This window comes from Shewanella sp. MMG014, assembly GCF_018100775.1.
In the GTDB taxonomy this organism is placed as follows: domain Bacteria; phylum Pseudomonadota; class Gammaproteobacteria; order Enterobacterales; family Shewanellaceae; genus Shewanella; species Shewanella japonica.
This window is the reverse complement of sequence record NZ_JAGJDZ010000011.1, coordinates 115,343-173,013: the sequence shown is the minus strand read 5'-3', so window position 1 is coordinate 173,013 and position 57,671 is coordinate 115,343. Positions and strand designations below refer to the sequence as shown.

Genomic DNA, 57,671 nt, shown 5'->3' with positions numbered 1-57,671 from the left:
AGCCTGTGCTTGGTAATTACGTTTAACAAAGTGAGCTTCAAAATCTTCAGGTACGCTAGGGTTTGGGGTTGCGCAACCCGTTATGAGCAGTACGCAACACGCTAATGACCAAAGTGTGAATGCTTTATAAAACGGGGAGAAAAACATAAGATATCCGTTACAGTTAACTATTAAAGTCGTAAAAAAGGCCAGCGAACTGGCCTAATAAGAATCTTGCTTACCTGCGGTGATAAAGGGATATTTACAGATAACCTAGAATGAGATCTAAATCTTCAAGCCCTTGAAGGCGACCTTGTCTTAATTCAGGATCTTGACCTGGTTGCTGGCTATCCCAGTCTGATTTGAAAGTATCGATACCATCTTCATCAATGATCAAGACGCTATCATTGTTGTATTGGTAATTTTCGAATAGTGCGTCGCTAAACCAAAGACGAGACATTTTATCCATTAACGCTTGGTCTTTACTGCTAACTGATGCCGCAGAACCATCGAGTTTTAGTGGTTTGTTAAATACAAATGGCAGTTCTGAACCATTACATGCACCACTGATACAGCTGATAGTTTTAATCACATCACCAATGTCGACAGTGCCATCTTCACCTTCAGTGTTATAAGTCCATACGTTGAAACTTGCATGGTAACCAAACTGGTAAAAAGTGGCGTCTACGTTATTTTCTTGAGTCTCACGTGCTTGTTTACGTGAAGGGCCTGCAAACAGCATGTCATTTAACATCATTCTAAATTGCGTCATGTTAGCTATTGCGCCCGATAACTCACCTTCATTGTTTGGATAAAAGTCGGTTAAATCGAGTAACGCATTGGTGGTATCACCGTTGCCAAGGCCAAAGTAAAATTTAACAATGGCTTCGTAAGCTGTGCTCGGTAAAATATCACCTAACTCCACTTGCGCTTTAATGTCATCAGCGGTTAATTGGGCAATCTCTTGCTCAACTAACGCCATGTTTTTCTCATCAGCAAGCCAAGTCAGCATATTCTGATTAATGTCACCTTGCTCAATGAGTTCAGGCTCTAATTCACTGATTAAATTGATAATCGTTGGAATTAAAAATGTTAAACTTGGCAGCATACCCATGGTATTTGCTTCATCAGTATTGTTACCAATAACAGTTGGTACGGTAAAATGATCCAATGATGGCTGAGTCGTTAAGTGGTAGCCTTTAATGGTTGAACCAAACGTTGGCTTGTAATATTCAACGTATGGTGCAAATGGCATTAGATTAGCCATTGGGCTGGCTTCACCTGATATTTTGCTGGTTAAGCATATTCCGCTACCCACAAGATTATCCAGATCAACACAGCTAAGCCCTGTCCAATCACCGATACGACCAATTGGTGAGTTCACTTTAGCCTGAAGTGTCATTAGCTGTTCTAAAGGCATCTCCGCTAAACTTAACTCACTGAGTTCTTGCATTTCAGCGCGGGTGTCTTCAATTCTAGTGGCAAAGCTTTTAGCCTGATTGTAAGTGCGATAATCAAATCCAGCAGGGTTACTTTGCATAATTGCACGAGTAAAGTACTCGCCAGCCATAGGCTCTTCAGTTGCTTCTTGTTGTAAAATGCCTACCGACATTGCACCAGCGCCTTGACCGATTAGGGTGATGTTTTCAATATCACCGCCAAAGTCAGCAATATTGTTATTGACCCACTCTAATGCACGCTTTTGATCGCCAAGGCCATAGTTGCCGCCTTGATTATCTTTAAGCCAGTGACTGCCTAACATCCCTAAGCGGTAGTTAAGGGTAATCGCAATAAAAGGGTTACCTTCAGCTGCGCCTTGAGCAACGACAGTATCACCATGAATCAAAGGTTCAGAGCCTGCGCCGTATTCAAAATCACCGCCATGAATAAATACATAAACCGGTAAAACGACATCCGTTGACAGATCTGCAGGGCGCCAAATGTTTAAATTTAAGCAATCTTCTGACTGTGGTTGTGATGTTGTTTTAAGTTGAGGACAAGCAAAACCAAAGTCTTGAGCGTCAACTTCTTCACTCATATCCAATACGCCACTGTGATCAAAACGCTCAGCTGTTGCGTAAGTGATGCCTTTAAACGTTTCGATACTGGCTAGTGTTTCTTCACCGTCTGGTGATGTCACTACGTGAGATTCTTTTAATGCTTTTACATTGCTATTACCGACTTCTATTGTCACTTTTTCTGTCGGTAATGGTGATAATTCTGGTGGTAGCGTCGGGGTGGTTTCGTTGTTATCGTCACTGCTCCCGCATGCAGCTAATGTCAGCGTGATTGAAACCGCAAGTATTGTTTTATTAAATAACGTCATCTTCGTATCCTGTATTGGGCATTGCCCTTGTTAACGCAGCCGCTGTTCGCCTTGTCTGGCTTACTCTTTTTTGTTTAAGTTTGTTGGCTGCGTTGTCAATGAATGTGGTTGTATATTAATTGCTCAACCCCTACATGCGTAATCGCTTATGTAGGATGAAGTCCACATGATGTAACGTGGCTTTCGTTTCTGAGTTTTCGTTCGTTTTTTATTGTGAGCACTTAGCTGTGATTGTTTAGCTAGCTTGATTAACGCTAGCTAAACGATTAGCCCAATTAACACAACAAAATCGAACGTCGAGTTACTGGCAATGAATAAAGCGAGTAACGGTGAACACGTTAGAAATGGTAACCAAAGTTCAGTGTCACTGAGTTGCGAGTTTCACCTTTGTTATAAAGCACACTTAAATTGTAGTTTTTACCAAATTGCTTATTAAATCCGACTAGGTAAGCCCATTTTTCTAGGTCGACACCGACGTTATAGAAAAACTCTTCTCCGCCCAATTCAACACCTGCAATAGACCCTTCCATATTCGGCTTTAGACCTTGATATTCGGCACCTATAAAAAACTGGGTTCGGTATTCTGCTAACTGGTAGCCCAACATAGGTTGTACTGTTAAGATGCCGTCACCCCATTTACCAGTGCCAACCATTCTTGTTTTTGAGTAACTACCTGTAACAGATGCGAAAAACTGTTTGTAACCGACAGATAAGGTTGTACCAATCCCCATCAAGTCGTATTCGAGATGTAGTGGCACGCTTAAAGTGCCAGATTGACATAACGCCGATAACTCATTACAAAAAGCGTTACCTAAACCAGGTAATTTATTGTTAAGTTTTTCTTGTAACTGCAGGCCAATTTCGCCTGTGTACTCAGCATCAACTTTGGCATCAACGTTGATTTTTCCGAAATATCCAAACACGTTCCAAAATGGCAAGATGTTGACATCACCGCGTAAACTCAAGCTTTCAGCGTTAACTTGTGCCACCGATTTAAATGGGTCGAAAAGGTCATTTAAATTCGCTCCCATAATGTCAAAATCACTGAAACCAAAATTCATATCTTGATTACGGTAGGCAACCGAAATACCAAATGGCAGCGGCACATCAATACCTTGGCGACGTACCATGTCACCCATTAATGGAAATACTCGGTCTAATTTAACGCTTTCTTCGTTGAAGCGAGGGTTAGATACTTGTGATAGTCGCTTTTCGTTTATCACACTTTCGCCATAAACATCGTCGTAAAAAGCCACAGGCTCAGTTAACGTAGTGACATTGACTGGTATGTCTTTTTTATTGACGCCCGTTGCCTCAATACGCTTATTTTTAATCTTGACAGAACCGTCTGCCTGAGTCGTAAAGTTCACCACTTGCTGGTAGTCATCAATACGGAACTCTTGATATGTAATTGGACGATTGTTCTTGATGATCATTTTTATTGGTTGGTTATTCTCAACCGTGATTTTGACTCGCATAAAACGAAAGTATGCGATGTCTTGCGGCAAGCCATATTTTGAATAGTTAAACGCAATTTCTACTTGGCCGTTATCCAGTTCTGTAGCGGTAACCGACGATGGATCATAGCTTTGTGCATAATTACGTAAGCGATATTCAATCCTTGTATTGGCTTCAATTTCATTGATGATGTCTTCATTTTCATCAAGTTTGGCAGGGTCATATTTGATTCTAAGGTCGATGTTGCCCTTTTCATCGGTACTTTGAATAAGAAAGACTTCAGAGGTGCGCTCTTCGTCACCAACAGTGGTAGTTCGGTTTACATGCTCAACTAAGTGCTCGCCTTGAACTAACGAGTTAAGGCCTAATTTTGGTAAATCATCAGCAATACCATATTTGGCAAAAATAGCCTTACCTGAGAGGTTAACTTGCTGTTGTTCTGATTCTGTAATGCTCAGCTCTTCGGCATTCAGTTTCAATGGGATATTTAGTGCTAATGCACCAAAGCCAATTGATAAAATGTGTTTCGGGACGGATGTCATCCAGTTTTTTGCAAAATTCATTTAGTTGCTGCTCCTACTGAACCACAAAACTATGTGTATTCAATCGTTATTGATGTCAACTAACCGTTCATTTGTTAGTCGTGAATCTCATACAAACCTCGCTAAAAAGGCAGCAGTCTTTTTTGTGCCGCTAGCGCTTTTTGCATTGATGAAACTGTGTTGGCGAGCATTCTAGGGAGAAAGATTAAATTTAGTTAATCGCGTTTGTAGGACGAAACCCTCGGTTTGTTTTTTATACAAACTGATTGATAAATGACGAAACACAAACTGTTGAATGGGTTACTTGAGAGAAGGAATGAATTCCGTTTGCAGCTAGGAGTTAAGTGCTGAGGAAATGGCGTTGAGAATGGAATTAGGGAAGTGATGCATTTTCCATTGAGTCATTGGGGCTGTAACACGAAACGCTAGAGACTTGGTCAATACAGGATGAGGGTTTGATCCTTCATATGTGATTCTGCTTAGGTCATTTCAGTCTCTATAATGCGTCAAATCAACCTGCTAACCTTAGGTGTTTCACTATAAAGTTACTGATTTAAAAGCTTTTTATAATAAGTGGTGTGTAGGTGTGACAAAGTGGATTTACCCCATTAAGCGTTATTTTCTGTGTTGTAGCCACAAACGGCGGACCAACAGAAGAGAAGGCTTGTTGCAATAAACAGAACATATAGAGAGAAGCAATGAATCACGTTAAACAGATACCAGCCATTTTATTATTGATGCTTATCGCTGGCTGTAGCACCACACATACTTTGGATCTTCGAGTTCCTGAACAGGGTTATGAGCAAGCGACCGTTGACGGTGAAGCAAAATCACCTAATGCAGAGCCGCTGCGCTTTTGGGCTGGGGAACCATCCACTTTTTTATATTCTGATTTAACAAAATCCACCCCGTTAACTGTTCAGGGCGATGCGTTAAACATTTTAGTGTTATCAGGAGGCGGGGCAAATGGTGCCTTTGGCACTGGTATCGTCAATGGATTGTATGAGCAAAATAAACTTGACCAATACTCTATTGTTACTGGTGTGAGTGCTGGAGCGTTAATCGCGCCGTTTGCATTTTTAGGTGGCGATGAAATTCCACGATTAAAACAGGTCATGTTAGGAGTTAATGATAAAGACATTATCGGAAAACGGAACTTTTTAAATACGCTTTTTAAAGATTCATTTTCTAAAGGCGATAACATGATTGACTTTATTGCTGAGGTATATAGTCAAGAAATGATTGAACAGATAGCCAAGCAACATCAAGCTGGACGTCGACTATTTATCGGTACAACTCAATTTGATTCAGGCCGTTTATCAATATGGAATATTGGTGAGATTGCCAATAGTGATATGGATAATAAAGTTAAATTTATTCAACAGCTTATAGCGGCTAGTTCATCGATTCCTGGTGTGTTCCCTCCGCAATTTATCAAGGTCGACTATCAGGGTGAAGAATATGAAGAGCTACATGTTGATGGTGGATTATCAGCGCAAATGTTTTTTGAGCCAGTGTCAACTGACTATGAAAAGGTGTCAAAAATATTGGGTTTAGAAAAACAACCATACATTCATGTTATCCGTAACGGCATGTTTCATATGCCCTATGAAGCAACACCTGATAAAGGTATGGCGTTATTAACTCGCAGCATCAAGAGTTTAACAGTGCTGCAAAGCCGTGGTGATTTATACAAAATGCTTTATGACAGTGAGCGACAACAAATCGACTTAAGCTTCACTTATATTAGTAACGATTTTGATGCGCCAAAGGGCACTAAAGATATGTTTGATGCTGAGTATATGCAAGCGCTTTACAATTATGGTTATAACAAAGCCGTAAATGATCAGGTTTGGTCTAAACAATTACCTTAATAGAAACGGGTTTTAAGCCAATTAACAATACTCAGTTTAACCATAAAAATACGAGATAAATCGACTTTTCATTACCAACCCTAATCGTTGATTACAGCTTTACCTGTCCATGTGTTGTGGCACAAGGTGTAGCAAATTTGCGTCAAAGCACTTTTGGTAATCAATGCACGGAAGCAGCTTGTTAGCCGGACATCTTGTCCGGCTTTTTTTTAACTAAAACAGGGTTGCGCAAGCAAGGTATCTGCAGCTGTGATTCCCATTTGATATCCTGCCTCTAAAACCGCTTTATCAGTGGTTAATCTACCGACGTTAAAATCATCTGGCGGGGCGATAATATGGATTTTGCAGTCTGCTGGTGGCTGCATGATAAAGTCGATGGCTTGGTTATAATTGGTTGCACGGTTCACCATAGCTTCTGCAAGTTTAGGGTGTCGTTTGAGAGTTTTAGTGATTAGCCAAGGTATTTTGGGCGCCTTTTTGCGATAACCTAATGGTCTAGATAATACTACTGTGATCTCTTTGGCGCCCATTTCGTAGGCTTTAATAACAGGTATTGAATCGGCAATGCCGCCATCTGTCATAGGAGCACCTTGATAAGTAGGAAAGTCTCGATAAGCGATAGGCACTGAACAGGATGCTTTTAAAATCTGTTCGAGATTGTCTTCAGTGCTTTTTATATAAACCGCTTCACCTGTATTGATGTTGGTTGTGACCACAAATAAAGGGATCGGCTGCTGCACAAACGCTGCCATATCGTAATAGCATTCTTTTGCCAAAATATCCCATAACCAGTCAAGCTCAAGCCAATGACCACCACGAATAAAACGACCAAAATCAATAAATTCAGGCAGGCATGAATAATGGGTAATGATACGGTAATTGCGCTGCTTTTGATGAGATAACCAAGAGGCTAAATTTGTTGAACCAGCTGACACGCCGATACAAAAGTCGAAAGGACGATATTGTTGTTCAATAAATCTGTCTAACACGCCAGAGGCAAAGATCCCTCTCATTGCGCCGCCTTCTACTACAAGGGCGTGTTGATTTTTCGTGGTGGTATATGCATCCATTGCGGTTTCTTTATCGCTCAATGCGATTATCTGATTCGAGTGATGTCATTATCTTAATGTTGATAGAGTAAAGACTCAATATTTGTCATGAGATCCGCTAATGATAGCGTCAATTATTATGGAATAATAAGTCCATAATGTTTGGTGCTGGTGGCTATGTCGAAATTAGCCATTTTTAACTAGTATTACTGCAACAAGATTTTAAGCGACTTTATTCATGGGGATGGCAATAACATTCTCTTGATTCATTTTTGTCTCTTGATTCATTTTTTGACATTGCTTATTGAGGAAATACTTTATGTCTCATCAAATTATTACAGATCTTAACAGCCGCTATACAGCTAAAAAATATGATGCTTCTAAACGGATTTCTGCAGAAAATATGTCAGTACTTAAAGAGGCGATGCGTTTATCTGCTTCTTCGATTAATTCGCAGCCTTGGAAATTTATTGTGCTTGAAACGGATGCTGCCAAACAACGTTTCCACGATACTTTTGCAAACATGCATCAGTTTAATCAGCCTCATGCGACTGAAGCATCACACATTATTTTATTTGCTCACAACCCGTATTACACCAAAGATGACTACCGTAAAGTGGTTGACGCAGAAGTGGCATCAGGCCATTTACCGGCAGAAATGTACGACAACATGTTAAATGGTGCTTATGCCTTTGCTGATTTAAATACTGATGAAAGTGGGTTTAACGGCAACTGGACTAAAGCGCAAACATACATTGCGATTGGTAATACACTGCACGTTCTAGCGCGTTTAGGTATTGACTCAACGCCAATGGAAGGGGTCGATCCTGACTTAATTGGCGAGATTTTCAAAGAAGAATTAGCAGGTTATGTATGTCAATTTGCATTAGCGATTGGTTACCATAAAGGTGGTGAAGATTATAACCACGGTAAACCTAAAGCTCGTTTACCTGAAGCTGATGTGATTACTGTTTTATAATCGCATTGGTTTACTAAAAAAGCTCAAGCAAATGCTTGAGCTTTTTTGTTTTCGTCACTATTTTATGCTGTCACTTATCGGGCTGAAAACAGGGCTGAACCTTTTTCATAAAACAGTCATAAAAAAAGTCATAAAAACAGCCATATAAACTGACAGCATTACTTGTCAGCATTGGTTGAGCCAATTTTGTGAATGGCTAAATCAGCGCCTATATATTCATCTTCTTGGCTTAAGCGTAAGCTAGCTATTTTATGAACAATACCGTAAACAATCACGCCGCCTACGATGGCAAAACCAACGCCCACAAGTGTGCCAACCAGTTGCGACATAACGCTTACACCACCAAGACCGCCTAAGCTTTGTTGTCCAAATATTCCAGCAGCAATACCACCCCAAACACCGCATAATCCATGCAAAGGCCACACACCTAATACATCATCAATTTTGGTGCTGCGTTGAAGTTTTGTGAATACAAAAACAAATAAGCCACCGGCAACACCGCCGACGACAAAAGCGCCAACTGGATGCATTAAATCAGAACCCGCACAAACAGCAACTAACCCAGCTAGTGGACCATTATGGATAAACCCTGGATCATTTTTACCAACAACTAACGCGATAATCGTGCCGCCCACCATGGCCATTAAACTGTTTAGGGCCACAAGGCCACTTATGCCATCTAAGGTTTGTGCTGACATGACATTAAAACCAAACCAGCCGACAATTAATATCCACGACCCTAATGCCAGAAAGGGAATGTTAGATGGAGCAAAGGCAACTCCCGGCTTACGGCCACCACGAACACCTAAAAAGTACACAGCAACTAATGCTAACCAACCGCCCATACCATGTACTACAACAGAGCCTGCAAAGTCATGAAACTCTGCGCCAAAGGTGTTGCCTAACCATGCTTGAAATCCATAGTTACCATTCCAAATCATGCCTTCAAACAGTGGGTATACAAACGCCACAATCAATGCAGAGGCAAACAAGAAGGGGCGAAAGCTACCACGCTCAGCAATACCGCCAGAAACAATGGCGGGAATAGCGGCGGCAAAGGTGAGTAAGAAAAAGAACTTCACTAAGTCATAGCCATTATTAGCTGATAATGTCTCTGCACTGACAAAGAAGTGGCTGCCGTAAGCGATTTGATAGCCAATGACAAAATAGGCTACAGCTGAAAAAGCAAAGTCGGTTAAAATCTTAACTAATGCATTTACTTGGTTTTTATGCCTGACAGTCCCCACTTCTAAAAATGCAAAGCCTGCGTGCATCGCTAGCACCATAATTGCACCAAGAAGGATAAAAACGGTATCCGCACTTTGTGCAATTACCCCGATCGCGTCACTGATATTGTCCATTTATGCTCCCCAAAGCTATTCTCTTATTTATAATTCAGTCACTTAGTGAAGCAAGAATTATTCCTATGTTGGGATAATGTTAAATTCAGGAGGGGCTAAAATGGTGCGACTAGATAAAAATTCCATCATAACAATAAGTTCTATGATCGATATCGGTGCGATTTTTCTGCAGCTTTAGGTTGAATGATTAAGTTCTGTTCAGTAAATGCGTGCATTTTGTTTCATAATGGTGCGATGGCTGAGTCACCACAGTGCAGCGCGTTATCAAACAGTGCAGCGTTATCAAATAGTGTGGAGCGGTTTATTAAGGCCATTTAATTTAATGTGTTCTAATGCGCTAATCGCTTTTAAGATGCCATCTGAATTATCAACAGCGTTGAGATCAACATGGGTTTGTTGGCGGACTTGTTCTAGGATTACAGATCGGTTAACTCGATATTTTTCAGATACGCAAACGGCACAAGAGCGTGCACTCGATGCTCGATAAGCAATAGGGCGGCTTGTATCTAATGCACGTTTACGGCTAGAGCTAAATGACATTATTAACGGTATTTCATCGGCTTAGGTATGCCACTCATGGCTGAAGGCTCATCGCTTAAGGTTCATCGCTAATGGCACTTTACTAAGAGTGCCAAGTTAGCTTGATGATATATCGTTTATTGCTTTGTTTTACAGCAGTATTAATAACATTTACAAATGGCTTTTAGCCGTTTTTTCATCGAGGGCTAACAATCGTCAGTATATAAAGTGGTTTTAGCGGGATAAGTTGCTCCACGAGCATCAGTCCACTGGTGGCTGTATTGTACGAAGCAGTTGCCAGCCCCATCACCAATGGTAGGGTGGTCAGCAGGATGAATTCTCATGTTTACTTCATTGGTTTTTTCCATTTCCCATGCACTTGGGTCATCAATGCCTTCGACAAACATCGCTAAGCTTGTTTCATCTGCCTGCATGCTGCCATATATGAGCGTTGCACCTGCGTATTCATCGCCAATTGCTGCAGCATCAATCGATGCTTCTTTTTCAACGCCATTAATCGCTGATTTTGAGTAAACCAGACTGTTGGTACTATCAATTGCACCCGCCATGGCTTCAACGGTGGCCTTATGAGCATCACCTTTAAGGTCGATAAATTTTGGCGCTGCGACCACAGATAAAATACCCAAAATAATAATCACGACCACTAATTCAATTAGCGTAAAACCATTACTGCGCTGCATTATAAAACCTCAAATAGTGAATTTGTGGCTATTATTCCTCAATGAAAACTTGAAGAGTTACCATTTGGTGCCAGATGCAGGATTTATGGCATATCGCAAGGAATCATAGTGAGAGCAACTAAACAAAAAAGGCAAAGGATCTGAAATAACATTGCATTTTAATAGACGATCGGTCTAATATAATTTTATGACAGAATCAATTGTAGAAAACATCACTAAACCACGACGTGGTAGGCCGCCCAAGCAGGCGAGAGACAGTCAAGATACTCGGGCGGAACTAATTCGCAGTGGTCTTGAGCAACTGACTGAGAATGGCTTTGCCTCTTCTGGAATCGATCACATTCTTAAAAAGGTCGGGGTGCCCAAAGGTTCGTTTTACTATTACTTTGCGAGTAAGGAAGCATTTGGTCAGGCGGTGATTGAAAACTACGCCACGTATTTTGCTTACAAACTTGATAAATGCTTGCTAAACGAAGCTTACTCAGCGCTTGAACGTATTGGCCTTTTTGTTGATAGTGCGATGGATGGTATGGAGCGCTATCAATTTAAGCGTGGTTGTTTGGTTGGTAATTTAGGCCAAGAAGTGGATTTATTGCCTGAAAGCTACAGACAGCAATTGATTGATATATTTTTAGATTGGCAGCAAAGATTAACGGCTTGTCTAGAGGCTGCCAAAGTTGAGGGCGAATTATCCCCAACGGCTAACTGTGCTTTATTGGCTGAGCATTTTTGGGTTGGCTGGGAAGGGGCGGTAAGCCGCGCAAAGTTAGTTAAAAGCACTCAGCCACTGCAAAATTACCTTGAATGTTTTATCGCAGGATTACCGCGATAAAATTTTTTAACTATTTATAGACGAGCGGTCTATATTGAGGAGTGACCATGTTTAACGGCTTATTAATTGAAAAAGATGACCAAGGATATCGCGCGGCAGTTAAGGAAATTGATGAGAGTGTTTTACCCGATGGCGATGTAAGCGTAAAAGTGATTTATAGCACGATAAACTATAAAGATGCATTGGCAATTACCGGTAAAGGTCCTGTGGTCAGGCAGTTTCCTATGGTGCCTGGTATTGATTTAGTGGGGCTTGTTGAAGCGTCCGACACTGATAAATTCAAAGTTGGCGATTACGTGCTACTCAATGGCTTTGGTGTTGGCGAAGTGCATTGCGGTGGTCTTGCTGAGCGGGCGCGTTTAAAAAGTGAATGGTTGATCCCATTGCCTAATGCCTTTACACCAAAGCAAGCTATGGCGATTGGCACCGCAGGTTATACCGCAATGTTGAGTGTGATTGCGCTGGAGAAAAATGGCGTCACTCCTGAAAAAGGTGAAATTCTGGTGACAGGCGCTAATGGCGGTGTCGGCAGCTTTGCTATCGCCATTTTAGCCAAACTTGGCTATCAGGTTGTGGCATCAACAGGGCGAGCAGATCAAGCCGCTTATCTTGAAAAGCTTGGCGCTGCAGAAGTGATTGACCGTAACACCTTATCGGAGCCTGGTAGACCATTAGCCAGAGAGCGCTGGGCTGGGGCGATTGATTCTGTTGGTAGTCATACCTTAGCCAATATCTGCGCCAGTACAAAATATGGCGGCACTGTAGCGGCTTGTGGCTTGGCCCAAGGGATGGACTTTCCTTCTTCTGTCATGCCATTTATTTTACGTGGTGTGACGTTAGCGGGTATCGACAGTGTCATGCGTCCTCTTGAAGACAGACTTGAGGCATGGCAACGCTTAGCTGAGATTATTGAACCACAAATGTTTGATGATATTTCAGCAGATATTGGCTTAGATGAAGTGATAAGCACGGCAGAAGCGTTAATGGCTGGTCAAGTTCGTGGCCGCGTTGTGGTCGATTTAACTAAGTAGCAAAAGTACACTTTCATCGACTCATAAAAAAGCCAGTCAATTGACTGGCTTTTTTATTTATCGGGTGATTGACCGATTACCAAATACGAACGCGCTGGTCTTCTGGTAAGTAAAGCTTGTCACCTGGTTTCACGTCAAACGCTTTGTACCATGCATCATGGTTACGAGGCGCAAGTGCGCGGTAACGGCCTGGTGCGTGAGTACCTGCACGCAGCTGACTTAACATGCTTTGCTCGGTGCGTTTTTCTTTCCACACTTGTGCCCATGCTAAGAAGAAACGTTGATCGCCCGTCAGGCCATCAATAATCGGTGCTTCTTTACCATTTAAGCTTAACTGGTATGCATGATAGGCCATGGCTAAACCACCTACATCACCAATGTTTTCGCCTAAGCTGTTACGGCCATTTACGAAGTTGTCCGGTAGTGGCTCGTATTGACTGTATTGATCTGCAAGCATATCGGCTTTCGCCTCAAATGCAGCTCGGTCACTGTCGGTCCACCAGTTACGTTGAATACCGTTAGCATCAGATTTAGAGCCTTGGTCATCAAAGCCGTGTCCCATTTCATGACCAATCACAGCGCCAATGCCGCCATAGTTCACCGCTGGGTCGGCATTTGGATCGAAAAACGGAGGCTGTAAAATGGCTGCTGGGAACACAATCTCGTTAAATGAGCTATTGTAGTATGCGTTGACGAATTGTGGCGTCATGCCCCAACGGTTACGGTCAGTCTTTTTCAATTCTTTAGCAACGCTATCGGCATGGAAGTACTGGCGTAAGTTTTGGATATTAGCGATTAAGTCTTTGTTGGTTAATGTTAGGCCATCGAATTCTTGCCATACATCTGGGTAACCAATCTTAGGTTTGAAAGCGGCAAGTTTAGCATGGGCGTTTACCTTAGTTTCATCACCCATCCAATCAAGACCATCAATACGTTGACCTAACGCAGTGCGAAGATTTTCAACCAATTCAGCCATTTGCTGTTTTGATGACTCTGGGAAGTAACGCGCTACATACACTTTACCAATAGCAAAACCTAACGATTGGGTGCCAGACATTTCGGCTACGGCACGTTTCCAGCGCGGTTTAGGCTCTTCTTGTCCGCTCAATTCTTTGCCATAAAAAGCAAAGCTTGCGTTGTAGATATCTTCAGATAGTAAGCCTGCATTGTTACTGACAGTGTGGAAGGTCAGGTAGTCTTGCCATACATTTAACGGCTCGTTATTGATTAGCTCAATCATCGCTTTGATCGGCTCAGGCTGAGACACGTTAAGTTGTGGGATTTGGTAACCTGATTGCTCAAAGAATAAGTCCCAGTTGAAGTTAGGGTACTCATTATTTAAGTCTGCACGTTTAACCTGATTTAAGGTTAAGTCACGGTTACGGCGTTTCTCACGTGGCCATTGACCTTCAGCAATTTTAGTTTCTAACGCAAGAATAGCTTCTGCGCGAGCTTGGCCATCTTTAATGCCAGCAAAAGCTAGCATTTCAGCAATGTGGCTCACATAAGTGGTGCGAATTTTTACAAAACGCTCGCTGTCTTCTAGGTAGTAAGAGCGATCAGGTAAACCTAAACCGCCAGCGCCAATAGACAGTTCATATTGGTTTGGATCTAAACGGTTGAACCACATGCCGCCAGAAATTGGCGATTCAGCATCGGTGAGCCACGCGTTACCAAATACCTTGGTTAAGTCATCAGTGTTTTTAACTGCGGTAATAGTATCTAATGTGCCTTGAATAGGGGTGATACCCAATTTATTGATGGTATCAGTGTCCATGTAAGACTGATAAAAATCTGCAATTAACTGCTCTTCAGCATTTAAATCACTACGACTAGCGATATCATTAATGATTTCTTTAACTTGTTTCTCGCTGCGCTCACCAAGAGCGGTAAATGCGCCATAACGGGTTTTATCCGCGGGCATTTCAAAATTGTCATACCATGTGCCGCTGGCATACATAAAGAAGTCGTCACCCGGTTTTACCGCTTCATTTCGGGCGGTTAAATCAATCCCGAAATCACCTAACTCAGCGTGGGTGTTGGTGGCTTTTGTTACTGTAGCTTCTGCCTTATTCGTGTCATTGACTTTGACATCTGAACTGCCGCAAGCACTCAAAAAGGTTGAGGCTAGTGCAATTGCAATTAGCGTTTTTTTCATTGTGGTCTGCTTCCTTACAAAAAATGGGGTTCATTTTTGTTTTTTATTGGTTTTATTTTGATTTTTATTCGGGCGATCTTTTTACAACGACAATTTTTTACTGCAATTATCTATAGGATCCATATCTAATAATCGCCACCATATTCTAAGACTGAGCCAAAAAGTCAATCTTATAATTGTTAGCAAATCTTGTTACGTATATAGCCAGCTTGAGCTTAATACTTAGGTATGAATCTAAACTGAAACAATCAGGCGAGCATTTGGGAGATAAGTGTTAAATATTAATGCGAAAAATAATGTTATTTTGAAAGCGCTTTCTGTGTTTGTTTTTTGTTAATTAATTGTTTTATTTTGTGTGTGGTTTTGGTTGTTTTGGCTAAATGTAACAAAATATTTGGTAAGTGCGTTAATTGACGACTACAGGTTAAAAGGCAGCTTAATTGTTTGTATTAATTCTACATTACACAAGGAATGTCTATGACCTCAGATCAAACTGCTTTTCAAAATAGTTCAGCTTTTTACTCAAACTCTGTGAATTTTTTCCATTGTATTACCTCATCTCGCATAGTGAGCCATGTGAGTATTTTACTCGTTGGTGGGGCTATCACGCTTGCCTTGTTTGTATTCATGGCCCAGTTGATAAAAAGCGATGATGTTTATGTGGAAGAAGTGCAACCGAGCCCAATCATTGATTATTTTGAGAGGCCAGCAGAGCCGTCAAAGCCGATAAAAAAAATTAGATTGGAAAAGAAATCAATACCGCCCTTAGTTAAACGCGATACGGTTGCGACAACCAGCTCGGATACGAATAATACTTTTGATGGCATCTCTCCAGAAATGACGACGCCGATTCAAGAAACGTTTACTCCGGGCTTTAATGAAGGGGACGCAATGCCTGTAGTACAAGTCTCACCTCAGTATCCTATGGATGCTGCTCGTGACGGGAAAGAAGGTTATGTGATAGTGATGTTTGATATCAGTAGCAGTGGGGCGGTTATCAATGCACAAGTGCTGGAGGCTGAACCTAAAAGAACCTTTAACCGTGCAGCTTTGCAGGCGATTAATAATTGGAAGTACAAACCAAAAACGGTCAAAGGTCAGGGCGTGATCCAACGTCATCAGCAAGTAAGATTAGACTTTACGCTCGATCATTCTCAGTAATTGCACTCAGTAATCGCACGTAGCCGTATTGGCGGTTTTATTCGGGTTAACCTAGCTCATTAAGCTGCAGAGTTAGGTTAATCTGCTAAACCACTATTGTTGCTGTGATGGCGGCAGGTGACGACTTATCCAGTCTGACGTAAAGGTAATAAAACTCGCTAATCTTGCAGATTGATGTATCAGTTGTGGATGAACAAGGTAAGTAGAAGAGGCCTGTGTGGGCTCATTGACGAGTAAAGGCATTAAGTTGCCAACTTCAAGTTCTCTATCAACCAAATACTCAGGCACAAAAATGATCCCTTGGGCATCAAGTGCTAACGCTTTTAGCATGTGATTATCATTAATGCTTAAATGACTTTTCACCATCATCGGTTCTTGCCCTATATGCCACAGGCTTTGCTCTTCAGCGGTTAAGCAAAGATGTTGTGTCAGCTCTTCAATTGTACTTGGAGCACCGTGTTGTTCAATATAAGCGGGCGCTGCGCAGCATACATACTGATAAGAAAATAACTTTTTAGCCACCATATTTTGTGGTGGTGTTTTGGTTGCTCTAATGGCTAAATCAAAGTCATTTTGGGTTAAATCGTAGGTGGTGTAACTACTGTCGAGCGTAAACTCAATGAGTGGGTTTTGCTTTTGAAAATCACGGCAAATAGTCAATAGGTAACGTTGGGTAAACTGGCTGGGTGCTGTAATACGAATTCGACCCGCAATACTGTCATTGTCATGGCGTATCTGCCTATCTAACTCCAATAACGATTGTTTTACCTGTCCCATCTTCGCCAATATTAATTCACCTTGAGGTGTGAGTTTTACACTGCGCGTACTGCGGATCAGCAAAGGTCTGCCAAATTCCTTTTCTAATTGGCGGATCTGTTCCGAAAGATAGCCTCTGGATATGCCTAAAGTCGCCGCTGCTTCAGTAAAGCTGAGCTGTTTTGCGACTTCATTAAATAGAAATAGTCGCTCAAATTTCTTGTGCTCTCGGCTCATTAGCTTAGTCCTTCATAAAATACGGATGATAGTTTTTGTTCTTTAAAGTGAATTGTATTTTGTTATTGGTAGCTATATCAAATAATGATTTTGGAGAATACGGTTCCACTGATGGGCTTAATGTTGAGAATATGCATCATCTTAATACTTAACATCAGTGATTAAACCATGAAGTCTGTCGTTAAACCTTTGGCAAATGTTAGCCCTAGTCCTTTACCTCTTAATCAGCACTTACCTCACGCAAGCCCTTTAGTGTATGGCTGTATGGGGTTGGGAGGGGGCTGGAATAAAAATGGCATAAATGCAAAAGACTTAGCGCAGGCACATGATGTGGTGAATACCGCTTTAGACCAAGGGATAAACTATTTTGACCATGCGGATATTTATACTTTTGGTAAAGCGGAACAAGTATTTGGTCAAGTTTTATCGTCTCGACCTGAGCTAAGAGAGCACATGTTGATTCAAACTAAATGCGGTATTCGATTTGCTGATGATAAGGGGCCTAAACGCTATGATTTATCGGCACAATGGATAGGCCACAGTGTGAATCAAAGTCTGAAACACCTGCAAACTGACTACCTAGATGTACTGGTATTACACCGACCCGATCCGCTAATGGATGCAGAAGATGTTGCCAAAACCTATCATCGACTTCGTGACGAAGGCAAAGTGAGATTTTTAGGTGTCTCGAATATGCAGCACCATCAAATGCGTATGCTGCAACAGCATTTAGATACGCCTTTGGTCGTGAATCAGTTAGAGCTGAGTTTACACAAACAGCATTGGATAGATGAAACCGTTTATGCCGGAAATCAGCTTGGGGCTGATATTAATTTTACCCCTGGCACATTGGAATATTGCCAACAGCAACACATTCAAGTGCAGTCGTGGGGAAGCTTATGCCAAGGACGATACAGCGGCGCAGATCTCAGTGATGAGCCAATGCGGGTTAAACAAACCTACGCATTAGTTTGTCAGCTTGCCGCTGAATACAGTGTCAGTAAAGAGGCCATCATTCTTGCTTGGTTAATGCAGCATCCGACTCGAGTTCAGCCAGTGGTTGGAACAACCGACTTGCAACGTATTGCAGCATGTCAGCAAGCAGTGGGGTTACAGCTAACTCGAGAACATTGGTATGCCTTATATGTCAGTGCAAAGGGGCATGAACTGCCTTAATTTCAGCACGTTATTGGGCTGGTTTGGATTATTCATTAATGGATTAAGAAGGTGTTATGAAACAAATATTTTTCACGAGTTTGGCTTTACTGTTATTGGCCTTCCACATACACGTACACGCTGCGCCTAAGGTAAACGATGCGAAAGCAACGGGCGACAAAGAGTTATATCAGGATTATCTTCAGCGTGATATTCGAGATGATATTTTTTATTTTGTTTTACCAGATCGTTTTAACAATGGTAATCAAGCCAATGACAATGGAGCCGTATCTGGTGTATCTCATGGCGGGTTTGATCCCCTTACTGAGCGAGGTTTTCATGGTGGTGATATTAACGGTATTGAACAGAAACTTGCGTATCTTGAATCGCTTGGCATTACAGCAATATGGATGACACCACTGCTAAGAAATAATGCGATTCAAAAAGACGGCATTGCTCACCATGGATACTGGATTGTCGATTTTACTGAAATCGATCCGCACTTTGGTACAAACGATGACCTGAAGCAATTGATTGATGCGGCGCACCGACGTGGCATGAAAGTATTTTTTGACATTATCACTAATCACACTGCAGATATCATTCGTTATAAAGAGTGCCACCAACTTGATGGTCGATTTATTGAAGGGCTAACGCGTTGTGAATATAAGCCAGTAAACACAGCTGTGAGTGAGCAGTATTCGCCATTTCTATTGGATGATGAAGCCAATATCAAAACACCATCTTGGCTAAATGACCCACAGTATTATCATAATCAAGGCGACAGTAATTTTGAGGGAGAAAGTTCATTAAACGGTGATTTTAATGGTCTAGACGATCTGAATACTTTGCATCCTAAAGTGCTGTCTGGGATGGTCGAGATATATCAAAATCTCATTGCTGAGTTTAAACCTGATGGATTCAGAATCGATACCGTGCGTCATGTTGATTTATCATTTTGGCAAACCTTCAGCCCTGCTATTGTTGAGTTTGCCAAGCTGCAGGGGATCCCTCAGTTTCATGTATTCGGTGAAGTCTATGATACCAACCCTGTTAATTTGAGCTTATACACCACAGATGGAAAACTGCCGTCGGTATTGGATTTTGCTTTTCAAGACGTGGCAGCAAAAATCTTTTATCAAGGGCAAAGTCCGCTGCTTGCCAAGCAATTATTTGAGCAAGATGATTTGTATAAAGATGAAGATAGCCAAGCAGATTTACTGATGACTTTTTTAAGTAATCACGACATGGGACGAGCAGGTTACTTTATCAATGAAGCTGGCATTGCCAGCACAGAAGCAGAAAAATTACAGCGCAGTATTTTATCCCATGCCTTTATGTTTTTATCTCGAGGGATTCCGGTGGTGTATTACGGTGATGAGCAAGGGTTTACTGGCGATGGTAATGATATTGATGCCCGAGAAGACATGTTTGCCTCACGTGTCGCAAGCTATAACGACAATTCGTTATTGGGCACTTTAGCAACAACGGCTGATGACAACTTCGATAAAGCGCATCCTTTGTATAGGGCAATTGCCGCACTGAGTGAGTTACGCAAGACTGAGCGGCTTTTACGCCGTGGCGAGTATCAAGCCCGATTTTATGCTGATAAAGAGAACGCAAGTCATGCCGCTATGTTTGCTTTTTCAAGAATAGATAACAGCACTGGTGAGGAGTTATTGATGGTATTTAATACTGGTACCAGCTTGGCTTCGGCAACGATTCCTATGCAGGTTACTGAAGTGGATTCACTCCTTAATACGCAGGCTTTAAAAGAAGCGGCAACATCATCAAAGACTGCTACATCAACGAGTCAAGTCAGGGTTAATGAGCATGATATTAAGGTCTCACTCGCTGGTTTAAGTTTTGAGGTGTATCGAGTGACTCATCGCAACGACTATTAGCAAGGCAACGACTAATAGCAAGGAGTCAATATAGGCTCAGATTGACGATAAAACCTCACTAAGGAGCTTTCCCCTTTTTACTCCTGACCACTGTAGGCATGAGTTTACAGTGGTTTTTTATTGGATAAGCGTGATGCAACGATTGCGCAGTGATTAATGAAACTAAGTGGGGATTATTGGATAATTCATTAAGCTCAGAAACCAATGAGCTTAATGAATAACAAAGCGTGGTGGGAGATGAACGCCTGTATTGGAAAATGAAATCGTTAGTTAAGAATGCTAGGGATTACGCAAAAAAATCATCCTCACCCATTGCACGTTTGAGTTGTTGTGCTTCGAGGTAGTCTTCAAGACGTCTTTTTACTTCACGTCTGTGTTGTATATCTTCTTTTGCTTTTGGATTAGATGGTTTTTCAAACCCATCTATTTCTGTGTTACTTGGAACAAATTCAATAATTTCAGCCATAAAATATCCTCATTATCGAGTCGAATTTTCTTGGTGTTTCATGGGCCAAATGGCGCTGATGGTATTCAAGAAAACCTGTCGATATCAAACATAGAGACCAAACTACAAGCATTTAGTATTGGTAAAAATAAACACTACATTAGTGTATGCTTAAGCTGGAATTTATCAGGAGTTTCAAAATAAAAATGCGATCCGGATAACAATTTTATTTTAAAGTTTCAAAAGGAGATATTCGTCATATTTTAAGGGGATAGGCGAATTATTTTGCTAACTATCTAGGGCCTGTTGATCTTTCAAGATTATTTTTGTTTTAAACAAAACATAACCAGCAAAGAGCCACAGGCCCTAGTCACTATATTCATTTATTCAATACAAGATTAAAGTCATTAAGGCACGCATGACTAACAGAGGTGGCAAAGGGTCAAGTGAGTCACTTCATCATTCATCATCTCCTTTTTTTAAGCTCAATACGCAGTAATTCTCATTGTGTGCCACTTATGTCAAAGCTTAAAAGACTGTAAAGCTGCTAGTGATTAGTGCCTTGCTAGGGTTAAATAACCTTATTCAATATTTTTGAATAGCCTATTATTAACCAACACACTTATTTGATTGACTGAAGGGCCTATGAAAAACGAATTGTTTAAAAACATCCTATTTTCAATTGGCGGTATTGTCATGATAGGAAGTACAGCGATGAGCTGTGCTTCTGATGATATTCAAATGCACCATGATGACTATCTCGGCTCAGGGAGTATTACCCAAGGCGCTGCGACTACCGTCGTCAGTAATTTGTTTACGTGTCAAAATGGTCGTAGCCGCATTGCTGGTATAGGTGAGATTACTGATGCGCAGGGCGCAGTATGGACTGTACCAGGCAGTAATCAATATAGCAGTGCGCCCAAAGCAATGGATTTATATGAACAATGCGCTGGTATTACCCCTAGAAATTTAGCCGAAGTTAATCAAGATGATGTGCCTGTGGTGACAGTTGACCCGCAAGGTGAGGTGATTACTGGGTATATTTTTGCAGATAATTACTTTGAACTTTATATCAATGGCAAATTAATCGCCGTTGATAGCGTGCCATTTACGCCATTTAATTCAAGTATTGTAAAATTTAAGGTCAGTAAACCTTATTCCATTGCCGTTAAAGTCATTGATTGGGAAGAAAACCTAGGTTTAGGTTCTGAGAATAATAGAGGTAATGCATACCATGCTGGTGATGGGGGCTTTATTGCCAGCTTTAGTGATGGCACTGTGACAAATCGTGATTGGCAAGCGCAAACCTTTTATACCTCTCCAATTTTAGATTTAAGCTGCTTATCTGAAAAAGACGGCGCGAGATTATCTACTGATTGTGGTGTTACGGATGAGAAAAATGGGCAACAAGCGTATGCCGTGCATTGGACGATGGCTGATAATTGGATGAATGAAGATTTTGATTCAAGTACTTGGCCGCAAGCAAGCTTATACTCAGATGATGAAATAGGAGTGAATAATAAAAAAGCCTACATGAATTTTATCGAAAAATTCAGTGGAGCGGGAGCCAGCTTTATTTGGTCTACTAATGTGGTGTTAGATAATGAGGTATTGCTACGGTATACCGTTAACTAATGCGTGGTTGATATGACATTCGTAAAGTAAAAACAATGGCTTAAATAATGGCAAAGTGTTGAGGGTGAATCCCAACACTTTGCAAGGTAATAGCTGTTAAATTAGCATGTTAGCCTACCAAGAAAACGTTTGAATGATGTCTTGTTTTGTCACTGGATTGGTTGCTATTTCATGTTCAATTCTATCTTTAAATGGCACTCTAGCTTGAGGTAACATGCCTCGCATTGGTGAGATATTATTACCGTGATCGCCCCAGTAATAGCAGTCAAAGTCCGCTAAATTTTCCAGTAAGTACTTCTCTTCTTCCAGCACTTGTAATGGACTTGGCATAACAAATTCACCACGCAGTACTTGCTGTTCGAGTTCAGTTCCTGGCTGAATTGCAATGGCCATTGGCGCAATTTCTTCCGGTTGCATAATGTTTAAAATATCTGTAGTCGCTTTAATGTGTTCTTTTGAGCGATGACGGCCACCTAGTCCAAATATAAATGAAGCCAGCACTTTAATCCCTGCCTCTTTTGCCATCGCCATGCCTTCAATGGCATGTTCAGGTTTCATCGCCTTTTTGATGTTATCGAGGACAATAGGATCGCCAGACTCTAAGCCTGCGTATGCCATTGTCAAACCCGCTGCCCGCATTTGTTTAAGTTCTGCCACTGTTTTACGGCGAAAATCATTAAAGCCTGCATATAAAGCAATATTTTGAATTTCAGGGAAAGTCTCAGTAATTTTATTGAGAATCGCCAATAAAAATTCGGTTCTTACAGCCATGACATTGCCATCAATCAAAAAGATAGATTCAACGTGAGCGTGAATTTTTCTGGCCTGTTCAATATCACTAAAAATATCTTCTAGTTCACGAATTTTAAATCGTTTATCGCTGAACATATTGCAGAAAGTACATTGGTTGTTACTGCAACCTAATGTGGTCTGAATGAGGATGCTGTCAGCCTCTGGCCATGGACGATAAACTTTGCCTTCATAACGCATAACGTTTCCTTAAGACTGTCGTCTTATTGAGAATACATCACCTAGAAGTGGAGACACTCTAGGTCAACGCTAGATGAAAAGACACCTAGCAATACAATGAAGGCGATCTTAGCAGTAGATTTTTAGCTTGATAATTAAGCACTATATTGAATCAGTTTATCGATTTTGTTGATAATCGCTTTATTGCAAAGTCACAGGACTGTTATGCAACTCAGGGTTTTACCGTGATGAAAAAGCGTTGTGCTGATGCAGAAGATGACAGGTTTTATCAAAAGAATGAGTCATCGCAGGGCAATAAAAAAGCTAAAGGCACGGGCCATTAGCTTTTTTAATATTAAGGTTTTTGTAATTGAAACTGAGCTTAATTATTAGCTTAGCTCTGTAAGAACTTGCTCAAGCACAGCAACCACTTTTGCGGTTTTAGCTACATCAAGTGCATCAGGGTGAGGTGATGCAAATTGGCCTCTGTCATTATCAAAATATTGCCCAGTTGCTTGAGCAAACTCTTCTGATAATGCCGCTCTGGTTAGAATGTCCGCACCAATTGATAAATCTCCGCCAGCCACACCGTATGCTTGTTTAACCATTTTACTGCCTAACATCGAAGCAGGATTGACCGAGACAATCATAGGTCCATGACCTTGAACTGATAAGGCGAGATCTCGTGACCACATGGTCAGCGCCAGTTTACTTTGGGCATAGACAGTACTATCAGATAACTGACTTGGCTGTGCCATGTCGCTTGCTAAAAAAGCGGCTTGTGCAGCTGAAGATAAATTCACAATGCGGCCGCTATTATCCATGATCGGCATTAACAACTTACTAAGCAAATAAGGCGCAAAAGTGTTTACTGCATAGCGTGAATCTAAGCCGTCTGAGGTGATTAACGTCGTAGGGTTATAAACCCCTGCATTGTTAATTAGCACATCCAGTTTACTGTGTTTTTCTTTAATGTTTGCTGCTAACTTTTTGACATCAGTCATGCTAGATAAATCGGCAACATACGTTTCGATTTGTGCAGCAGAGGAGCTGTTAGTAAGCAGCGTTTCCACATCGGCAAGTTTGTTAGGGTTACGTCCATGAAGTAATACTTTATGGCCTTCAGCGAGTAACATTTTTGCTGTTTCTAATCCAATTCCATCTGTTGAACCAGTAACAAGAATGATTTTTTGCATGGTGTATTCCTAATGATATTAATCGCCGCTGGGGCGCTGTCTACTGTTTTGATTCATTAATATTAGCACTTATTGAGTGTTTGATAATGGCACTAAATGCAGAATCACTTTATAGATTCGGTTGATAATAGAGCACTGTAAATAGCTGCAATAGATTGGTTAAAAATTAACTTTATTTAATTTGCACAATCACAAAATTGAGTCCAATGTTGATTTAGAGCCTTTACTCTATTTGGTTTTGTGGTTGATACACTTGTCGTTTCAATTAAGTCGTTTCAATTAAGAAAAAAATAGAGTGATGGTTATAAGGTGGATTAACTCCAACGCTAGGATGGCATTCTAGGTTTAAGATGACTTAAGCCTTCATCAGAGAGACGAAAATGTCTCTATAGCGAGGTATCACTATGAAATTATCAATGGTTACAAAACCGAATTTTTCAATGTCGACAACTCAAGCGCAAGGCGGCTTCACTTTAGTCGAATTAGTGGTTGTCATCATTATTCTTGGCATTTTAGCTGTCGTGGCCGCGCCCAAGTTCATTAATTTACAGGGTGATGCTCGCGTCAGTTCGCTTGCTGGAATGAAAGCGGCGATTCAAAGTGCTAATACATTGGTGTATTCAAAAGCCAGTCTTGCTGGAGTGGAGAAAGATGCAAATGTGACGGATTTAGATATCGGTACAGGTAATGATTTGTTCACAGCCTACGGTTATGTGGTTGCTTCTGAGCTAGATTTAGATAATTTGCTACAAAATGACTTTAACTCAGCCGTTTCTGAAACCGATCCTACCATGGCTGTTGATAGAGGTGCTGAATGGACAATGTATGAAGGCAATGGGCAAGCGACTATTTGGCAAGTCGGTGCCCCTGCAGAATGTAAGTTAATCTATAAGGAGGCAAAAAGTACAACAGAATTACCAGAGTACATAATAGAAACTGATCCAAACAAGTGTTAAGGAGGCTGAGATTTATAGATTGAAATATAAAGCAGTCTCATGTGTTGAGGCTGCTTTTAGTTTTAGCTAAATCCTATGTTTTTCTAACTGATTTAGCTTAGTAGCGATTGCTTTTCACTATTAACCGCTTATGCTAATGCCATGTTTATTTTTCGCTAAATTATTATGCCTACAGCTAAAAACGCTAACCTTGTATCTGTCGTCGTTATCATCGGCTTGCTAATTGCTGTTATCACATCAGTTGTGATGATCAATCAGTCTCATCAACATAAAGGCCCTGAAGTTTGGAGCTCATTTGTGTATAAAAATGGTTATGATTCTGCCGCTTATGAAATGGATACAGATTTTGTAGATTACCCTTCATGTAAAGCTCATGCACAGACAGTATCGGCAGAATATAACAATGCACCATGGCAGTGTGGTTTATACTGTCGATTCGATTCTATGAGACAAGGCTTCGAATGTGAGTCGATGTTAAATGACTAACCCATATCGTTGCTTCTCTTTTTGTTGATATATTTTCTATTTATCTTGCTGACATCATATGAGACCACAGTGGCGTAAAGTGGTAACTAGGTTTCAATAATTCTTCATATCATAGCCACATCAAGCATAACTTTAATGGTTGAGGCGCTAATACACCTTAATAAACCAATGATGAACAATGTTTCACATTAACAATCGGTCATCTTGGACTTTAACACACAGTAATCGCGTATTATTCCGCCAACAACAAAAGGTGTTAACCAATGTTTCAGCTTGTGCAAAAAGAACGTGTTTGTCGCAAACCTTAATCTATTAGCCAATGATGTTAATGAGGATAGAAATGAAAAAATTATTAGTATGCAGTGTGTTATTTATGTCATCAGCAGCAATGGCAAATCAGTCTGAAGGTTATTCTGATAATGCTGCCGTAACGACACTAGCGTTAAATCAAGCTGGTGGATTCAGTGGGCCAGTTGCTGGCTCTGCTCATACGGTTGCTTCTGCATTAGAGGCAAAAGACGATGCTCCAGCCATACTAACAGGGTTTATCGTCGAGTCTATAGGTGATGAAGAGTATCGATTTAAAGATGACAGTGGCGAAATCATTGTCGAAATTGATGATGACAAATGGAGTGGTATTCATGCGACTCCAGAAACCAAGCTGACTTTACAAGGTGAAGTGGATAGTGAGTGGACTACTACGTCTTTAGATGTCGATGTTGTTCGTTTAGCTGACTAATACAGGTTAACCGAGTTTAATAACTAAGATTATTAACGAGGTTATTCATTAAGAAAATAAGAGGCGAATCATCCTAGTGATGGTTCGCCTTTTTGTTTTGAAAAATTAGTCTGCAGAGGCATTAAGTAAGGTTTTAGACGATTGATCTTTATCGATAATAACGGTCTGTTTTTGCTTATCATGTTGGCGGGTAATCGTCATATCCATTTGTTGCTCAGACAAGTGACGACCAAATAAGCGATTGGTAAACGTTAATTCACCATTGATGTTATCTAGGGGATATTTACCCATCACAATTAAGTGTGATGACGGCTTTTTGGGATTGCCATGAGATGCTAATGAAATGATTAACCCTTGCAATGGTAGCTTGGCTTTTGAGTCACTAAGCTGCACATTTTCATGTATTAATTCAGTTGCTTGGTTTTTGTATCGCGTAAGTTCGGCAGAGGATGCTTTGCCATCATTGTCCATATCTAAACCTTCAAAGGCAGATACGGGTAAGGACAGCACCATAAAGGCGCCTTTATCAACAATATTGATGGTGCCGTGCTGCGCAACCATCATATGTGCGAGTGCGTTGGCACACATTAGAATACAGATTATTAATATCGTGATAATTTTTAATAACATCATCTTGGGTATTCTCTTAATTGATGTAAGTGTAATCGTGTTATTGGCTTCAATCAGATAAATAGAGACTAAACCTCGCCTTTGACACAACGCTGAAAGTACGGGTAACTGTCGGTGGCGTAATAGTGGTAAATGCCATTAGGGAATTCAGGTGTGACTCCAACTCGTCCATTGCATTCATCTAAGTCACCGAAACCCGCTATATATTCCCAATCTTGAGCAAAGGTCCCGAGTGGATAAATCTCGGTCGAAGGCCTGCTTTCACTCACCGTGGTGACTAGCTGATAACTCCCTTGTATGGCTTTGAGCTCTGAACTGGCGTCATTGGCATCGCTGTAACCATATCGGGCATATATAGGAAACCCATCAGCAGCCCAACCTATGAGGGTCATTTTGTCGTTACCGCCTTGCTGAAGTTCGATAAAGCCTTCTGGCATTCCGTGATAATGGTATTCGCCTCCAGGTTGAACGTGGGCGTTATTATCATCGGTACCAAAGTTAAAGTTGCTTTGGCCTAATGCCTCAATATTCCAATTACCCTCGTTGCCTACTAAGCTGCAGTTATTTCCAGAATCATCACAAGTACCTGCTGTACTGGCATCAATTTTTACTCCATTGAGTACATAACCTAGGGTGCCTCTTGGGCCGCCTAGTACGGTGGCAGTATTAGTTTCGACAGGTGTTAAGCTAAAATTAGCTGAGATATCTTGCTCGAAAATCATATTTGGGTTGTTGGCATTGGGGAAAGTGCCGACATCATGGTCAGGGATCCCGTTTGCTTCTAATAAGCGTTCACCTCCCTCGCATGACCATTCGGCGTTACTGGTGTTATAAACTGATTCAGATTCGTTATAGGTGCTATTTGCATAGCCGCAAAGCACCCCATCAGTTGAATCTGCTCCTTCATCATCAGCACCTGAGCTGTCAGAGTCATCACCTGAGTCACCACCAGTGTTATCATCACCTGAGTTGTCATTGGGGGTTGTGACCGTTTCTTGGGTTTCATCTGCAATCTCTGCATCACTATTACTGTCACTACCGCCACAAGCAGTTAATGAGCAGATAAGTAATAAAGATAACCAGTGCCGTATTAGGTTGGTATTTATATTATTTGAATTAACTGTCAGTTTCATCGCAACGATTTCCTATGTAATGCAAAGGGTAAGTTAGCGTTTGCTCATGTAGTAAGGTCTATCGTAGCGATGAAATGTGCAGCAAATGTGTAGAAACGAAGGAGAAAGTGGATAAATGTTAGTTTTTTGTTGTTAAGCGGTCATCGCCATCAAAGTCATGGCGATGACACTAAGCAACTCATTGGCCGAAGAGCATTAACTTACTGGGTTTAAAATCTTGCATTTAAATCTAGACCAAATAGCAAGGAGTCTTGGTTATCGTCATTGTCTTTAAATAGCTTACTTGCACTAAATTTGGCAGAAAAATGGGGTGATATCTGCCACCAGTAAGCCGTGTTAAGACCGTGATTATTGACATTATCAGAGAGTTTGATTGTTTCACCTTCAGGGGTGAAACTGCTGTTATTAAATTGCTTTATATCAATATCTTGCCAGGCATATTGCGCGCCTATTGACCACGACTTATTGATGTAAAAATCAGCGGATAGATATATGTGGTTGAAGGTATTATCAATGTCAGTAGTGAAGTAACGTTCTGGCATAAATCCATCTTGCGCGAGTCGATAATAGTAATATTGACTCGCATCGGTGTACTGCCAACGTGCAAACAAATTCACCCCATTAATTGATTCCATTGGGATATAACTTTGAGTCTCTATACCCAAGGTATCGGATTGGTTATCAAAATTAGCTGCTAATAAGCCGATTTGGAAATTCTGACCACTGCCACTTGTGTGTTGATAACTATCTGATCCACTTTGATTTCGGTAAAAAATGGAGATTTGCGAGCTTTCGTTAAAGTAATAACCTAGCTTAAGACCATAAAGTGACTCGTCGTAATTATATGGCCAAGCAAAGGAGTCATCGTCATCATTGATTTGCTGATAATTTGCGCCAATGAACCAGTTTGATTCAAAAACATAAGTGCCATCGACTTGATAACTGCTGGTCTCGGCTAGATCTGATTTAAGGTAGTTTACGCCGAAGTTTGAAGATTGGGCCAAAAAGGTATTTAGGGCCCAAGGACCTAAATCAGTGCTCACGGCATCAAAATAATAACGATAACTGGCAAATAGATAAGCGTTGTCGCTGTTGTCTGTATCAGTGATATATGAAGCACTAGTATCGTGATGAAAACTGTTGTTAGCTGATGCTAGCGTATCATTTGCTTGAGCAGAAAAAGCCACAAAGCTAATAGCAATCGCTGCGGTCAGTTTGAGTGGCTGAGAGTGGCATCGTTTCATATCTTACATCCTTGTTTGTTTACTGATTTAAATAACAAGATTGATTATTACTATTTGGTAACACTTGTGTGTAATTGTATAAATTGTTGTTATTTATCAATGTGTTATGTTTTATTTAATTTATATAAAAGTGTGAGCGGTGTAAAGAGTGAAGTGGTGAGGCTTGAATTGTGTGGTTTCGTTTCTTAGCGAATTTAAGCTATTTATTGGGGTTGAATGGCAGTGAGATTACGTAAGCTATCAAATAGCCGTTATAATCGAGAGAAAATGAGCTTATATAGACGTTGATATGCAATTAAAACCGCTTGCGAAGGGAAGGTTTCGAGATCAGTGGCAGCAGCATCATGATTCGATTGAGAAGATCATGAGGCAATGTATTACAGAAACGAAAACGGTAGAGCGTCACTATAAATTAATGGAGCAAGGTCAGCAGGTGAATGAGCTGATTTATGTTCCAAGTGGCAGAATTTCTATGGGGTATACCGCCAGAAATGGTCGTAGTTTCCAACTCGGTACCATGACATGTGATTCGCAAATATTTGGCGAAATGGAGTTTTTTACTCAATATCTTTGTCAGTTGGATATTATTGCTGAAGAACCATTATCTATATCAACTATTAATGGCGATAAGTTACATGAGGCATTAGTTAAAACCCCACAGTTTGCATTATTTTTTGCCAGCGCAATTGCAATAGACTACCAAGATACCGTGGATATTTTGACTCGAAGAATGCTGTATCCCATTGCCTACAATATTGCCTACGATTTATATCATCAGTATCTGCATGACCAGCCCGTTGAAGGATTTAATCGGTGTTACTTAGAGGCTGAGCGCTTTGCTACCACTGACAGAGTATATCGAAGAGCAGTTAAAAAGCTGGAAGATTTAGCACTGATCAAGCGTGAAAAAGAAGGCATTATTATTCAAGACTTAGCTGGACTGAAAGCTTTCATAGCACAATAAAACGATTACATTAACGGTTTATATAAAAGCCTCTTTATCATTTTGATATCAGAGGCTTTTTTGACGATTTATTTTCCGCTTATCCTGTTGCTAATGACGCTTGTTGGCGACGAGAAGCAATTAACATCATAATAATCAATGCATAAATAACAGGGATAGCATACATCACAGTTTGCAGGCCAATGATGCTTTCAAACATTGAACTAATCGCTGGGCTGAACATTGCGCCAGCACTACCACTGATTAAGATATAAGACACATTTTTGCTACTTGCTTGTTTGACGAATGATACGCCGTAAGCAATGAAAGCATTATACAGCGCCGCACAAGCAAAACCGTAGCCATAGGTTAAGTAGCCAATCCACTCTAAGTTAGTTGTCGTTACAATTAAGCTGGTAATCACTAACGCAAGGGAGATCATTCCCATAATAAAGTGCTGAATTTTAACTCGCGATACAATGGCTGTTGAGACTAACGCACCGATTAATGCTGCTGACCAGTACTGAGTAATAATATTGCCAGCTTCTTCAAATGGGATAGTAAATTTTTGCGACACAAATGTCGGTGCCCAAGTGAGGAAGGTATAGAGGCTCAGCATGCCCAGAAACAAGCCTACACCACCACTAATGATGCCAAGGTTCCATTCTGACTTTTCTTCAGCTTCATCGGTAGCAGAGGTAGACTCACAGAGGTCAAAATTGGTTAGCAGCGCAATAGCAGCTGTAGCGAGTGCAACGATACCCACAGCTAAATAACTGTAACTCCAAGAGAGTGCATTAGTTAGGGCGTATGTGGTTATCATTGGGAAGATGACACCTGCAACATTGAAGGTGGCATCTTGTACTACAAGCATGGTGCTTTGAATTTTATCTTTCCAGACTGATACCACAATGGTGCCCGCGATACATAGCCCAACACCTCCACACAAACCAATGACTGTCATGGCAATCATGACAACGGATAGTGAACTGGTGAAATGCAGCGCTGCAGCACTTAATGCGATAGATACGTAACTGATCAGTGTGATGCGTTTGACGCCGATTTTTTCAATCAAAAAGAAAGCGGCAATGGTACCTGCTAATGCGCCGCCATTGAGTAATGAAAAAATAGAGGCAACTTCATTGATGTTAGCGGAAAACTTATTGGCAATTGGCTCGATTAGCATGCCAAATTGCGTAGCAAAACCTGCCATCACAAAGTTGGCTAAGAAACTGAGCAGAGTTAAGGATATTTTATTTTTCATAATTGGTGCCCTTTATGCTGTAACAACCCTAATGTTGTTTTATTGACTTGCTGTTTCTAATGCCAGCTTTATCATTTGGTTAAAGGTTAATTGTCTTGCTTCGGCGGTGGTTTCTTCGCCCGTTAAGCAGTGGTCTGATACAGTCAAAATCGCTAATGATTCAATTCCGTGTTGATGAGCTAACCCGTAAAGGCCTGCGACCTCCATATCGATGCCTAATACACCAAAACGTTCAAGTGCTGGGATCATATCTTCGTCTGGATCGTAATACAGATCGCCAGTGAAAATATTGCCCACCTTAACGTTAATCTGTTCTTGTTGAGCAATAGTGTAGGCTTTGTTTAATAGGCTGAACGTTGCCGATGTAGCCATTTGATAACCACTACTGCGTTTTGCGTTGGTTGGTGAGTCGGTGCCTGCTGCTTGGGCTAAAATAACGTCGTTAATTTTTACATCATGTTGCGTCGCACCTAAACTGCCTACTCGAATAATGCGCTTTACGCCAAAGTCATTTACTAATTCATGGGCATACAGCACCATCGACGGGATCCCCATCCCGTGCCCCATGACTGAAATTCTTTGGCCGTTATAAAAACCGGTATAACCCAACATGTTTCTAATGTTGGTCACTTCGACTGCATTGTCTAAGAAGGTTTCTGCGATGTATTTAGCGCGTAGCGGATCGCCCGGCATAATAATGGTTTCGGCAAAATCACCCAGTTTGCCATTGATGTGTGCGGTCATTGTATTTCCCCTTTTTTTAATTAACTCGATAATAAGTGGCGAGAACTTAAGCTGTGAGGACAAAAGTCCGCATAGGTTGAAAGAGCTGCAAAAACTATCAGTGGATCACAAAATTGGCGTATGATGCGCCTTTTCAACTATCGTGATTCTCGTTACTTGCTTATGCGCCATTTAAAAACCACTCATCATCCAGATACCCCCATTGAATTTGTGAACGATACAAATAACGTCATGCTAACTCGACGAGCGGCTAGAGCGATTGTGCTACAAGGTCAGAAAATACTGATGTTGTATACCGCCCGCTATCATGATTACTCATTGCCAGGCGGTGGTGTTGATGATCACGAAGATATTGAGCAAGGCTTAGTCCGTGAGTTGAGTGAGGAAACGGGCGCGCGTGATATTCGAAATATTAACGAGTTTGGTTTATATGAAGAGTACCGCCCTTGGGCTAGGAATGGGGCAAACCTCATGCATATGCTGTCTTATTGTTATACCTGCGAAATAGATCAAGAGTTAGGTGATACCCAATTTGAACAGCATGAAATTAATAATGGCATGAAGCCTGTCTGGATGGACATTGATCAAGCCATTCAACATAACCTTGATACGATGGCCAATAGTGACAAGAAAGGCTTATCCATTGAGCGTGAGACCTTTTTGCTGAAGTTAATTCAACAAGAGCTACTGTAATACGCTGGATGTTTGATGGCTTAAAAGTACGACTTGTGTAACAAAAGTGTAATTTCACCAACAATTTAAAACCTTTTTGTTACGTATGTAGTGGTTGAGTTTACGGACTTCATATATGCTGCGGCTATTATTAATCTTATTGATTTTGATAGGGGTTGGTTTGTTTTAAACCTATTGAAATATCATGTTATTTGAGAAGTATTATGAGAAGCAGTTATTCACAACGTGGCTTTACGTTAATAGAACTTGTGGTCGTCATTATTATTTTAGGTGTGTTAGCCGTTGTGGCAGCGCCTAAGTTTTTAAATCTGAAAACAGACGCAGTGACTGCCAACTTACAAAGCTTACAAGCGAGTTTACAATCGGCGAATTCACTGGTTTATTCAAAAGCGGCTATCGACTCGCAAACAAGTCTGGAGTCAGGTGAAGTTGAGGTTAACGGCGTAAAAATCGCAACGACAGTGGGCTACATTACTGCATCTAAAGTGAATATTCCTAAAGCTGTAGAAGGGGACTTTGCTGAGTTAGCCAGTCCAGCGGAAGCATTTACTCAAGATTGGGGGATCTATGATGTACCCAACTCTGGTGTGTACATTTTCCCACAAGGATACGATATCAGCAGCAATTGTAACTTACGCTATAGCGTGACAGCGAACGTTGCAGAGCCAGCGTTTTATGATTTAACCGTTACGGGTTGTTAATTTCATCGAAAATGATAAAGCCTGAAATTTTTATTTCAGGCTTTTTTTTGGGTGTTTATATTCGGATTACATATTTTGTTAGCATAAAACTAAAATCGATATTGGTTATTTAGCAAATTATATATGAGGTATTACTGAAAATACCTATTTCGAGGTATGCTAAATTAGTATTAGTTAATGATCTTGCTCACAATTATTGATACGCAATTGTAGTCTTTTTGTAACATTGTTTTAGATCAATATTTATAGTTTATTTCACCTATATAACATCACTCGAGATGATGAAATATAAGGATTACAATAAATGAAATTAACTACCCTCACATTAGCTGTTCTTGCCGGATTAGCGACTTCAGCAGCGTATGCTGAAACAGAAAGCGTCGATCCATTAAAAAAAGCGTTTATCGATGACTCTTCAGTGAATGTGCAGTTTAGACTTCGCTATGAAGATGTCGATGTGGCGAATGTTGACCAGCAAAATCAAACCACATTACGTACTCGTTTAACTTATCAAACCGGTGATATTTATAATCTATTTGCTTTAGCAGAAGTTGATGATGTGCGCTCAACAGACAACGAACCTTTGATTGGTGATTACAAATATACTCAAATTAACCAAGGGTTTATTGGTTATAAAGGGCCTGCTGAAACCTTAGCTAAATTAGGCCGCCAACGTATTTTATTAGATAACCAACGTTTTGTTGGTGGGGTTGGCTTCCGTCAAAATGAACAAACTTACGATGCGGTATCTGTTAAAAATACGGCGATTGAAAACCTCACTGCCTATTATGCGTACGTGGCCAATGTGAATCGTATTTTCCCAGAAGGCTCAGGTAAAGAAGAACACGAGAACGAAACCAGCTTAATCAATATTAATTACAAAGGACTCGATTTTGTTAATTTAAGTGGTTACGGCTATTTGATTGATAATACAGATGTTGCTGCATTCTCAACTGATACCTTTGGTGTTCGTGCAACGGGTAATATTAAGTTAGATGCACTGAAAGTGAGCTATGAAGCTGAATATGCTCAGCAGTCTGAAGGCGGTGATAACCCAGTCAGTTACAGTGCAGATTATTACAAATTAGGTGCCGGTATTGATTTTGATGCTTTTGGCGCAAAAATTGGCTACGAAGTACTTGGCTCTGACAGCGGCAAAGCTGGCTTTATTACACCATTAGCAACATTACATGCCTTTAACGGTTGGACTGATAAGTTTTTATTTGGCGGTAAAGGTAACTGGGATAATGGTTTGGTTGATACCCATGTGATTGTAACGGGTAAAATTGCCGGCCTTAAACTTTTAGCTAAATACCACCAGTTTGAGTCTGATTATGGTGATATCGATATGGGGACAGAGTGGGGCGTTGCTGCTACATACCCATTTGCGAAGCATTATAGCCTAGGCGTTAAATATGCAAGCTTCAGTGGTGCTGACGAAGGTTATGATTTCTCAAATGATACCGATAAATTATGGCTGACATTCCAAGCTAACTACTAAGTTGTAAACATCTAACCAACGGCAGTTTAGGTGAGCTGTCGTTGTTGACGCTCCCCCACCTAGTTTGCAGGAATCGATTAGATTCCTGCTTTTTTATGCCATTATTTATACCGCTTTAGCGCGAAACTTCTCGCTCGGATTAACTAATTCATTTTGCGCAGCAATGGTTTGCAGTTCCCATTCTTGTCTTTGGTGAGTCTCTTTTAATACGCCGTAACAGGCATTAGTTGCATGCTCAAATGCATCGACTTCGCTCATGCCATTTAATAATCCACCAGTGAATAAAGCGGAGATTAAGTCACCGACACCAACTGGTTGTTTATCAAATTCAAGTTGTGGACGCTGGGTAATATAACAACCTGATTCAGTGGCGAGCATCATGGTAAAAGTGTCATCAGCAACAGAGTGCAGATGTTTTACTAACACCATTTTAGGCCCCATCGATAACGCTTTTTGACAAGCGGCTCTGGCTTGCTCAAGGTTGTTGATTTCCATTTTAGTAAACTGAGTTAACTCAAATTGATTCGGCACAATCACATCAGCAATCGGCATCACTTCATTTATCAATTGTTCGGTAATACCTTCTGCGAGAATGCAGCCCTTTTCAGGATCGCCCATCACAGGATCGCACACATAAAGTGCAGCTGGATTTTGCAGTTTGACTGTATTGACCGTGTTAATAATAGCTTGGCATTGTTCTGCGCTACCTTGGTAACCTGATAATACCGCCTGACAGTCTGCTATTTTGCCGATATTGTCGATACCAGTGACTAGCTGATTGATATCATCTGCTGAAAAAGCGCGGCCTTTCCATCCTTGTGAGTACTGGGTGTGATTCGAAAATTGTACGGTATGAATAGGCCAGACTTCCATTCCCATGCGTTGCAGTGGAAATACTGCAGAGCTATTGCCAGCATGGCCAAATACCACATGAGATTGAATTGAAATAATGCCTTTCATTTATGACCTACTTTTATTGAGTTGTTTGATGCAGTTATCGCTTGAATTGAGCTTAATACACAGTCTGATGTGCAGACTGAGCTAGTTACTTTTTACGTGTTATAAGTATTAGCTTTTAAGATGCTAATTCATGGTTAGCTTATAGTCGCTTAGTATGGATATATCAATAATAGACATAGTAGTCTGTGATCTTGAAGTGTTTAAGCTACACATAAACCACAACTTAAGCGCTGAGCGCATGGCAAACCTGCTTGAATAAACGTAATAAAACGCCAATCTTATGATTGGCGTTTATCGTCATGCTAATAGATTAACTTATTAAATCAATTAAGCTTGAGCGGCTTGGTATTCAGCAAAGTAGTCATCTAATACTGAGCGAGTTTCACGGCCAATTAACTCATATTCGTAATGAGTTAAGTTAGCTAGAGAAACACGTACAGACGGATGAACAACATCAAAGCCTTTACCTGGTAATAAGATAACCCCAGTTTTATGGGCTAAACGGAATAGGAAGTCTTTACCTTTACCGTGCTCTTTAAACCAGGTGACAAACGCGTCACCATAAAGCTTGCCACCTAAAGTATCTAGCTCAAGTAAGGTGTAGTAATCAACACGGTCTTCGTTGTCTTCAACTTCAACACCCATGTTTTTATAGAGTGTGATGTAACGTTCACGAATAATACGTTTACAAGCCGCTTTGTAGTTATCTTCTAAATCCATTAAACAGTTTAGAGAGAATAACGCCATTTGCACTTGCTGTGGTAATGCTAAACCGGCAGTGTGGTTTAGTGCTACCGCGCGGCTATCTGCAACGATACGATCGATGAATTTGATGCTACGTGGATCTGGCGTGATTGTTTTGTAACGGTTATCCAACTCTAGTTGATGTGCTTCAGGTAAGGCGCGCATAGCATCATCAAAGACATTGCTGTGGTGAATACCAATAGTGCCTAAGCGCCAACCGGTCGCACCAAAGTATTTTGAGAATGAGTAAACGCATAAAGTGTTGTATGGCAGTTTGGCAAACAAAGACACAAAGTTATCAGCAAAAGTGCTATATACGTCATCAGTAATGATGAATAAGTCGCTACGTTGGGTGTTTACAAAGTCAGTTAAACGGTTAAGTGTATCGTTTGAAAACTTAACAGATGCTGGGTTAGCTGGGTTAACAACACATAATAGCTTGATGTCAGTATCCGCTAATTTTTCAATTTCTGACTGTGGTAACTGCCAAGTGGTTTCGTCTAGACGGATCTCAACAATTTCAAGGTCGTACTCAGCTAGCTCTGGGATCTCTAAGTAAGGCGTAAAGATAGGCGTGATTAACGCGATTTTATCGCCTTTCTTAAGTAAGCCATTGTTAGCCATTGTCGCAAAAGTATAAGTCATTGATGCTGTGCCACCTTCGGTAGCAAACAGGTCAAAGTTAGTGGTCATTGGCATATCGCCATACATTTCTTCACCGATGTACTGTTTTACGACTTTCTCGATGTTGGTTAGCATGCGTGAAGGGACAGGGTAGTTACAGGCTAAAAATGCGTTTACAAATTCGTGTAAGAAAGACTGCTTTTCAATGCCTAAACGATCTTTTGCGTAGCTGATGGCTTTTTGTAAAAACTCAACGCCTTCTCTGCCTTGATTTGCTTTAGCAAACGTATCGAAACGTTCAACAACACCTTCGCCATCAGGGATGCCACCAAAGCCTTCATTTAAGTAAGAATAGCTGCGCTCTGATTCTTCTAATGCAAAATCACCTAAACGTAGAAATGCTTTACGTGGTAGGGTTGCTAGGAAGTTAGGGTTACCACGACCTGCATCTAATAAGGTGCGATCTGGAACTGTTTGCGCCACTTCAATTAACTTATCTTTTAGCTCAAATGGGCTTAAGTTAGCGAACTGGGTGAAGTCGATAGCCATTGCTGTATCAGTGTGTTGGTTGTTCATAATGTTTACCTATTTATATTTAATAAAATTAATGTGTTGGCGAGTAAGTTGAGTTGAACTCACTCGCCGAATTCGTCTTACAGAATTAAAACTATTGAGTTGAAATGATGCCGACAATGATTGGGCCCCAAAGGGTGAGCAGTACATTGGCAATGGCGTACGTTACGGTGAAAGCAAAAACCGGTGTTGCGTTACCTGCTTTTTCAAGTAAGGCTGCGAATGCTGGGTTTGCGCTTCTGCCACCAGATACACAGGCTAGTGCTTCAATTGGATTATTAATTTTCAACACGTAGTAAGAAATAAAGAATGAAATGATTTGCGGAATAATGGTTACTGCCATACCCAAGAACAATAAGGTTAATCCGTGTTCTTTAATGGTATTAATCGCCTCAGGTCCAGCTTGTAGGCCTACAATGCCGACAAACACAGCTAAACCAAAATCACGTAGGAAGTTAGAAGCACCTAATGGTAAAGAACCAATTGCAGGTTTACGGCTACGTAACCAACCCACAAATAAACCTGAGATCAAACAACCAGCGCCAGAGCCGATAGTGACCGGAATACCTGCAATTTCGAAGCTGATTAGGCCAATTAATAAACCTGCAACCATACCTAGACCAAAGAAAATAAAGTCTGTAGCGAAGGCTGAACCTAAACGTTTACCAATGGTTTTCTCAACGCGGTTAATGTCTTTTGCGTTACCAGTTAGTTGGATGATGTCGTCTTTAGCGACCAAAAAGTCAGCAGTAATCACTTGTGAGTGGCCACCACGAATAATATCGGTGACATACACGCCGCGATAAGTATCAGCATTCGCTTTTGCTTTAATTTGGGCGATGGTTTTACCGACCAATTTGGCATCTTTAGCAATCAGTTGACGATTTTCTTCGATTAACACTGTGCCTGTCGGAATAGCGACTTCACTAGTGGCAGCACCCATATGACCCGCAATCGCTTCACGGCGACCCGTAACAATCACTATGTCACCGGCCTTGATTGAAACCGCTTTGTCGAGCTCTATGTCGCTGCCATCTCGTGTAATCATTTCGATAGCAATTTCAATATAATCTTTGTTAATTTGCTGAATCGTTCTGCCAATAAATGGATTATTCTCATCAACTTTATAAGCACGTGAAACTAAATCAGTGATGGCGTTAAACTCACCAGGTGCCAGTTCAGGTTTACCCCCTGACATTGATTCAGCTAGTTTGATTGCTTCACCACGGATATCCCATTTCATAAAGGTAGGAATTAACCATGACACCATCAAAATTGGACCTAAAGAACCAAAAATGTAGGTAACGGCATAACCTACAGCCACATTGGTCTGCATCATTTGTTTGGCTTCTTCAGTGACATTACCTAACTGAGATATTGCATCACCAGCGGTACCAATGATGGCTGATTGAGTGAGACCACCTGCAGCAAGACCTGCGGCGGTGCCACTATCAAGATCAAACATCATTGCTGCAGCAAGTACACACAATAAGCCTGTTACAGTCATGACAACTGCTGATAGGAGGATATTAATGGTTCTAAAGTTGAGCGCACTGAAAAATTGTGGCCCGCCTTGATAACCGACGGCGTAGATAAATAACGCGAAAAAGATGGTTTTTACACCAGGATCTATTTGAACTCCGAATTGGCCAATTAGTACACCCATGATCAAGGTTCCTGCCACACCACCTAGCACAAAGCGGCCGATAGTGATTTTACCAATGAGGTAACCTAGAGCGAGTGTTATAAATAAAGCGATATAAGGAGATATGGCAAATAGTTGTTCGATAATGCTCATAGTATTTGCTGCCTTAAAAATTAATAGTTCTTTAGTGAATGTTCACTGATTTAGTTGAAACTCAAACCAATTCACCGAAGAACTGAACTTGTAAGTGAGGGGCGTGGTTTCGGCAGCAATGTTAGGGGGATAAATTAAACATGTTTAATCTTATATGAAGGATCAGACCCTCTATAAATTATTGGTAAATTTGATGAACAACTGGAAGTGATTTTTAAGCTAATGATTATAAGAGATAAAGTCTCTAACCTTGGTAAGGTAGCCGAAAGTGAATGTTTAGGTTTTTTACTCAAATATATCCATTAAGAGATATAAAAAAAAGCAGATAAATATTGAAGATGGCGAAAATAGAGTAAATTTAGATAAAAAAGATTGCAGCTTATCCGAAAATAAGCTGGTGCTAGAAATGGTGCTGAAAAGCTTAACCTTGATAATTGGCGAATACCTTAACGATATTCTTTTTAATTGGTGCCACTTGTTTTGAGTGTGGGGACCACATTGCAATCGGGACGTTCAAATGGTCTTGTATTTCATCGCATTCAAAGGTCACGAGGTTCTCTTTAAAAAGTTGAGAGTTGATGACTGAACTCGGTAACACTGCCCAGCCAATATTCTGCTGCACAAATTTTATTACCAATGCCATTTGATCTATAGCTTCATAATCGGCTGATAAAACCACTTTTTCTTCCATGTCGTCATCAATCATCGACTTGAGCACGAGCTGTCGTGATGATTTCATCACGGATAAGGCTTTACTCTTTGGGGTTGTTGCTAGTGGGTGTTCTTTACCAGCATAGAGAAGAAACTGTAAATTTTTTAAAAACGTAAAGTCGATGCTATTAACGATTTTACTGCTATAAACGTTGACTATCGCAACATGGATAGTCCCATTTTCAATGCCTTTCTTAATTTCCGGTTTGGTTCGCACAATAAAGTGAACTTTCATACTTGGAAATTCGATATCAAGACTTTTACGTATTTCAGCTAATATCCCTTGGGGTAAAAAACTGCAATACGCAATAGTGATAGATTCAAGCCCACCATAAGATAAACTCAAGGCGACTTTATCAAAGGTCAGTGCTTGTTGTACCGTGGTTTTAGCGTATTGATAAAGTAACTCACCATCTTCAGTGGCTTCAACACTTCTACCAATTCGATGAAATAACTCTACAGCAACCTGATCTTCAAGGTTAGTGATAACTTGACCGACAGTGGTGCGATGTTTTTCAAGTTTGGCAGCTGCTTTGCTAAAGGAGCGCTGCTCATATACTGCAACGAAAGCGCGTAACTGCTCTAAGCTAAAATTCATTGGTTATTGGCTCCTTTATCAATTAAGTACGCAAGTTGATGCTGTGCTATTTTTTACGAGATTAAACACAAAGTTAATTAAGTTTTTACTCATCGTTTTAGTGTAATCAAGCTTGAGACTAAATGATACTGTTTGGCTATCACTATGCCGTGAACGGACTATTCTTTATCGGTTTGTGAACTGGGTGAGTGCGGTGTTAGGCAGCTTGTTTAAAGACTGGTTACATCAGGTTACGCATCCCTCACTAATAAGCGGCAGAAAGTCATCGTTTAGCTTGAAGGGTCAAGTCCTCCCAAAGCGATTTCGGCAATGTCCCATACTCTCATAAAATAATGCCATTAATGAGTGAAATGACATTGTGTCCTCTGTTTTTGCTCTTTCGTATATAACCTTATTGGTGACTCAGATGCCTCATGAATTTGCTATTGGAGAAGTGTATTTTCCGCCCCTGCTCATTACTGTGATGTTGGCTTATTTTATAACCGTCGCGTTGGTCTTTATTGCAAACAAACTCGGTTGGCAAAGAGTGATCGTTATGCCTGCTCTAGTCGAGCTTTGCATGGTGGCGATTATCACCGTGTTATTAAGCCGATTTATTGCATTTACCTAATTCATCAGATTTTTGGAGTTTGTTATGTTTCGTATAATTACTACGCTGGTGATGGTTGCGATTGCTGCCGTTGCAGTGTTAAGCCAATACCAAGATTATAGCGCTAATCCGTGGACTCGAGATGGTCAGGTAAGAGCGCATATTATTCAGATAACCCCAAGAGTGACGGGACCTGTGACTCAGGTGTTAGTGGAAGACAATAGTCAAGTAAAGCAAGGGCAGCTGTTATTTGAAATTGACCCAAGTTTGTATCAAGCAGAATTGAGTAACGCAAAAGCCAAGCAGCTTCAGGCTAAAGCGTTATTAGATAAAGCTAACAATGAAAATCACCGTGCAATGGCGCTTGAAAGCCGTAAGCATGGCACGGTATCTGAACTTGATTTAAACAACTTTCAAAATGCTGTGCAAACCGCACAGGCTAACTTGGCTGCTGCTGATGCTGTTGTAGAGCAGGCTGAACTTAACATGGCCTATACCCATGTCACAGCTCCTACCGATGGATTTATCACTAATTTGAATTTAAGACAGGGCGCCCAAGTTGTGGCAAACAATCCTGTTGTAGCCTTGATTGATCAAAATAGTTTTTGGATTGAAGGCTTCTTTAAAGAAACGGACTTACAAGGCGTCAATATTGGAGACAAAGCTCAAGTCACTTTAATGATGAATCCAAATAGCCCTATTAATGCTCAAGTAGAAAGTATTGGTTACGGTATCGCCAAATCAGATGGCAGCACGGGCAATACATTATTACCAAACGTGAACCCTAACTTTCAGTGGATCCGTCTCGCACAGCGCATTCCTGTCAAATTGCATCTAGAGCAAGTGCCTGAGAATGTGCAACTGCGAGTGGGTACAACGGCATCTGTACAAATATACACCGGCGTTTAATTTCAGGTTAACCGAACCGTTTATATCGGTGAGTTGAGCTGCATGAGTTGGTTGTGATACTCACTGAAATTGGGGATAAAAAATGTTAAGTCGCGCAATGAAAGAAGCGATTAAGGTTTCGTTAGCCTTTACCAGCGCAATTGTACTGGCAATATTTTTTGGCTGGGATAAACCCTACTGGGCAGCAGTCACAGTCGTGACCTTAGCTTCAAATGAATCATTTAGCCATTCCATTCATGCGGCTCACAATCGTATTATGGGGACGTTTGTTGGTGCAAGCTTGGCAATTGGCATGGTTGCTTTCTTTGCTCAAGATCGATTTCTGTTTATTGGCAGTTTTATACTTCTGGGTGGCTTATTTACTGCCATGTCTTATGATCGTAAGAATGGTTACTTTTTCAGAATCGCATTTGTTGTCTGTGCATTAATTAGCTTTATGGGCAGTTTTGATGATGCAATATCAGTCAAGATAATCTTTTTAAGGCTGCAAGAAACCATATTAGGGGTTGTTGTATTTTCATTGGTATATCAATTTTTATGGCCAATGAATTCAGAGGTAGAGTTTTACGATCAGCAAAAAAGCACATCAAAAGGGCTACATGACTTGCTGGTGGAGTTGATTGAATGTGTTAGTGGTAAAAGAGCCTACACCCAAGAGACAATAGCTGACTATCAAGCAAGATTATTGGCAATGTCGAATAATATTAAGTCTCACAGTTTAATTTTAGATTTACCTGCTGCAGGTAGTTATCAGCTGTCACAACAGCGTAAGCACTGGAGAAAACTGACTCTTGCTAGCGATGAAGCCATTATTAAATTACAAGCTTGGTTAGATAAAGCGGCGCCATTAGTGAATAACACAAAGTACCCATCTGACTCTGAACATCAACAGGGTCGCACTTTACTTAGTGAACTTGCGAATGAAGCATTAATTATTGAGCTTAATGAGGAACTGGCTGAGATTAATAACACGGTTAACTTAATTCAAGAGGCAAGGCATGCGTTACACAATTCAGCAGGCCAAGTTAATAAATCTTTTGGTGCAGTAGAAAAGATTAACATTACGAGTCATTGGCAACATGTTATTAAGCAATGGAATAATCCAATACCATTATCAACACGGCTTAAAGACTCGGCGATTGTGATGGTGTCGCTAATGGCCAGTTTTGCTTTATGGATATATGTGCCGTTGCCAAATGGTTATATGTTCCCAATGTTGGCGGCAGTATTTGCTATGAACCTTATTGCGATGCCAAAGATCATCGTGGATCAAGCCTTGGTTGGGATGTGCGTAACAGGCACGTTAGTGCTACTACAATATACGTTCATCATGCCAGCATTGACTGAAATCTGGCAGTTAGCGGCATTCTATTTTATAAATTTACTGATTATTTGGCGGGTATGTTCAACACCAGAACTCGCTGTTCAAAAAGTGGTTGGTGGGAATTTATTAGTTGTATTAACCATGAGCGCACTGTATCTCACGCCGAGCTTTGATATTACCGCCTCACTTAATATGTTCGTGCAGGTATTTTTAGCTGTAGGTGTTACTCGCTTTTTTATTGCTTGGTGCAAAGAGGGCTAAACAATTTGATGAGTCTAGGGCCTGTTGATCTTTCAAGGTTGTTTTTGCAGCGAATTGTTGGCCATTTATACAAGGCAGAGACTTTGTAGTGTAGTTATTCTACATAAAAAGTCGAAAACGCAGTAAAAATGGTCAACAAACGCTGCCCAAAGGGGTCGACTAAAAGCGTTTTACTCTTTGTTGGATGCATCTTTTTAAAAAAGAAGTGCTTAGATGACTAGGCATCAATCCATCCGCCTCAATTAAAACGCTTTTATTTCGAACAAAACTTAATCTGCAAAGATTAACAGGCCCTAGTGACTTAATAATCGCTAGGCTTATTTTGTCATTGGGCTAGAAAAAGCCATATTTAGAAAAGCCATAAAAGCTGACTTCTAAATGTTAACTTCAATTAATTTTTGCGCCTTTAAGCTTAATAAGATGTGATTGTTTATTGAGCTTAATTTTACTCTACTTAACAAAAAACTGTTTTACCTACGCTGCTTTTTACGCATTTTACCCTCGGTTAACATTAAAGATAATAACGCTTTAATTCTCAAATTACTCTTGTAGCATGCCAACAAATTATATTGTTCCTTCGTTTTTTTCATAGAGATGATGTGTGCTGAGTTGGGAATAACACCATGCTTATTGAGCATCAAACTGTTCGTTTACAAGTTGATAATGTACTAGTGCAGTATCATATTTTTGATACGAATGAACCCGTGATGGTGACTTTCCCACCTAACTGCCAAGCTTTAACACAAGATCAAGTTGATGCCGATAAGCAGGCTTGGAGCTTTCAATTTTTTAGCAAGCGGAAAATGAATATTATCGCCTTTAATCATATTGGTGGGGACGATCATTATTTTGATTCTTTTATTTTCGCGCAATTTCTTCAAAAATTGTCACTCGCGCTGCAGCAATTCCCGAAAAGAATAGGCTATGGCGTGAGTAAAGGTGGCTTTGCTACCGCCTTTCATGCCGACACGCTAAAGTTGGATAAAGCGTTACTGTTAATGCCGGTGAGTACCTATTGGCAGCCTGCAGCGCCTTGGGACCCTAAACTCGAGAAGCATTTTCAACTGCAAAAAGGCAATATGTCCCATCTCAATGCGAGTGAGTGCAAAACGCCTTTGACCATCATTTATGACCCTTTATACAAACCTGATGCTAATCATAAAGCCAGCTTCAAAAGCTGTATTGCCAGTTATCGATTACCTGGTGTTGGGCACCGAATAGCAAGAGCATTGGCTGATATAGGTTTATTAAAAGACATTATTCTAGCATTCAGGGAAGGTGATATTGATTCTGCTCGTTTTTACCAAGCGGCGCGCAAGAGAAGGTATTTATCTTATTACTTTCGTTCTCTTGATAAAGTGCATGTCGGAACCGTTTCCAAAAAACGTCTAGCAATAATCTACTTACATAAGTTTTACCGATATAAAGAACAAAGTATTGATCTTGATAAAATCAAAGCTAGATTACAAGAAAGTGTGTGTAAACGCCTAGATTATGTATGTTGCCTTGTACACGGGAAAAAAATACTTGCCATAAGAAATGTTGCAGCGGGGTCGGCATTGGTTTTCTGTTAACGGGTGTAATTATGAAAGGATGAAGTTAAAAACGAACCAAGGTTCGTTTTTTTATGTCTGTCTTTTCTAGGGCCTGTTGAACTTTCAAGGTTATTTTTACAGCGAATTGTTGGCCATTTATACAAGGAAGAGACTTTGTGGTGTAGTTATTCTACATAAAAAGTCAATAACGCAGTAAAAATGGCCAACAAACGCTGCCCAAAGGGTTCGAGTAAAAGCGTTTTACTCTTTGTTGGATGCATCTTTTTAAAAAAGAAGTGCTTAGATGACTAGGCATCAATCCATCCGCCTCAATTAAAACGCTTTTATTTCGAACAAAGCTTAACCAGCAAAGATCAACAGGCTCTAGTATTTAAATATATTTTCTTCCTCTTTCGCTGATTCTGTTCCTTTATTGATTATTGAGATAGTTATTGCTCATCTGGCGTAAATTGATAACTATTGCAGTGATAAATAGGTGATTATTTGTTCATCAAATACGTCGCAAAAAGGAAATAAGATGCCTATTACTTACAAAAAGTCGCTGACTACACTTGCTGGAATATTGTCGACTTTTGCGTTTGCCACCGCGATTAACTTATCAACGGTAAATCACAGTTTGGCCGCCCAATATGTATTTCCTCAGCAAAACCAAAGCACAGAACAGCAAGCGGCGGATGAATCCAGCTGTGATACCTGGGCGACGATTCAAACAGGCTTTGAGCCAAATGCAGCACCCTCGACGACACAAGCGGCTCAAGCAGTTGAACCAACAGCTGAGCGAGGGTCGGGTATGCGTGGTGCGATAGCTGGGGCAGCAACAGGGGCGATGATTGCTGAACTAGGAGATGATGACCGCAGCAATGCCGCACAAAACGGTGCTGCAATAGGCGCAGTGGCGGCAAGAAGACAAAGCCGCCGCGCATCAATCCAACAAGCCGAACAACAGCAAGCTGCTGAGCAGCAAGCACAAGCAGCTAGTACAGTTGGAGAAGATAACTTTTATCAAGCACGAGCGGCGTGTTTAGAAGGCAAAGGTTACAGTGTCAATTAACGGCATTAACTCGATTACGTATCAATGCCGTTTCGTTGAAGCTCATCTTCAAGTAATTGTCTGCCGTTGGTTTGCACATGATTTAAGAATTGATCCGCGATTAAGGTTTGTCTTTTTGATTTAGACCAAACAAAAAACCATTTTGCATTAATGGGTAAAGCGCTGACAGGAAGACGAACCAAGCCATGTTGTCCGCCGTATGTCAGGGTATGGGCAGACAATATAGAAATACCTAGCTTTGCCATCACACAATGTTTAATTGCTTCATTACTTTCAATGGTCATCTTTACATTGGGAGTCACATCATGCTCCTTAAAGAACCCTTCAATAGCATGACGCGTGCCCGAACCTGTTTCTCGAATTAAAAAGGGGGCTTGGCATAATTGCGTTAAGCTAACGTGTGGCTGTTTTGCTAATGGATGATCTTGATGTGCAATGGCGACCAGTGGGTTTTGTAATAATTCAATACTGTTAAAGTCTGCATCGATTGGTGGGTGACTGAATACGTAAAAGTCATCAATACCTTGCTTTAAACGCTCAATGGTTTGTTCACGGTTACCCACATTTAATTGAATATCAATTTCAGGAAACTGCTCGCAAAAAGGGCCCAACAAATGCGGAATAAAATATTTGGATGTCGTGACAACGGCAATACGTAACGTCCCCGTTTTACATTCACGTAAATTGCCTAACGACATATCGAGTCTGGCAAAACTGTCTAATACTTCTACCGCTGTTTTGACCATTTCTAGGCCAACATCGGTAAAGACAAGCTTTCTATTTGATAAGCGGTAAATGGGTTCACCGACAGCATCAGCAAGCTTTTTCATTTGAATTGAGACGGTTGGCTGAGTCAGAAATAATGCTTTAGCGGCTTCGTTTATGCCACCTTTATCATGAACAGCTAACAGAATTTCTAATTGCCTGATGGTGCCAATGTGGGCGTGTAACCTTGATTGCATGTTAACGACTCTTAGATGTGAACGATTACTTTTCGATTCAATTTGCTTTGTAAGCTTACTTTAAAATCTAATATAGATAATAGTCTATTTAACCTATAGGTAATATCAATTTTTATCTATTTGTATCTGTTGTCATAATGCCGTCATAAATATCATTGAGCAGAGGTGGACATGATGGATAGGCAATGGGTGTTTTGTGTGGTGGTGGCAGTGTTAATGATGTTGCTCGGTGCTTGGGTCGCAAAAACAGACGCTGTTGGTCTAGGGTTAATGGCTGCTGGATTAGGCTTGTTTCTATTGAGTTTTTTTACTGCATATTTAGACCGAGATAAGCTAAAAACACCTGATTTAGCTCAGTCCGTTATAAAGGATAAAAACGAATTATGTTAATTAACATTGGTTTTTTTCTGTTGGGTGTTTTTGCTGTTTTGTCAGGAACCAAAATCGCTTTCCCTAAAAGTTTCTATCAAGCCTTAATGCTGTTTTTAATGATTGCCATTGGGTTAAAAGGGGGCGTGGCACTGGCTGAACACGCGTCATGGACATTATTTACTCAGTCTTTATACATATTAGCTTTTGGCTTGATACTACCGTTTATTGCCTTTGCTATTTTGTATTATATCGGTTTGTTTGAACGTCATGACGCCGCATCAATCGCTGCACATTATGGTTCGGTGAGTGTTGGCACTTATGCTGTTGCCGTGGCGTATTTAGAAAGTCAGCATATACGCTATGAAGCTTACATCCCGTTATTTGTCGTCCTACTTGAAATGCCTGCAATTGTGGTGGGCATTATGCTGGCCAAACCGAGTTTGTTTAGGCAGAAAAAATCAATAGCCCAAGAGGAAAATGATAACCACGCTAGTAAAGCCTTATTACATGAAATGTTTTTCAATCAAGGGATAGTGTTGATGGTGGGCAGTTTAGTGATTGGGTTTGTGGCTGCCGATGAGATTAAATCAATTACACCAGTATTTTTTAGTTTATTTAATGGTGTATTGGCATTGTTTTTACTGGAAATGGGCATGGTTGCAGCAAGTCGTTTAGAAGATATTAAGCGAGCTGGAAGCTTTATTTTAGCCTATAGCATGGCAATGCCGCTCATTGGTGGTGTGTTAGGTTGTGGTTTAGGAGTGTTGATGGGGCTTTCAAGTGGCGGGGCGATATTAATTGCAGTCTTGGGGGCAAGCGCGTCATATATTGCCGTACCCGCGGCGATGCGAGTCGCATTGCCACATGCAAATCATAGTTTATCCATTAGTGCCTCTTTGGGGATTACGTTTCCGTTTAATGTGATGATTGGGATCCCTGTGTATACCGTGATGACACTGTGGTTTGTCAATTAACGCCCCCATTACTGCGATGGCAGGGAAACTATTTAATGGGATGAAAGGTTATTGCTAGTTGAAGCGATATCTTCACAGCCTTTTACATAGAGGCGGTAAAACTCTGCTTTAGTGAGCGGTTTTGAAAACATAAACCCTTGTAGATAATCACATGATAGCTGTTTTAATAACTGTTGCTGAGCAGGTGTTTCAATACCCTCGGCGACGACTTTAACACCTATGTTATGTGCCATTGTCGTGATTGCTCTGACTAGGGCTGCACTGCTCTCATTGGTGGTGATGTTGGTGATAAATGAACGATCAATTTTAATGATGTCGATATCGAGTTCTTGTAAATAGGCTAACGACGAATAACCTATGCCAAAATCGTCAATAGCGACTTTGATGCCGTTGTTATTGAGCAGTTTTAATTGCTGCTTTATTGATGAGTCCGGTGTCATTAAGGTATTTTCAGTGACTTCAATGAGAAACGAGCCATGGGGAAGCTTGGACTTGTTACAGTCTAAAATCCATTGGTCAATCCATGTGCCAGAACGATCTATTTCAATAGGGGATGTATTGACACTAATTTGAATGACGTTACCACTGGTTTGATAAAACTCAATTGCATCGGCAATGACTTGCTTACGCACCCAATTGCCTATGTCGACAATTAAGCCGTTCTCTTCAGCTAGAGTAATAAAATCATCGGGTTCTATTATGCCGAGTTCAGGGTGCTGCCAGCGAATTAAGGCTTCGACTTTTTTGACTACAGAGCCATTAATATCAAGAATAGGCTGATACATTAATAGGAATTGCTCTTCTTTTACAGCTTGCCTTAACTCCTCAGTTAATCGTCTTTTACCAAGGGCTTGTTCTTCCATGGCGAATGAGAAAAACTCATAACGATTACGGCCTTTATTTTTTGATAAATACATGGCTTGATCGGCATGCTTGACCACATCTTCTATGGTTTCCCCATCGCTTGGATAGAAGGTCAATCCGATACTGCTGGTAATATAAACCTGCTCATCTTTAATGGTGATTGGCTGCACTAAGCTGTTTTTGATGACTTCTGCAATTTCGCTAGCGCGGCGCTGATCATTGATGCCTTCAACAATTAATGTGAATTCATCGCCACCTAGGCGAGCGACAGTGTCATGGCCTCTTACACAGTTTTTCAAGCGCTTAGCGACTTGCTGTAATAGTAAGTCGCCATAGTCATGACCAAGGGTATCGTTAATCTCTTTAAAGCCATCAAGGTCAATAAAGATTAATGCGAAAATCATATTGTCAGTGTCAATTAAGGACTGAAGTTTTTCATAAAAATAACGGCGATTAGGTAGGTCTGTTAAGCCATCTTGATAAGCATATTGGTGTAACTTTTCATTGGCGCTTTCAAGTTCTTCAGTGCGACTTTTTACTTGGCTTTCTAGGCGTTTGTCCCGTTGCTCAATGGTTTCAAGCATGTCGTTAAAGTGCGAGCTTAATTTTCCGACCTCGTCATCGGATAGCTCCTTCGCGCGTAAGCTATAGTCGTTTGAGTCAGACACTCGCTCTGCAATGGTGGCTAGATGTAAAATAGGGCTTAAAAAGCGTCGACGTAAAATTAACGATATTGAAAAACTGATCCCGAGTGCGAATATCAATAAAATAATAATAAATTGACCGTAAAACTTCACTCGGGTGTTGATGTAGCTGTCATCGGCTAATATTTGAATTTGGCCATATTCTTGTCCATCTAAGGTCAGCGCATTACTAATTTGTGTCACATTTAGCGCAGTGCTGAGTATGCTATTGGAGTCATCGGTTTCTTGACTGACAAAAGCAATGACGTTGCCTTGGTTATCTGTCACTGTCACTGAAACAATGTCACCACGAAGCAAGATAGGGGTAATTAATTCATTGATGGCATCTTGATCATCAAATAATACCGCCGCAGTAATATTAGGAGACATCATCTTAGCTAATGTACTTAGCCCATCAATTTGTTCTCGTTTTGCGGTTGTTAATTCGTAAGCACTGAACACAAAAGTGACTGTGATAATGGAGGCGAAAGACACCCCCATTAAAATCATGAGTAACTTTTTGCTGATGGTGTTCATTGAGAATAATTTAGTCATCACATCACCTTTCCAGCACGCGACCAAGTCGCAGTACTTTAGAACTCATAGTGATGCCGGATTGCTGTAATTGCTGCGGGGAGACTTCAAACCTGATTTTACCGCTAGCAATGAAAAAACGAATATGTCCGCCAGCCTCAATTAACCCCTTTGATTCGCCCACAACCATTGTGTTTTCAGCAATATAGTCTTGCTGTTTTTGCCAGCTTAACCAATCAGAAAGCGACGCAGATGAAATGAAAAGTAATTGGCATTGATTCACTTGCTCTAATTCAAATTGAATATGTCGAATAGTAATCGGGCGTTTATCGACTGAGCGTTGGTTTAATACTGACTTGGCGGTTTCTGTAAATAATGCATCAGGGCTACATATGACAAATTTATCAGGACTTAATGCACTGTCATGCCATTCACCGTAACGGGCAAAATTATATAAAAAGCCGGCTTTAAGTGCGTATTCTTGCTCAGCAGCAGCTGCACTTTGGCTAGAGAATAGCAAAAATGAGAATAGTAATACATGCAGAAGCTGAGTGATTTTATGCATTAATTCATTTAAAAATTAGCTGTGACTTTGAACAGCACGCTTTCATCTATGTAGTTGGGGATTGTGTAAGTTTCTTGTCGGTTTGCATATTCAAGATGACTACCAGCAAATAAATTCTTCCCAGTGACTGAGACTCCCCAATGCTGACTTACTGCCCAATTCCAAGTTAAATCTAACAAGGTGTAGTTTTCCGTAAGGTATGCATCGCTATTTTCTACTCTGACAGTGGCAAAGATATTATGGCTGTCAAATAGGTGAACATCGGCTTTAGCGAAAATCTGTCGAGTCGTAGAGTCTCTGCCAATGGCCGGAAACGTATTTTCAGGAAGGTCGTACTCAAAGGTGTTATAGCTATAACCAAGTTCAGCGTTAAACATATCTGCAGGTACCCAAGATAAAACGATATCGCCACCTTGGGTTGTTAGGTCGGCAGTCGACACAATATCAAATTGAATTGTCGTTTGCGTTAAGGCTTGTAATGCTTGCTGTAGCTGGCCCGATTGAAATAGGGCAAGGGCCGGGTAAAACTGTTCAACATTAGGGTTGATATCAATAACGGCAACATCTTCAGTCTCGGTATGATACAGCGAGACATCAAGGTTCCATGTTTGCTGTGATAATCGATAACCTAACTCGTAGGATAACGATGTTTCAGCTTCAACGTCATCGTTACCGTTTAAATAGGTTTTGATATGGTATTCATCAATCGCTTCTATGCCTGTAGAAAAAGGTAAAACCTCACTGACTTTTTGACCATTAATCGCGTAATTGTCATTAAATTCAATTAAAGATGGAATACGAACGCTTTGAGATACTGCGCTCCATAACACTTGGTTGTCCTGTGGTTTCCATAATAACCTTGCTAATGGTTGGTATTCCCAATCAGTTAAGTCATTGTGCTCGGCTCTTGTGCCGAGAACAAGGTCAAGCTCCTCTGGAATAAGAGCAAACTGAGCTTGTATAAAGCCACCATATTGCTGCAGGTTATCGAACTCTTTGTCGCTATGCAGGAATAAACTGTCTTCAAAAGAAATGGTACTGTAGCGGTAATTTAAACCCCAATCGAGTTGTAATGCTTGATAAATAAAGTTCATCTGATAGTCGACATCAAATGATTCGAACTCTTCTTGTAGGTAGGTTTGCGAGCCAGATTGATTAAGCCAGGATACTTGCAGCATTTGATTCGCTGAGTCCGACATTCTGTTTTCAAGTCGCGCCATGACCCGTGAGTCTGTTCGCTCTAGTTTGTCGGTAAAAGTGATGTTTCGGTTAGTGTCATCAATCACACCTCGATAATTTTGCCCCAATTTTGATTCAGTTATATCGCCTTGCACGAAACCTGACCAATGGTCGCTGGTTGAAAAATCCATCCTCCCACCAAACGAGTACTGCTGAGTGACATCATTAGGCTCTAGTACCAAGCCTTTTTCAGATGCGTCACCATCTTTTACATGACCATAAACCCGATAGCTGCCTATATCACTGATGTCATTACCATAACGGATATTTGCATCAATATTAACTTGGCTGCCACTGGCGGCATCAGCATATAAACCTCGTGTATCTAAACTGTTTTTGGTAATGATATTAATCACGCCATTGTTGGCGTTACTGCTCCAAAGCTGTCCACCTTGGCCACGAATGACTTCAATGCGTTCAATATCATAAAGCGGTACGTTTAACGTTTCCCAGTACACCGCGGAAAACTGTGGCGTGTAAAGGCTTTGACCATCAATCATGACTAACATTTTACTGGAGAATCTTGATGCAACTCCTCGCGCTGAAATTGCCCACTGATTGTTATCAAGTTGACGTACAACTAGGCCGGGTACCATTTTTAATGCTTCTGGAATAGAGGTTGCGCCGGAGTGGGTAATTCGTTCTTTACTGAGGACATAAATTGAGGTGGCAGTGTCAAATGCGGATTGAGATCGTTTCATTGCCGATGTCACTTGAATGTCCATCGCCATCAGCGACTCTAAATCTAAATCATCGAGGGAACCTGCGGCATAAGTCATTGGTGACAAAATCACTAGAGGCATTAAAAAAGGTAAATGTGTTCTCAATATTGCATCTCCGACAGTCTATATATGCACGAATTACTTCATGGCGCATTGTGTGCGGTTGTTACATTTTACTTTATCATGTTGAGAAAATGTTAGCAGTCTCGTATGGTGAAATTATTTCCTTTTGCGATGTGGATCGGCTAAAACATTGACCAAGCTGAACGTTTGAGTATTGTTGATGCTGACACCAATGTTGATGTTACCAATAAGTGTATATCAAACATCGTCTTTTTGCGTTTTCTTGAGGCGTGAATGTAATAAAAGCCAACAAATGATTTTTGTTGGCTTTTAAGTCAGATACAACGTAGACCGCTGGACTCAATAAAATCAATAGTAAAACAATCAACCTAAGTCAGGCAGAGTAGACCGTTTGAATGGTTTAAATGAGTTTCCACTTGTTTATATGCTCAATATGTTAATGAGTCAGCTTTCAATCTGTTATTGATTAATAGGCATACCCATCATGCTTATTGCTCAAACTATAAAATGTCGCTTGAACATAATCATCTGCGTCACCAGTATTGTTTTGGTTATAAACACCCGCTTTGAAGTACATGTATTGATTGCCAGCATCGTAAGAGCTTGCACTCATATCGACTTCTTCAACAACATCAGCTTTACCTTCGCGCATTATTGTTACGGTTAAGATATTACCCACCACTTTGACTCGGTAACTGAACTTTTCATCAAGGCTGATACCATCAGCTGGGTTTGAAGCTGAGCTGCTACGAGAACCAATCATTTCGTAATATTGCTCAGATCCAGTAATAGGTTCATGGGCAATGTAAATTGAGCCTTTGCTATTCGATGGCAACTTACGGTAATAAAGGCGAAGAGGTTCGTCATCATTAGCATGGATCTGCCCAACAATCACACGTCCAACTTGGCTACTATCTCCGGTGGTGGTGACATGGTTGACGGCAAGCGTTGCTTCTAATGTACCGTCGACACCACCTGCTTCGCTTTGATCTGATGAAGGAGCGCTGCTGAACACCCAGTTATTGCCTCCGACACCTTGAGTGCTATAACTGGTATCTCCGCGACGCAGCATTTCACGTAACTCAGTACGAGCATAACTGGTGTTAGTAGAGGTTTTTGGTGCATCAATAGGGCATCTGAACACCATGCCGCCATCTGCTGCGGTGTAAAAGTACGGGCTTCGAGTATATCCACTGGATAATTCAATTTCTTTAATGGTGTCTGACTTACCATCGTTGTTTTCATCAACAGGCACACCCAATGTCCAATCCACTAACTCGAAGTTACCTGACGGTGGTAAGTCAGGGTCTAAATTTCCTACAGGGTTGCTGGGTTCTGTAGGCTCAGTTGGCGCACTGCCATCAGAACAGCCATTGATTTTGGTTTCAACAATGCTGTTCCATGTATTTGAAGAGTTGCCATAGCCTATGATTTGGACATACTGTGCGCTTGTATCAGTAACATCATATTCTTCAAGGCCAGAATTACTTCCGCTAGACTCCCCTGAAGCTAAGACGGAAATCCAGTTATTGCCATCTGATGATGTTTCAATATCAAAGTAAGATGAGCGTTCATTACCTTTAAACCATGCTACAGAGACAGATTTAACTTCTGATTGGACACCTAAATCGTAAATAATGGTTTTGCCCTCACCATTGGATGACCAGCGTGATTCAGTACCAAAATTATTGTCGATGGTATTCGCAGGTCCATGACCATCGTTGCTACCATTATCGGTTGCTGAGGCAATGGTTAACGCACTGCTACCTGTGCAGGTGACTGGTGTGATTGGCTCTGTGGGTTCTGTAGGCTCTGTGCTGTTTGATGTTTTTTCTAATCCAAATGAGTCAAAGCGACCTTCACTACCAAAATACTCTCCATAAATAGTGATAGTATTTGCTGAGCCACTATTAAATGACACACTGACTTGTTGCCATTCACTTGTGCTTACCGTAGTTGATTCACTGACACCGCTGCCTGAAACCCCTAGCTTTCCGCCACCAGACACATACGCTGTAAGGGTATAGTTACTATTGGCATCGACAGTGACGTTTTGTTCAACCCTGCCGTTATTTCCAGACATTTTTGCTGATTTACTGCCTTGATAAGCCACACCAGAGACGGATGAAGGATCGATATCGGTCCAGCCATCAAAGCTATTTTCAAAGCTAGGGTTGTTAATGTTGATGGTTTCAGTGTGAACAACACCGCAGCTGAAAGTGCAAGTAAGTGCTGTCGCCAGGGTAATGGCAAGTTTATGCTTTTTATGATGTTTTATCATTTTTGTACCTTAGGTCGTTTCCCCATTTGAGTTAACAACTTATTCAGTAAAATCTCTTACTTTATCTCAGCATTTAGATCAGATCATTGTATGAAAAGCGAATACAACTGAATAAGTTGTTGCTACCTAATACATAAAATGACCTCAGTAATGTAATACACTATTTGAAGCATTAGGTATTACCGGTTATATGATCTTGTTACCAATTTGTAAAACTTATTTGTATCTGAATAACGTAAATTGGTTATAATCAAAAGTGGATTGAATAGGTTTTATATTGTTGTCACGTGCTAGGTTTCTGATTTTAAAGGGGATGAATATTTTTTATAGCCTTGTTATTTACATGGCTGGTTCTTATATCATTTTAGAATAACTATATAAGCTATTGCTTATTTTTTGCTTTGTAAGTCAGATTGGTAAGGTAGGTTTATGCTTTTGAACGGTTCTTTAACTGTTAATCAGGAAAGTCTCTGCATATTCACAATCTGGTAAGGTTTAGAGTGACAATGTTGAGCTTGATAGTGCGGAAGAAAGTGTTAAGCGAAAATCGCTCAACTTTGATTAAGCGTCAAATTGCTAGTGTATCCAGTCTGCTGGTATCACTGACGAGGTAATCGTTTAGCGGGTGAGTTAGTTCATTTTGCAATAATACGCCGCTGGATTAATCATTTTTTATTAGAGCTTGATCTAATTTTTGGACATTAGTTGTACGTATTTTCGCCCTAATCGAGTGTGACAGAATTAACTGTTTTGAAAGAAAATTTAATTAACATTTTTGGCACTTGCAATCGTGCTAAACGAGGCGGGTATGGCACTTTTGCTAGTAAAAGCCTTGTGGCTAGTGCATGTGCCTAGCATTGGCTTGTTTGGTAATATATTGAAGGTTTTTTGAATTTACAATTAACCAACATTCGCCTTCGAATAAGGCATATAGCCTGACAACCCCTACTTTAGTATAAGGTCTAGCTACTTGACCAATGGCACGTAGTGCATGACACTCAAAGCTATTCTAATACCCTACACAGTTACGGATGGCTCAATAAAATGCTAATTTTCCTCATTTGTATTGCGTTATTGATCCTCGCTTACAAGTTTTACAGCCCTTTTGTAGAACGCCAAGCAGGCATTAATCCCAACGCAAAAACCCCACAACAACGTTTTGAAGATGGTGTCGACTATGTTGAAGTTCACCCTGTAAAAGCGTACTTAATTCAATTCTTGAACGTTGCAGGTGTTGGTCCAATCTTTGGTCCCATCTTAGGTGCCTTATATGGCCCAATTGCACTTGTTTGGATTGTACTGGGGAATATCATTGGTGGGGCGGTTCATGACTACTTCTCTGGTGTATTAAGTATCAAAGAAGACGGTAAGAGTTTACCTGAAATTGCTGGA

50 protein-coding genes (2 of these 50 running past the window's edge) are annotated in these 57,671 nt (G+C 40.7%); 24 read left to right on the top strand and 26 right to left on the bottom strand.

All coding sequences use genetic code 11. The features are described from left to right. The 3 genes from J8L86_RS17170 to J8L86_RS17160 form a co-directional block, all read right to left on the bottom strand. On the bottom strand, positions 1-147 hold the 5' portion of the coding sequence (locus J8L86_RS17170) for a phospholipase D family protein (RefSeq protein WP_065109940.1). It extends 1,326 nt beyond the left edge of the window; only the first 147 of its 1,473 coding nucleotides appear in the window; its start codon is at positions 145-147; the stop codon falls past the left edge of the window. Between the two features lie 94 nt (positions 148-241). Next, the gene (locus J8L86_RS17165; protein ID WP_211031117.1) at positions 242-2,305 is read right to left on the bottom strand and encodes a carboxylesterase family protein; all 2,064 of its coding nucleotides are present in this window, start codon (positions 2,303-2,305) and stop codon (positions 242-244) included. A gap of 338 nt (positions 2,306-2,643) precedes the next feature. Then, positions 2,644-4,326 carry a hypothetical protein gene (locus J8L86_RS17160; protein ID WP_065109942.1) on the bottom strand — a complete coding sequence of 561 codons (1,683 nt, stop codon included), beginning with the start codon at positions 4,324-4,326 and terminating at the stop codon, positions 2,644-2,646. Between the two features lie 677 nt (positions 4,327-5,003). Here J8L86_RS17160 and J8L86_RS17155 point away from each other — a divergent pair. After that, positions 5,004-6,179, top strand: a complete 1,176-nt coding sequence (locus J8L86_RS17155; protein ID WP_211031116.1) for a patatin-like phospholipase family protein — start codon at positions 5,004-5,006, stop codon at positions 6,177-6,179. Between the two features lie 209 nt (positions 6,180-6,388). On the opposite strand, the gene J8L86_RS17150 is transcribed toward J8L86_RS17155, so the two are convergent. Continuing rightward, entirely contained in the window at positions 6,389-7,249 is an 861-nt protein-coding gene (locus tag J8L86_RS17150) for a patatin family protein (RefSeq protein ID WP_211031132.1), read from the bottom strand. 298 nt (positions 7,250-7,547) lie between these two features. On the opposite strand from J8L86_RS17150, the gene J8L86_RS17145 reads away from it, so the two are divergent. Further along, positions 7,548-8,207, top strand: a complete 660-nt coding sequence (locus J8L86_RS17145; RefSeq protein ID WP_065109945.1) for a nitroreductase family protein — start codon at positions 7,548-7,550, stop codon at positions 8,205-8,207. Positions 8,208-8,365: 158 nt separating this feature from the next. Here J8L86_RS17145 and J8L86_RS17140 read toward each other — a convergent pair whose 3' ends face one another. The 3 genes from J8L86_RS17140 to J8L86_RS21295 form a co-directional block, all read right to left on the bottom strand. Continuing rightward, positions 8,366-9,568 carry an ammonium transporter gene (locus tag J8L86_RS17140; RefSeq protein ID WP_211031115.1) on the bottom strand — a complete coding sequence of 401 codons (1,203 nt, stop codon included), beginning with the start codon at positions 9,566-9,568 and terminating at the stop codon, positions 8,366-8,368. 282 nt (positions 9,569-9,850) lie between these two features. Beyond that, complete coding sequence (locus J8L86_RS17135) at positions 9,851-10,108, bottom strand: hypothetical protein (RefSeq protein ID WP_211031114.1); 258 nt, start codon at positions 10,106-10,108, stop codon at positions 9,851-9,853. Between the two features lie 185 nt (positions 10,109-10,293). Next, positions 10,294-10,788 (bottom strand): type II secretion system protein, encoded by a 495-nt coding sequence (locus J8L86_RS21295; protein ID WP_065109947.1) that lies wholly within the window; start codon positions 10,786-10,788, stop codon positions 10,294-10,296. A gap of 187 nt (positions 10,789-10,975) precedes the next feature. Between J8L86_RS21295 and J8L86_RS17125 the strand changes: the two genes are divergently transcribed. Both J8L86_RS17125 and J8L86_RS17120 read left to right on the top strand, forming a co-directional pair. After that, on the top strand, positions 10,976-11,620 hold the full coding sequence (locus J8L86_RS17125; protein ID WP_065109948.1) for a TetR/AcrR family transcriptional regulator: 645 nt from the start codon (positions 10,976-10,978) through the stop codon (positions 11,618-11,620). A 47-nt stretch (positions 11,621-11,667) separates the two neighbouring features. Then, positions 11,668-12,651: an MDR family oxidoreductase gene (locus J8L86_RS17120; RefSeq protein WP_065109949.1), complete on the top strand. Its 984-nt coding sequence runs from the start codon at positions 11,668-11,670 to the stop codon at positions 12,649-12,651. Between the two features lie 76 nt (positions 12,652-12,727). Here J8L86_RS17120 and J8L86_RS17115 read toward each other — a convergent pair whose 3' ends face one another. Next, the gene (locus tag J8L86_RS17115) at positions 12,728-14,809 is read right to left on the bottom strand and encodes a M13 family metallopeptidase (protein ID WP_211031113.1); all 2,082 of its coding nucleotides are present in this window, start codon (positions 14,807-14,809) and stop codon (positions 12,728-12,730) included. Positions 14,810-15,286: 477 nt separating this feature from the next. Here J8L86_RS17115 and J8L86_RS17110 point away from each other — a divergent pair, with 477 nt between their 5' ends. After that, the gene (locus tag J8L86_RS17110; protein WP_211031112.1) at positions 15,287-15,970 is read left to right on the top strand and encodes an energy transducer TonB; all 684 of its coding nucleotides are present in this window, start codon (positions 15,287-15,289) and stop codon (positions 15,968-15,970) included. A 93-nt stretch (positions 15,971-16,063) separates the two neighbouring features. Here J8L86_RS17110 and J8L86_RS17105 read toward each other — a convergent pair whose 3' ends face one another. Next, on the bottom strand, positions 16,064-16,963 hold the full coding sequence (locus tag J8L86_RS17105) for a LysR family transcriptional regulator (protein WP_211031111.1): 900 nt from the start codon (positions 16,961-16,963) through the stop codon (positions 16,064-16,066). Between the two features lie 168 nt (positions 16,964-17,131). Here J8L86_RS17105 and J8L86_RS17100 point away from each other — a divergent pair, with 168 nt between their 5' ends. Next, complete coding sequence (locus J8L86_RS17100) at positions 17,132-18,139, top strand: aldo/keto reductase (RefSeq protein ID WP_211031110.1); 1,008 nt, start codon at positions 17,132-17,134, stop codon at positions 18,137-18,139. 56 nt (positions 18,140-18,195) lie between these two features. Further along, entirely contained in the window at positions 18,196-20,022 is a 1,827-nt protein-coding gene (locus J8L86_RS17095) for an alpha-amylase family glycosyl hydrolase (protein ID WP_211031109.1), read from the top strand. A gap of 286 nt (positions 20,023-20,308) precedes the next feature. On the opposite strand, the gene J8L86_RS17090 is transcribed toward J8L86_RS17095, so the two are convergent. Then, a complete protein-coding gene (locus J8L86_RS17090; protein ID WP_055024806.1) occupies positions 20,309-20,488 on the bottom strand; it encodes a hypothetical protein in 180 nt (59 codons plus the stop codon). A gap of 624 nt (positions 20,489-21,112) precedes the next feature. On the opposite strand from J8L86_RS17090, the gene J8L86_RS17085 reads away from it, so the two are divergent. Beyond that, positions 21,113-22,102 carry a hypothetical protein gene (locus J8L86_RS17085; RefSeq protein ID WP_211031108.1) on the top strand — a complete coding sequence of 330 codons (990 nt, stop codon included), beginning with the start codon at positions 21,113-21,115 and terminating at the stop codon, positions 22,100-22,102. A 114-nt stretch (positions 22,103-22,216) separates the two neighbouring features. Here the strand turns inward: J8L86_RS17085 and J8L86_RS17080 are convergent, their stop codons facing one another. Further along, a complete protein-coding gene (locus J8L86_RS17080; protein WP_065109955.1) occupies positions 22,217-23,092 on the bottom strand; it encodes a radical SAM protein in 876 nt (291 codons plus the stop codon). A 146-nt stretch (positions 23,093-23,238) separates the two neighbouring features. Here J8L86_RS17080 and J8L86_RS17075 point away from each other — a divergent pair, with 146 nt between their 5' ends. After that, positions 23,239-23,415: a hypothetical protein gene (locus J8L86_RS17075; protein ID WP_156669186.1), complete on the top strand. Its 177-nt coding sequence runs from the start codon at positions 23,239-23,241 to the stop codon at positions 23,413-23,415. A gap of 45 nt (positions 23,416-23,460) precedes the next feature. Here J8L86_RS17075 and J8L86_RS17070 read toward each other — a convergent pair whose 3' ends face one another. After that, positions 23,461-24,267, bottom strand: a complete 807-nt coding sequence (locus J8L86_RS17070) for an SDR family NAD(P)-dependent oxidoreductase (RefSeq protein ID WP_211031107.1) — start codon at positions 24,265-24,267, stop codon at positions 23,461-23,463. Positions 24,268-24,671: 404 nt separating this feature from the next. Here J8L86_RS17070 and J8L86_RS17065 point away from each other — a divergent pair, with 404 nt between their 5' ends. From J8L86_RS17065 to J8L86_RS17055, 3 genes are all read left to right on the top strand, one after another. After that, on the top strand, positions 24,672-25,223 hold the full coding sequence (locus J8L86_RS17065; protein ID WP_269454734.1) for a prepilin-type N-terminal cleavage/methylation domain-containing protein: 552 nt from the start codon (positions 24,672-24,674) through the stop codon (positions 25,221-25,223). A 165-nt stretch (positions 25,224-25,388) separates the two neighbouring features. Then, a complete protein-coding gene (locus tag J8L86_RS17060) occupies positions 25,389-25,709 on the top strand; it encodes a hypothetical protein (protein WP_065109957.1) in 321 nt (106 codons plus the stop codon). A 340-nt stretch (positions 25,710-26,049) separates the two neighbouring features. Further along, positions 26,050-26,448, top strand: coding sequence for a NirD/YgiW/YdeI family stress tolerance protein (locus J8L86_RS17055; RefSeq protein ID WP_211031106.1), 399 nt, complete (start codon positions 26,050-26,052; stop codon positions 26,446-26,448). 105 nt (positions 26,449-26,553) lie between these two features. Here J8L86_RS17055 and J8L86_RS17050 read toward each other — a convergent pair whose 3' ends face one another. The 3 genes from J8L86_RS17050 to J8L86_RS17040 all read right to left on the bottom strand — a co-directional run bounded on the left by J8L86_RS17050 (position 26,554) and on the right by J8L86_RS17040 (position 29,455). Next, the gene (locus tag J8L86_RS17050) at positions 26,554-27,081 is read right to left on the bottom strand and encodes a hypothetical protein (protein WP_065109959.1); all 528 of its coding nucleotides are present in this window, start codon (positions 27,079-27,081) and stop codon (positions 26,554-26,556) included. 65 nt (positions 27,082-27,146) lie between these two features. After that, the gene (locus J8L86_RS17045; RefSeq protein ID WP_211031105.1) at positions 27,147-28,211 is read right to left on the bottom strand and encodes a YHYH protein; all 1,065 of its coding nucleotides are present in this window, start codon (positions 28,209-28,211) and stop codon (positions 27,147-27,149) included. A 209-nt stretch (positions 28,212-28,420) separates the two neighbouring features. Further along, positions 28,421-29,455, bottom strand: a complete 1,035-nt coding sequence (locus J8L86_RS17040) for a putative porin (RefSeq protein WP_211031104.1) — start codon at positions 29,453-29,455, stop codon at positions 28,421-28,423. Between the two features lie 289 nt (positions 29,456-29,744). Between J8L86_RS17040 and J8L86_RS17035 the strand changes: the two genes are divergently transcribed. Next, entirely contained in the window at positions 29,745-30,419 is a 675-nt protein-coding gene (locus tag J8L86_RS17035; protein ID WP_055024786.1) for a Crp/Fnr family transcriptional regulator, read from the top strand. 79 nt (positions 30,420-30,498) lie between these two features. Here J8L86_RS17035 and tsgA read toward each other — a convergent pair whose 3' ends face one another. Together tsgA and deoD are read right to left on the bottom strand one after the other, a co-directional pair. Continuing rightward, positions 30,499-31,662 carry an MFS transporter TsgA gene (gene tsgA, locus J8L86_RS17030; RefSeq protein WP_211031103.1) on the bottom strand — a complete coding sequence of 388 codons (1,164 nt, stop codon included), beginning with the start codon at positions 31,660-31,662 and terminating at the stop codon, positions 30,499-30,501. Between the two features lie 39 nt (positions 31,663-31,701). After that, positions 31,702-32,406 carry a purine-nucleoside phosphorylase gene (deoD, locus tag J8L86_RS17025; RefSeq protein ID WP_055024784.1) on the bottom strand — a complete coding sequence of 235 codons (705 nt, stop codon included), beginning with the start codon at positions 32,404-32,406 and terminating at the stop codon, positions 31,702-31,704. Positions 32,407-32,568: 162 nt separating this feature from the next. Here deoD and J8L86_RS17020 point away from each other — a divergent pair, with 162 nt between their 5' ends. The 3 genes from J8L86_RS17020 to J8L86_RS17010 all read left to right on the top strand — a co-directional run bounded on the left by J8L86_RS17020 (position 32,569) and on the right by J8L86_RS17010 (position 35,301). Continuing rightward, positions 32,569-33,099: an NUDIX hydrolase gene (locus tag J8L86_RS17020; RefSeq protein WP_211031131.1), complete on the top strand. Its 531-nt coding sequence runs from the start codon at positions 32,569-32,571 to the stop codon at positions 33,097-33,099. 203 nt (positions 33,100-33,302) lie between these two features. Continuing rightward, positions 33,303-33,800 carry a type II secretion system protein gene (locus J8L86_RS17015; RefSeq protein ID WP_065109963.1) on the top strand — a complete coding sequence of 166 codons (498 nt, stop codon included), beginning with the start codon at positions 33,303-33,305 and terminating at the stop codon, positions 33,798-33,800. Between the two features lie 304 nt (positions 33,801-34,104). Then, a complete protein-coding gene (locus tag J8L86_RS17010) occupies positions 34,105-35,301 on the top strand; it encodes an alginate export family protein (RefSeq protein ID WP_211031102.1) in 1,197 nt (398 codons plus the stop codon). 105 nt (positions 35,302-35,406) lie between these two features. On the opposite strand, the gene pdxY is transcribed toward J8L86_RS17010, so the two are convergent. From pdxY to J8L86_RS16990, 4 genes are all read right to left on the bottom strand, one after another. After that, positions 35,407-36,261: a pyridoxal kinase PdxY gene (gene pdxY, locus J8L86_RS17005; RefSeq protein ID WP_211031101.1), complete on the bottom strand. Its 855-nt coding sequence runs from the start codon at positions 36,259-36,261 to the stop codon at positions 35,407-35,409. A 327-nt stretch (positions 36,262-36,588) separates the two neighbouring features. Next, the gene (locus J8L86_RS17000) at positions 36,589-38,205 is read right to left on the bottom strand and encodes a bifunctional aspartate transaminase/aspartate 4-decarboxylase (protein ID WP_211031100.1); all 1,617 of its coding nucleotides are present in this window, start codon (positions 38,203-38,205) and stop codon (positions 36,589-36,591) included. A gap of 91 nt (positions 38,206-38,296) precedes the next feature. After that, the gene (gene aspT, locus J8L86_RS16995; RefSeq protein ID WP_211031099.1) at positions 38,297-40,000 is read right to left on the bottom strand and encodes an aspartate-alanine antiporter; all 1,704 of its coding nucleotides are present in this window, start codon (positions 39,998-40,000) and stop codon (positions 38,297-38,299) included. 421 nt (positions 40,001-40,421) lie between these two features. Further along, entirely contained in the window at positions 40,422-41,309 is an 888-nt protein-coding gene (locus tag J8L86_RS16990; protein ID WP_065109968.1) for a LysR family transcriptional regulator, read from the bottom strand. Positions 41,310-41,715: 406 nt separating this feature from the next. On the opposite strand from J8L86_RS16990, the gene J8L86_RS16985 reads away from it, so the two are divergent. The 5 genes from J8L86_RS16985 to J8L86_RS16965 all read left to right on the top strand — a co-directional run bounded on the left by J8L86_RS16985 (position 41,716) and on the right by J8L86_RS16965 (position 46,999). After that, the gene (locus tag J8L86_RS16985) at positions 41,716-41,919 is read left to right on the top strand and encodes a DUF1656 domain-containing protein (protein WP_211031098.1); all 204 of its coding nucleotides are present in this window, start codon (positions 41,716-41,718) and stop codon (positions 41,917-41,919) included. A 24-nt stretch (positions 41,920-41,943) separates the two neighbouring features. Next, positions 41,944-42,807 carry an HlyD family secretion protein gene (locus J8L86_RS16980; protein WP_211031097.1) on the top strand — a complete coding sequence of 288 codons (864 nt, stop codon included), beginning with the start codon at positions 41,944-41,946 and terminating at the stop codon, positions 42,805-42,807. Positions 42,808-42,889: 82 nt separating this feature from the next. Continuing rightward, positions 42,890-44,392 carry an FUSC family protein gene (locus J8L86_RS16975; protein ID WP_211031096.1) on the top strand — a complete coding sequence of 501 codons (1,503 nt, stop codon included), beginning with the start codon at positions 42,890-42,892 and terminating at the stop codon, positions 44,390-44,392. 623 nt (positions 44,393-45,015) lie between these two features. Next, positions 45,016-45,966 carry a hypothetical protein gene (locus J8L86_RS16970; protein ID WP_211031095.1) on the top strand — a complete coding sequence of 317 codons (951 nt, stop codon included), beginning with the start codon at positions 45,016-45,018 and terminating at the stop codon, positions 45,964-45,966. Positions 45,967-46,465: 499 nt separating this feature from the next. Then, entirely contained in the window at positions 46,466-46,999 is a 534-nt protein-coding gene (locus J8L86_RS16965; protein WP_211031094.1) for a hypothetical protein, read from the top strand. A gap of 14 nt (positions 47,000-47,013) precedes the next feature. Here the strand turns inward: J8L86_RS16965 and J8L86_RS16960 are convergent, their stop codons facing one another. Continuing rightward, entirely contained in the window at positions 47,014-47,961 is a 948-nt protein-coding gene (locus J8L86_RS16960) for a LysR family transcriptional regulator (protein ID WP_211031093.1), read from the bottom strand. A 174-nt stretch (positions 47,962-48,135) separates the two neighbouring features. On the opposite strand from J8L86_RS16960, the gene J8L86_RS16955 reads away from it, so the two are divergent. Both J8L86_RS16955 and J8L86_RS16950 read left to right on the top strand, forming a co-directional pair. After that, entirely contained in the window at positions 48,136-48,351 is a 216-nt protein-coding gene (locus J8L86_RS16955; protein ID WP_211031092.1) for a hypothetical protein, read from the top strand. Continuing rightward, positions 48,345-49,307 (top strand): sodium-dependent bicarbonate transport family permease, encoded by a 963-nt coding sequence (locus J8L86_RS16950; protein ID WP_211031091.1) that lies wholly within the window; start codon positions 48,345-48,347, stop codon positions 49,305-49,307. Before J8L86_RS16955 ends, J8L86_RS16950 begins: the two co-directional genes overlap by 7 nt. Positions 49,308-49,339: 32 nt before the next feature. Here J8L86_RS16950 and J8L86_RS16945 read toward each other — a convergent pair whose 3' ends face one another. The 4 genes from J8L86_RS16945 to J8L86_RS16930 all read right to left on the bottom strand — a co-directional run bounded on the left by J8L86_RS16945 (position 49,340) and on the right by J8L86_RS16930 (position 56,279). Further along, positions 49,340-51,409, bottom strand: coding sequence for an EAL domain-containing protein (locus tag J8L86_RS16945; protein WP_211031090.1), 2,070 nt, complete (start codon positions 51,407-51,409; stop codon positions 49,340-49,342). Positions 51,410-51,413: 4 nt separating this feature from the next. Beyond that, a complete protein-coding gene (locus J8L86_RS16940; RefSeq protein ID WP_211031089.1) occupies positions 51,414-51,953 on the bottom strand; it encodes a YfiR family protein in 540 nt (179 codons plus the stop codon). 8 nt (positions 51,954-51,961) lie between these two features. Next, positions 51,962-53,995: a TonB-dependent receptor gene (locus tag J8L86_RS16935; RefSeq protein WP_211031130.1), complete on the bottom strand. Its 2,034-nt coding sequence runs from the start codon at positions 53,993-53,995 to the stop codon at positions 51,962-51,964. Between the two features lie 469 nt (positions 53,996-54,464). Beyond that, positions 54,465-56,279 (bottom strand): polysaccharide lyase family 7 protein, encoded by a 1,815-nt coding sequence (locus J8L86_RS16930; RefSeq protein ID WP_211031088.1) that lies wholly within the window; start codon positions 56,277-56,279, stop codon positions 54,465-54,467. 1,044 nt (positions 56,280-57,323) lie between these two features. Between J8L86_RS16930 and J8L86_RS16925 the strand changes: the two genes are divergently transcribed. Beyond that, positions 57,324-57,671: the 5' portion of a carbon starvation CstA family protein gene (locus J8L86_RS16925; protein WP_065109980.1), read on the top strand. It continues 1,119 nt past the right edge of the window; 348 of the gene's 1,467 nt are visible here — the first part of the coding sequence; it begins with the start codon at positions 57,324-57,326; the stop codon falls past the right edge of the window.

What these genes read in the sequence shown, in the direction of transcription:
- J8L86_RS17165 (WP_211031117.1), bottom strand. Translation starts at nt 2,305, where the DNA reads ATGACGTTATTTAATAAAACAATACTTGCGGTTTCAATCACGCTGACA.
- J8L86_RS17160 (WP_065109942.1), bottom strand. Translation starts at nt 4,326, where the DNA reads ATGAATTTTGCAAAAAACTGGATGACATCCGTCCCGAAACACATTTTA.
- J8L86_RS17155 (WP_211031116.1), top strand. Translation starts at nt 5,004, where the DNA reads ATGAATCACGTTAAACAGATACCAGCCATTTTATTATTGATGCTTATC.
- J8L86_RS17150 (WP_211031132.1), bottom strand. Translation starts at nt 7,249, where the DNA reads ATGGATGCATATACCACCACGAAAAATCAACACGCCCTTGTAGTAGAA.
- J8L86_RS17145 (WP_065109945.1), top strand. Translation starts at nt 7,548, where the DNA reads ATGTCTCATCAAATTATTACAGATCTTAACAGCCGCTATACAGCTAAA.
- J8L86_RS17140 (WP_211031115.1), bottom strand. Translation starts at nt 9,568, where the DNA reads ATGGACAATATCAGTGACGCGATCGGGGTAATTGCACAAAGTGCGGAT.
- J8L86_RS17135 (WP_211031114.1), bottom strand. Translation starts at nt 10,108, where the DNA reads ATGTCATTTAGCTCTAGCCGTAAACGTGCATTAGATACAAGCCGCCCT.
- J8L86_RS21295 (WP_065109947.1), bottom strand. Translation starts at nt 10,788, where the DNA reads ATGCAGCGCAGTAATGGTTTTACGCTAATTGAATTAGTGGTCGTGATT.
- J8L86_RS17125 (WP_065109948.1), top strand. Translation starts at nt 10,976, where the DNA reads ATGACAGAATCAATTGTAGAAAACATCACTAAACCACGACGTGGTAGG.
- J8L86_RS17120 (WP_065109949.1), top strand. Translation starts at nt 11,668, where the DNA reads ATGTTTAACGGCTTATTAATTGAAAAAGATGACCAAGGATATCGCGCG.
- J8L86_RS17115 (WP_211031113.1), bottom strand. Translation starts at nt 14,809, where the DNA reads ATGAAAAAAACGCTAATTGCAATTGCACTAGCCTCAACCTTTTTGAGT.
- J8L86_RS17110 (WP_211031112.1), top strand. Translation starts at nt 15,287, where the DNA reads ATGACCTCAGATCAAACTGCTTTTCAAAATAGTTCAGCTTTTTACTCA.
- J8L86_RS17105 (WP_211031111.1), bottom strand. Translation starts at nt 16,963, where the DNA reads ATGAGCCGAGAGCACAAGAAATTTGAGCGACTATTTCTATTTAATGAA.
- J8L86_RS17100 (WP_211031110.1), top strand. Translation starts at nt 17,132, where the DNA reads ATGAAGTCTGTCGTTAAACCTTTGGCAAATGTTAGCCCTAGTCCTTTA.
- J8L86_RS17095 (WP_211031109.1), top strand. Translation starts at nt 18,196, where the DNA reads ATGAAACAAATATTTTTCACGAGTTTGGCTTTACTGTTATTGGCCTTC.
- J8L86_RS17090 (WP_055024806.1), bottom strand. Translation starts at nt 20,488, where the DNA reads ATGGCTGAAATTATTGAATTTGTTCCAAGTAACACAGAAATAGATGGG.
- J8L86_RS17085 (WP_211031108.1), top strand. Translation starts at nt 21,113, where the DNA reads ATGAAAAACGAATTGTTTAAAAACATCCTATTTTCAATTGGCGGTATT.
- J8L86_RS17080 (WP_065109955.1), bottom strand. Translation starts at nt 23,092, where the DNA reads ATGCGTTATGAAGGCAAAGTTTATCGTCCATGGCCAGAGGCTGACAGC.
- J8L86_RS17070 (WP_211031107.1), bottom strand. Translation starts at nt 24,267, where the DNA reads ATGCAAAAAATCATTCTTGTTACTGGTTCAACAGATGGAATTGGATTA.
- J8L86_RS17065 (WP_269454734.1), top strand. Translation starts at nt 24,672, where the DNA reads ATGAAATTATCAATGGTTACAAAACCGAATTTTTCAATGTCGACAACT.
- J8L86_RS17060 (WP_065109957.1), top strand. Translation starts at nt 25,389, where the DNA reads ATGCCTACAGCTAAAAACGCTAACCTTGTATCTGTCGTCGTTATCATC.
- J8L86_RS17055 (WP_211031106.1), top strand. Translation starts at nt 26,050, where the DNA reads ATGAAAAAATTATTAGTATGCAGTGTGTTATTTATGTCATCAGCAGCA.
- J8L86_RS17050 (WP_065109959.1), bottom strand. Translation starts at nt 27,081, where the DNA reads ATGATGTTATTAAAAATTATCACGATATTAATAATCTGTATTCTAATG.
- J8L86_RS17045 (WP_211031105.1), bottom strand. Translation starts at nt 28,211, where the DNA reads ATGAAACTGACAGTTAATTCAAATAATATAAATACCAACCTAATACGG.
- J8L86_RS17040 (WP_211031104.1), bottom strand. Translation starts at nt 29,455, where the DNA reads ATGAAACGATGCCACTCTCAGCCACTCAAACTGACCGCAGCGATTGCT.
- J8L86_RS17035 (WP_055024786.1), top strand. Translation starts at nt 29,745, where the DNA reads ATGCAATTAAAACCGCTTGCGAAGGGAAGGTTTCGAGATCAGTGGCAG.
- tsgA (WP_211031103.1), bottom strand. Translation starts at nt 31,662, where the DNA reads ATGAAAAATAAAATATCCTTAACTCTGCTCAGTTTCTTAGCCAACTTT.
- deoD (WP_055024784.1), bottom strand. Translation starts at nt 32,406, where the DNA reads ATGACCGCACACATCAATGGCAAACTGGGTGATTTTGCCGAAACCATT.
- J8L86_RS17020 (WP_211031131.1), top strand. Translation starts at nt 32,569, where the DNA reads ATGCGCCATTTAAAAACCACTCATCATCCAGATACCCCCATTGAATTT.
- J8L86_RS17015 (WP_065109963.1), top strand. Translation starts at nt 33,303, where the DNA reads ATGAGAAGCAGTTATTCACAACGTGGCTTTACGTTAATAGAACTTGTG.
- J8L86_RS17010 (WP_211031102.1), top strand. Translation starts at nt 34,105, where the DNA reads ATGAAATTAACTACCCTCACATTAGCTGTTCTTGCCGGATTAGCGACT.
- pdxY (WP_211031101.1), bottom strand. Translation starts at nt 36,261, where the DNA reads ATGAAAGGCATTATTTCAATTCAATCTCATGTGGTATTTGGCCATGCT.
- J8L86_RS17000 (WP_211031100.1), bottom strand. Translation starts at nt 38,205, where the DNA reads ATGAACAACCAACACACTGATACAGCAATGGCTATCGACTTCACCCAG.
- aspT (WP_211031099.1), bottom strand. Translation starts at nt 40,000, where the DNA reads ATGAGCATTATCGAACAACTATTTGCCATATCTCCTTATATCGCTTTA.
- J8L86_RS16990 (WP_065109968.1), bottom strand. Translation starts at nt 41,309, where the DNA reads ATGAATTTTAGCTTAGAGCAGTTACGCGCTTTCGTTGCAGTATATGAG.
- J8L86_RS16985 (WP_211031098.1), top strand. Translation starts at nt 41,716, where the DNA reads ATGCCTCATGAATTTGCTATTGGAGAAGTGTATTTTCCGCCCCTGCTC.
- J8L86_RS16980 (WP_211031097.1), top strand. Translation starts at nt 41,944, where the DNA reads ATGTTTCGTATAATTACTACGCTGGTGATGGTTGCGATTGCTGCCGTT.
- J8L86_RS16975 (WP_211031096.1), top strand. Translation starts at nt 42,890, where the DNA reads ATGTTAAGTCGCGCAATGAAAGAAGCGATTAAGGTTTCGTTAGCCTTT.
- J8L86_RS16970 (WP_211031095.1), top strand. Translation starts at nt 45,016, where the DNA reads ATGCTTATTGAGCATCAAACTGTTCGTTTACAAGTTGATAATGTACTA.
- J8L86_RS16965 (WP_211031094.1), top strand. Translation starts at nt 46,466, where the DNA reads ATGCCTATTACTTACAAAAAGTCGCTGACTACACTTGCTGGAATATTG.
- J8L86_RS16960 (WP_211031093.1), bottom strand. Translation starts at nt 47,961, where the DNA reads ATGCAATCAAGGTTACACGCCCACATTGGCACCATCAGGCAATTAGAA.
- J8L86_RS16955 (WP_211031092.1), top strand. Translation starts at nt 48,136, where the DNA reads ATGGATAGGCAATGGGTGTTTTGTGTGGTGGTGGCAGTGTTAATGATG.
- J8L86_RS16950 (WP_211031091.1), top strand. Translation starts at nt 48,345, where the DNA reads ATGTTAATTAACATTGGTTTTTTTCTGTTGGGTGTTTTTGCTGTTTTG.
- J8L86_RS16945 (WP_211031090.1), bottom strand. Translation starts at nt 51,409, where the DNA reads ATGACTAAATTATTCTCAATGAACACCATCAGCAAAAAGTTACTCATG.
- J8L86_RS16940 (WP_211031089.1), bottom strand. Translation starts at nt 51,953, where the DNA reads ATGCATAAAATCACTCAGCTTCTGCATGTATTACTATTCTCATTTTTG.
- J8L86_RS16935 (WP_211031130.1), bottom strand. Translation starts at nt 53,995, where the DNA reads ATGCCTCTAGTGATTTTGTCACCAATGACTTATGCCGCAGGTTCCCTC.
- J8L86_RS16930 (WP_211031088.1), bottom strand. Translation starts at nt 56,279, where the DNA reads ATGATAAAACATCATAAAAAGCATAAACTTGCCATTACCCTGGCGACA.